Genomic DNA, 47,748 nt, shown 5'->3' with positions numbered 1-47,748 from the left:
GAGGATCAGCTCGCTTCCATCAAGCGCCCACACTTATCGGCTGTTAATTTTTAAAGAGCATTTCTGCGAGAAACCTGGAGTTTCTCAGCAGCGCCGCGTTTTCAGCAGCAGAGAAGCGAGATTATTAACCGTTTTTTAAAACTCGTCAACAACTTTTTTAACTACTTCGTTGCGACGACTGCGGTTTAATTTCGTGTGCACTGGAGTCGCTACAACCGATCCCAACCGCACCGCTTCCTTTCTTCCCCCGCGCCGCGTTTCCGTTAGCGCGAAAGAGGCGTGATTCTATGCACCTGCCCCGGTCTCCGCAAGCACTTTGTGAAAATATTTTTACAAGCGGGCTCGGGACCGTCGAGCCGCCCCGATGGGTGCTCATGGAAGCCACTCGGCACGATGCGGGCGAAATGGCCTTTGAGCAACCTCGCCCGCATCGAGCGTAACGCTGCGTCACTCAGCGCCCCACCATCGCCTTCACCACCCCATCCCGCCGGATCAACCGGTGATACAGCGCCGCCGCAAAGTGTGCGAGGAACGTCACGAAGAACAGGTAAGCCAACACCCGGTGCGCGACCCTGAGCCAGGCAAACGTCACCGGATCGGCCGCGACCAGCGCCGGCAACTGCACGCCGCCACCCAGCGTCACCGGATACCCGCCCGCCGACAGCATCGCCCATCCGATCAGCGGCATCGCCAGCATCAGCGCGTACAGCACGAGATGCGACCCATGCGCGGCAACCTTCTGCCACCCAGGCAGATCCTCGGGCAACGCGGGCGGCTTCGACACGAACCGCACCACGATCCGCACGCAAACCAGCACCAGCACGGCAATTCCCAGCGGCTTGTGCAACGCCACCAGGAAATCGTGCCGCCCGGAAACCGACGCCACCATCCCCACCCCGATGAACAGCATCGCGACGATCATCGCGGCCATCACCCAATGCAGCAACCTCGCCGGCAAGCCAAACGTCGTCGTAGCCTTCATCATCGTCCCTCCGCACTCAGTCGCGCCGCGCCGGCCACGCCGGCCTCTTCACTCGTCCGGCGCAGATACGAATCCGCATACGCCGCCGACCGCGCCGCCAGCAACGGATCCCCCGACACCTGAATCCCCTGCGGCAGCACCGTCGGGTCGTAATTCACGTCCCGGCACGGCCCGCTGTCCTGCGGCTCCACGCGATCGAGCACGAGCGTGCCCGCGTCGATCGTCGTCCGCTGCGCGGGCCAGGTCCTCGTCGCGTCGTCCACCGGGTCGCCGGGCTCCGCCAGCGTGACCAGCAGCTTCCACTTCTGCGCACCGTCCGCGATGCGCCGCGTCAGGTCCTGCTGCAACACGTTCGGATCCGCGGCCGTCGCGACGTCGCCGGCCCCCGTCATCTGCTCCGGCACGACGCGCCACCGCACCGCCTGGCGCCTGCCCGCAGCATCGACGAAGTAGAACGCGTTCAATCCGTAATAGCTTTCGGTGACGTAGCTCGCGCTCGGCTTCGCACCCTTCACCCATGCGCGGAACGCTGCCGTTTCAGGATGCGCGCCGAAAAACGCCTTCACCTTCGCCGGATCGGGCTTGCCCGTCGCCGGATCCGGCCGGGTCGCCAGCAACTGCGCGTAGAACGCCTTCGGCGTCGCCACCGGAAACACGGGCATCGCGTTCATCCCGGTCCGCCATTGCTGGCCGTCCGGTGCGGTGAGCTTCAGCGCGAGGCTGCGGATCGGCACGCTGCTGTCGGGCGCATACGGATTGCCGCCCGGCAGCGCGAAGCGCCCGACCACCGGCGTGCGCACCGCCTTGAAGAACGGCGCGACCGAATACGCGCTCGCGGCGCCGTTGCCTTCGAAGTAACCGGTCACGCACACGCCCTTCGCGTGATTGCGCCGGAAGCCCGGATGCTCGCCGCCGGCCGTCTGCAGCGCGTCGACGAGCCGGTGCGGGGTCAGACGCGCCGGCGCAAGCCAGCCGCCGACATACCCGAACGCCACGGCCACGCCGGCCACCGCGCCGCCGATCACGGCCCAGCGCCACCACCCGCGCCCGGGTTCGCTCGGCGGCGAAGAAGAGGAAGATTGCTTCATGGATGCACTCCCGATCATCAGATCATTGTCGAACGCGTGTAGGACGCCACCCGCGCCGCTTTATTCCATGGAGAAATTTTTCGTATGCTGACGGAATAAGCGACGCCGACCGGCGTCCTACGCGGCATCTCCACGCTTATCGGCTCGCGCCCCGGCCATGCCCTCAAACGCCCCCGACGACGACGCATTGCGCGAACTCATCCCCAGGCTGCGACGCTTCGCGCTCTGGCTGGCGCGCGACGTTCACGCCGCCGACGATCTCGTCCAGTCGACGCTCGAGCGCGCCCTGTCGCGCTGGGCAAGCCGCCGCGACGACGCGTCGTTGCGCAGCTGGCTCTTCACGATCCTTTACCGGCAGTTTCTCGACGGCAAACGCAGTGCGAAGCGCTACGCGTGGCTGCTCGGCCGCATTCGCGACGACGACGAAGCGCACTGGCCGTCCGCCGAACGTGAGGTGGCCGCACGCGCGACGCTCGAGGCGTTCGGCCGGCTCTCCGACGAGCAGCGCAGCCTGCTGCTGCTCGTCGCGGTCGAAGGCTTCACCTATCAGGAAGTCGCCGACCTGCTCGACGTGCCGATCGGCACCGTGATGTCGCGACTCTCCCGCGCACGCCAGGCACTGCGCCAGCTCAGCGACGGCGAACTTCCCGCTCCTTCTCTCCGCGTGATGAAATGAACCACCTCCATCCCGACGAACACGATCTCCAGGCCTACGTCGACGGCCAGCTCGACGACGACGCGCGCGCCGCGGTCGAGCGATATCTCGCGCTGCATCCGGAGAGTGCGGAACAGGTAAGGCAATGGCAGCAGGATGCGCAGCGATTGCGGGCCGCGCTCGAGAGCGTGCGGATGCCCGGTCGGAATCCTGAGCTCGATCCGGCTGCGATTCGGGCGAAGCGTGCGGAGCGCTCGCGGATGCGGTTCGCGATGGCGGCTTCGTTCGTGTTCTGTATCGGGCTGGGGACGTTTGGCGGGTGGCAGGCGCATGAGTGGAACGCGCCGCCTCCGATCGCGCCGATGAGCGATGCGGTCGAGGCTTACCGGATGATGGTCGTCGATCAAGCCGCGAAGGTGGATTTTCGGCCGACCCGTGCGGGAGATTTGCAAGCGTGGCTCACCAGACGCGTCGGCGCGTCGGCGCGGCTGCCGGATTTGAGTGCGGCCGGGTTCAGGCCGGTTGGCGGGCGGCTGTTTACGACGGACAGCGGTGCCACTGCCGCGATGGTGCTCTACGAGGACGATGCCGGGCGGACACTGAGCTTCTATCTCCGGCCGGCGGAATCGAAACACCGGCTGCTGCCGGCCGGGCAACGCGTGGATGGGCCGTTGCTCGCGCGGTATGGGTCGGTGAACGGGCTCAATTTCGCGGTGGTCGGGCCGGCCGGAAGCGTCGCGCAGAAAGCGATCGTGCAGGCGCTCGATCAGCAGACTTGAGTGGTGCGACGCGCGCGCGGCTGGTAATCGGTGGGTGTCCGTCGACGCCCCGAATGATGCGGCTCCTGACTTGGGCGTGCTTACTGTCACCACTTGCTCGCACAGCGTTTCGACTGACTTTCGCGGTTTGTTGTCCACATCGAAACAACACCGGCAACCTCGCCCGTTCGGAATCACAGGGTTTCGAGTCGCTGCGGAGCGGGATATCCACATCAATCATGTCGACACCGCGCGCGGTCATCCGTCGACTCGCTCAGCTTCGGCCTGCACAGTGTTTCGGGTTGTTTTGGCGTGCGGTATCCACAACCCGCAAGGTACCGCAGAACATCTGCGCCGGATTCAATTTCCTAATCCGTGTAGTGCACAGGCCTTCGAGTGGTTTGACTGCTCGATATCCACAATGCACTCCGCCACGACGGAGTCTTCAGGCCGAGCAGCGTCGCGATATCGAGCTGGACGGAACACCGATTGACCTTGTCGAAATTCAATCCGGTCATCCCGCTCCCCGAGTCACGAGCTCACCTCCGGTACGACGATGACATGATTGTCATAACGGATCCTCGTACAACCGCGGCCACATCGGTCATGAGCTGCGCTACGCGGCCAGCAATATCCATCACCAGCGTCTCGTCGACGGGGCCTGTCGTGAACCTGGCGACTTTGCAGATGCGAGCGTTCGGGCTGGTCTCCGGCTTCGACTTCGCGTCATTCATCCACCGCGCGCAGTGCATATCCTTCCCGGATCACAGTCGACGAACTGTGCTTATCCAAAGGTGTTAACAGGGTTCGTATATATACGTAGTGATAGTTAACAAGCCCACCGCCTCACAGTGGATAACTCCTGTAACACCATGAATTTTCAACATGAAACGGAATGCATAACCACAGGTGATGCACAGGAAAATCGCTGTGCATCACAGAACAACTTTCCGTCGATTCACAGCCGCGGCGACATATCCTCAATCGTTCCACTGTGAATCCAGAGGCTTGCCGGACGGTTATCCATAGCACGCTGTGGATAAGTTGCGGCGCCAGCCCGCCGAGGATCATGGCGACGCCCCCCATTGCGTGTACGACACACGCTCGCCGAAGAACACGATTCCGGCCAGAAAGACGAGCACGAACATGAGCGCGGTAAACGGATACACGACGGTGAGCCCGGCTTGCTCAACGCGAAGATCCAGAGCACCGTGCCCGCGCCGTAGCAAAGCAGCCCGCAGTGGGGATCAACCCGGATGCGATCGCAATTCGCTTCGCGCACGGTGCGCCGCTCATGCGCGCCATGCTCGATCGAATAAATTTCACAAAAGGGACTTGCGCACCTCCAAAACCCTCTCTATAATTCGCGGCTTCTTAGGCTCGTAGCTCAGTTGGTTAGAGCACCACCTTGACATGGTGGGGGTCGTTGGTTCGAATCCAATCGAGCCTACCAACGAACAAAAGAAGGGGTCTGGCAGCACGCATTGCCTACAGGCAATCCGGCTTGCCAACATACAAACGCCACGCGGCAACATCGCGTGGCGTTTTTCTTTTTGCGGCCGAAATCGTGCATGCCCGGGCGATGCTTCGAGCGGCAAGCAGCGGGTAATCGGCAACCGCTCGTCGAGCATCAATGCAGATGCTTCAATTTGTCAGGATTCCGCACGACATAGATCGCGACGATTTTCCCGTCGTCGATCTCGAGCGCCGTGGTCTGCAGCTCGCCGTCGGCCTCCAGCGTGACGAAACCCGGCAACCCGTTGATGAACCCGGCACGCACGAGCTTCGACGCATGCGTGGCGAACAGTTCGGCCAAGTATGCGTGGACCTTCATCACGCGCTCGAAGCCGAACACCGGCTTGCCCGCGGCCGCGCGCTTGCCGCCGCCGTCCGAATGCAGGCTCACGTCCTCGGCGAGCATCGCGCCGAGCGCGCGCATGTCGCCGCTGCGTGACGCCGCGAAGAACGCCTCGGCCAGCTCGATTCCACGCTGCTTCTCGACATGAAACCGCGGCCGCGCCTCGCGCACGTGCGTGCGTGCCCGCGCGGCGAGCTGCCGGCATGCGGCCGGGTCACGCTGGATCGTCGTCGCGATCTCGTCGAACTCGAGGCCGAACACGTCGTGCAGCAGGAAAGCAGCGCGTTCGAGCGGCGACAGCCGTTCGAGCGCGAGCATCAGCGGCAGCGTGACGTCCTCGTGTTCATCCTCCTCGACGACCGGCTCCGGCAGCCACGGGCCGATATAGGTCTCGCGCTGGTGCCGCGCGGACTTCAACTGATCGAGGCACATGCGCATCACCATGCGACGCAGGAACGCCTCGGGCACGCGCACCTCCGTGCGATCGACGCCCATCCAGCGGATGAACGCCTCCTGCACCATGTCCTCGGCGTCCGCGACGGAGCCGAGCATCCGGTACGCGACGCGGATCAGCGTGCGACGCAGCGGATCGAAGCTCGCCGCTGCGTCGGCCCGGTCGTCGGCGCTGCCCGCGGCCGGATCGAGGCGGGTCATCAGGCCACCATCTTCGCGGCAGCGGCTTTCGCTTCAGCCGGATCGATCCACAGCCCGAAGCCGACGGCCAGCCGGTTCCAGCCATTGATCACGTTGATCATCACCGTGAGTTTCACCTGTTCCTCCTGGCTGAAGTGGTCGTTCAGCGCCGCATACGCGGCTTCGTGCGCGCCGTGGCCCTCCGACAGCCGCGTGAGCGCGTCGGTCCAGCCGAGCGCCGCGCGTTCGCGGTCGGTGTAGCAGGGCGCTTCGCGCCACGCGGCCAGCAGATTGATGCGCTGCTCCGTCTCGCCTTGCTCGCGCGCCTCGACGGTGTGCATGTTAAGGCAGTTCGCACACGCGTTGATCTGCGACGCGCGGATCTTGACCAGCTCGATCAGCGTCGGCTCGAGGCTCCCGGCAGCGGCAACCGATACGGCCATCCAGTTCTTCATCAGCGCAGGGGCGGCGGCAAACGGATTGAGTTTCGCAGTCATGGTTCCTTCTCCTTTCGTGTGGGTTCCGGTGATATGACGAGCGAGGCTCCCGTGCGTGTGACATCGGCGCGAAAAATTTTTCAAAAGCCGGGAAACGCACGGAGGGCAGGGCAGTTGAACATCGCACCGACGGCCGTAATGCCAGCGTGCGGATCGGGGCCGATATCGACCGCATGACGCCGTTGCGCCGGTGAACGCGTGTCGTCGACCTTTCATGCGTGCCGCGAGACTGTCATGAGGTGGCGGTCATGCCGACGCGCAGGCATGCCCATTGCGGTCGCCTGCCGAGCCCCGCCATCAACGGGCATCGACGGTTCGCCAGCGCCGCCGCTCGAAGCGCGAGTGCTTTCATTTGTCTTTCGCATTTGTTTCGCCCGAAATCCGATTCGCGACGTTCACATTTCTGGCCCATACTGTTCTGCACGGGCAGATGACGTGACGCCGCACCAGCGGCCCGGCGCGCGCGCCGGCTGCCCGACATCGCAGCAATGAAGGTCGCACGCCAGCCGCGCGCATCCGAGCGCAAGGCTTTCCTTTTTCCGGCAACGCAACGCAGCGAATCGCGACGTGGACGGTAAACCGATGAGCCTCCTTGCATCCCAGCTTCAGCGCCGTTATCAGGACGTGCGCGCCCATAGCGTCGCGTTGACGGCGACGCTATCCGTCGAAGACCAGGCCGTGCAGTCGATGCCCGACGCGAGTCCGGTGAAATGGCATCTTGCGCATACGACCTGGTTCTTCGAAACCGTCGTACTGATGCGCCGCGTGGATGGCTACGCGCCGTTCGACGACGCGTTCCAGTTCCTCTTCAATTCCTATTACGAAGCGCTCGGCCCGCGCCATCCGCGGCCGCAGCGCGGGCTGCTCACGCGTCCGTCGCTCGACGAGGTGAGCGCGTACCGTCGGTACGTCGACGACGCGATGCTGCGCGCGCTCGACGGCGCCGATCCGACGATGCTCGCCACGATCGCGCCCGAGATCGAACTCGGCCTGCATCACGAACAGCAGCATCAGGAGCTGATCGTCACGGACATGCTGCATGCGTTTTCGTGCAACCCGCTGAAGCCCGCGTTCCGGCCGCTCGATCGTGCCGATGGGCATGCGGCCCTGGCCGCGGGCGATGCCGGCCCGTTGCGCTGGCTGCATCAGCCGGGCGGGCTCGTCGAGATCGGCCACGACGGCGACGCGTTCTCGTTCGACAACGAACGGCCGCGCCATACGGCGCTCGTGCGTCCGTACGAGATCGCGAACCGTCTCGTGACGAATGCGGAATTCGCGGCGTTCATCGCCGACGGCGGCTACGCCCGCCCTGAATACTGGCTGTCGGACGGCTGGGCGACGGTGCAGCGGGAAGGGTGGCGAGGGCCCGCGTACTGGATTCCCGACGACGACGCTGGGCCGGACGCCGTACACGCGTGGCGCGCGTTCGGTCTGCACGGCGTGGAGCCGCTCGCGCCCGATGCGCCCGTGTGTCACGTGAGCTTCTACGAAGCGGCCGCGTACGCGGAGTGGGCCGGCGCGCGCCTGCCGACCGAATTCGAATGGGAAGCCGCATTCGGCGCGGATGGTATGCAGCAGATGCTCGGGCACGTGTGGCAGTGGACCCGTTCGTCCTACGAGCCGTATCCGGGCTTTCGGCCGCTCGCGGGAGTCGCCGCCGAATACAACGGCAAGTTCATGGTCGGCCAGCAGGTCCTGCGCGGCAGCAGCATCGCGACGCCGCCGGGGCACGAACGGCCGACGTACCGCAATTTCTTTCCGCCGGCCGCGCGCTGGCAATTCACGGGAGTGCGACTTGCGCGAGACGTCTGATCTGACGGCCACGAGCGGTGGCCTGCAACCCGCCCGCGATTCGCGGCCGAGCGCGTTCGAGCGCGACCTGATCGACGGACTGTCGCGCACGCCGCGCAGCATTTCGCCGAAATACTTCTACGATGCGGCCGGGTCGGCGTTGTTCGACCGCATCTGCGAGCTGCCCGAGTACTACCCGACGCGTACGGAACTCGGCATCCTGCGCGATCGCGCGGCCGAGATCGTGCGGCGCGTCGGCCCACACGCGGACATCGTCGAATTCGGCGCGGGCTCGCTCGAGAAGATCCGCGTGCTGCTCGACGCGTGCGCGGATAACTACGCGAACGCGCCGGCGCGCTACGTACCGATCGACATCTCGGCCGACTACCTGCACGGCGCCGCGGCGCGGCTGCGTGCTGCGTATCCGTGGCTCGACGTCGCGCCGATCGCGGCCGACTACACGAAGGCCGAGCAACTGGCCGAACTGACGGAGACGCCGCGCCGGCGCATCGGCTTCTTCCCCGGCTCGACGATCGGCAACTTCTCGCCGGAGGAAGCCGACGCGTTCCTGCGCGACGCCGCGCGGCTATTGCGCGGCGGCGGCCTGCTGGTCGGCGTGGATCTCGTGAAGGACGAGCGCACGCTGCATCGCGCGTACAACGACGCGCAGGGCGTGACCGCGCGGTTCAACCTGAACCTGCTCGTCCGCGCGAACGCGGAACTCGGCGCGGACTTCGATCTCGACGCGTTTTCGCATTGCGCGTTCTACGACCGCGAACGGCAGCGCATCGAGATGCATCTCGTCAGCGATATCGCGCAAACGGTGCACGTGCGCGGCCACGCGTTCCGCTTCGAGGCGGGCGAGCACATCCATACGGAGAACTCGCACAAGTTCACGATCGACGGCTTCCATGCGATCGCGCGCCGCGCGGGCTTCGAGCCCGACACCGTGTGGACCGACGCGGACAACCTGTTCAGCGTGCACTGGCTGCGCAGCGTCGACGATATCCGCGCGTAACTTCGTTCGATTCGCGTGCAGCGGGCGGCGCCGGCGCGTTTTCCGGCAAAAATTCCCGCCTTTACCGATTCGATGCGCCGTTGCAACGGCGTGTCGAATCGCCCGCCACCCTTGTCCTGCAAGGCTTTGCGCCCCGCCGTAAACGTCCGTTACCGGTCTCGCAGACCGGTTTCACCTGTGTCGGCGCCGGGTGCCTAGACTCCAAACCGTAGTCACATGACGCACGACACGTGCAGGGAGTCGCGAAATGAGCAAGAAACTTATCCTCGGTGCAGTTCTCGGTGTAGCGGCGCTGGCAGCTTCGGGCGTCGCATCGGCCCACGTCGACCTGTCGGTCGGGATCGGTGTGCCAGGCGTCTATGCGGCGCCCGAGCCGGTCTACGTCGCGCCGCCGCCGCCGGTGATGTACGCGCCGGTGGGCTATCGCGACGACGACTGGCGTGCGCGTCAATGGCGTGAACACGAGTGGCGTCGCCGTGAATGGCGCGAGCGCGCCTGGCATGACGGCGACGGCTGGCGCGGCCGCTGGAACTGAACCGGGCGGCCGGCTCACGAGACGACTGATCACGACGACAAGAGGAGAGTGATCGCATGATCCCCATTCGACACATCAGGTTATGCGCGGCGGCCGCCGTCGTTGCGCTCGCAACGATCGGCAGCGCGCACGCGGCAGGCTGCATGAAGGGCGCGGTGGTGGGCGGCGTTGCCGGCCACTACGCGGGACATCACGCCGTGGCCGGTGCGGTCGGCGGCTGTATCGTCGGCCACCACATGGCGAAGAAGCACGAGCAGGAGATGGCGGCGCAGCGCAAGGCCGCCGCGCAGGGCGTGCAGCCGGCGCAGTAAGACACGCGGATCCGCCGTAACCGGATCGATGAAATGAAAAAAGGGCGGCTCGTCGCCGCCCTTCGTTTCAGCGTCCCGCGCGCGCCAGCGGCGCGACGGCTGCACCCGGCTCGAACAACGCATCGGCTTGCCTGACGCGCACGAACCGCGCGGCCTCTCCGCCGTCCACCAGCGCACGGAAATGCGCCTCGCCGCACGCGAGCTTCGCGCGCTCGTGCTCGCTCGTCACGTCGCCGTCGGCATTCGGCGTATCGACGACGAAATACAGCCGCTCGCCGCCGTCCTGCTCCGCGAGCACCGCCCAGTCCGGGTGATAGCTGCCGAGCGGCGTCGGCACGCGGAACCACGCGGGCAGCTTCGCGTACAGCTTCACGCCGTCGTGCGCTTCGAGCGCATCGGCGAATGCACGCTCCGCGTCGGTCTCGCACACGACGGCCTCGTGGATCGACTTCCGCGCATCGGGCCGCAGGTTGCGCAGGTAGCCGGTCAGCGCCTCGCTCTCGAACGACTCGAGCGCATGTACGTGGCGCTCGCCAAGCTTGCGGTACGCGATGCCCGCAACCAGCGCGAGCCGCTTGCAGCGGTTGATCGCATCGGCGGCCAGCGCGATGAACTGCTGCGGATTCACGCGGAAGTCGTCGAGCCGGCCGCTGTCGGCCAGAATCGTCGCGAGAGAGCGGCGCGTGAGCTGCGTGCGGTCCTGCAGTTCGGTGAGCAGGTCGGGAAGCGGCAACTCGCCTTCGTCGATCAGCACCGTGCCGGCGCCCGCCACCTCGATCGCCTCGATGCCGGCCTTGCCGATATCGATCTCGGCCTTGCGCCACTGCAGCCGTGCGCGCGCGATGTCCGGCGCGTCGCGCAGCGCGGCCGTGCAATCGCGCACGAGCTTCGCGTTGTCGAACTCGACGCTGTACACGGTGCGATGGCGGATGCGGTCCCACAATGCCCGGAAGTCGTCGCCGAACACGACGGCCTTGCCCGATGCATCGCGCCGCAACGCGATCGCGCGACGCTCGTCCGCATTGCGCACCGCGAAGCGGCCCGACAGCTTGCGCAGCGTCGCGACGATCGGCGCACGCAGCGACTCGAACGCGTCGGGCAGCACGAGCGCGCTCTGGCGCAGCGCATCCTTCAGCCGGTCGAGCACCTTGCCTTGCGCGTCGACGTAGCCCTGCTCATGCAGATGCGTCCACAGCGCGCGCGACAGCTCGATGCCGAGCGCGTGCGCGGGCCCGTCGCCTTCCTGCACCGGCAGTGCCGCGAACTGGTGTTCCTCGACGATCCCGAAACGGATGCCCGTATCGGCCTCGATTTCCTTCTGCAGGTTCTCCGCGAACGACTCGTAGCGCTCGGTCGCGATCACGGTGAGCGTGTTCACGCCCGGGTCGCGCACGCGTTCGCCGTCCTGGTCGACCGCGAGGCGCAGCCCGCGGCCGAGCGTCTGGCGCCGCTCGCGTTCGGTCTGGATGTCGCGCAGCGTGCAGATCTGGAACACGTTCGGGTTGTCCCAGCCTTCCTTCAGCGCCGAGTGCGAGAAGATGAACTTCAGCGGCGTGTCGAACGACAGCAGCGCTTCCTTCTCGCGCATGATGAGGCCGTATGCGCGCTCCGCGTTCTCGCGGGCCGCGGCGCTGCTTTCGCTCGTGTCGGTCCAGCCGCCCTTGCGGTCGATCGAGAAGTAGCCGTTGTGCGCGCGCTCGACTTCGAGCGCGACGTCGACGCCGTCGAACAGCGCACGGTAGGCCGGCACGCGCGCCGCGCGCGCATATTCCTCTTCGAAGATCAGCGCGTAGTCGCCCTTCACCGGCATCCCGTTCTCGTCGTAGCGGCGATACCGCTCGACCGAATCGACGAAGAACAGCGACAGCACCTTCACACCACGCTCGGCCAGACGCAATTCCTTGTCGAGGTGCTCGCGGATCGTGCGGCGGATCATCTCGCGCTGCACGGCGAGCGTGTCGATGTCGCCGAACGCCTCGCCGAGCGACAGGAACGCCTCGCCTTCCGGATGGCGCAGCTCGATGTATTCGGCGCCCTTCACCGCATGCACCTCGCCGATCCGCAGCCCCGCGTACAGCGCGCGCTTGGTCAGGCGTTCGAGATCGTCGCCGTCGGTGGCCGACACGATCTGGCGCTTCACGCCGGCAGCGGTCGCGACGTCGAGCTCGATGCGCGCGCTGATCGCGCCGCGCCGGTTCGACACGCTGACGAGCCGCACGTACGGCTTGTTGTGCGCGTCCTCGACGATCGCCGACGCGATCTCGATCTGCTTGACCAGCTTGCGCTCATACGCGTCGACCGCGTCGAGCCGGTACACCATGTGGTGGCGGTCGACGTGCGTCGCCGAATAACGCAGCGTGCAGAGCGGCGCCATCGCGGCGAGCGCTTCGCGCCCGCGCCCCTCGAGCCCGCCGTCGACGCTTTGCGGCTCGTCGACGATCACGATCGGCCTCGTCGCGCGGATCAGGTCGATCGGCTTCTCGCCGCCGGTCTTCTCGCTGTCCTTGTAGAGGTTGTTGATCTCTTTCTTGTTGATCGCGGCGACCGTCATCACCATGATCTGGATCGCCGCGCTCGCCGCGAAGTGGCGCACCTGGCCGAGCTTCGCGGAGTCGTACAGGAAGTAGTCGTACGGCACGCCCGCGTACAGCGCGCGGAAATGGTCCTCGGTGATCGAAAGCGTCTTGTGCACGCCTTCCTTGATCGCGATCGACGGCACGACGATCACGAACTTCGTGAAGCCGTAGCGGCGGTTCAGCTCGAAGATCGTGCGCAGATACACGTAGGTCTTGCCGGTGCCGGTTTCCATCTCGACGGTGAAGTCGCGTGAGCCGGGCAAGCCGGACGGCGGCAGCCCGCCGCGCAGCTGCACGTCGGCGAGGTTGCGCGCGAGCGCGTCGTCGGTCAGCGACAGCCGGTTGCCGACGCCTTGCTCCGACACCGCGAAGCCGAGCGAGCCTTGAGCCGCGGCCGTGGTGCCGGGCGCGGCGTTCGCGAGCACGCTGAAGTCGCCGCGATACGATTCCTGGCCGCGAAACAGGTCGCAGACGGCGTCGATCGCCTCGCGCTGGTAGTCGAGATCCGCTTCGAAATGCAGCCGCATCACAGGCTCCGCACGCGCTTCACGCCATGCTGTTCGAGCAGCGCGGCGAGATTGAGCTTCGCGACGTCGTCGACGAAGCCGCTGTCGCGGAACAGGCACGTGACATCGCGCGTCGCGCCGGTCGCGTCGAGCAGTTCGACGATGCCGTCGGCGAGCGGGCCCGCGTCGTCGCGCGAAATGCGCGCATCGAAGCACGCGACGATCGAGCGGCCGATCAGGTGCACGGTCTTGCCTGCGATCGGGTGATGCTCGACCGGCGTGCACAGGTCGAGGCCGAGCTTCAGCGTCAGCTCGGCGAGCAGGTCGTCCTCGCTGCGGCCGGTCTTCACGTGCTCGACGGACGCGAAGAGCGCATGGTCGAAATCGTCGCGGCGCGGATCCCACTCGATCACGTTGGTCGTGTCGAGCCGGTACACGCGAAAGCCCAGGTCGCCATAGCTTTCCGGATAGTCGCGCGCCACTTGCTGGGCCGCGCGGCGCAGGCGCTCCTTCGTGATTTCGGCGAGCGTCTGCGGCTTCTTCAGCTTCGCGCAGAAATCGGCGGCCGCCAGCTGCGTCTTGTCGCGGCGGTCGAGCGCCTCGGGCAGTTGCACGAGGATGTAGCGGCGCGCGCCGCCGTCGGTCGCGTTCACCTGCATCACCGCGTGGCCGGTCGAGCCGGAGCCGGCGAAGCAGTCGAGCACGATGTCGTCGCCGCGCGTGCACCAGCCGATCACGGCCGCCGCGAAATCGACCGGCTTCGGCTGGTCGAACGGGATGCCGAGCGTCTTCAGCAGCGCGTCGTCGGAACCGGCGAACGGCAGCACCGACGGCACGTTCTCGTACATGTTCTCGTCGAGGTAGTAGATCCGCTGCGGCTGCGTGGTTTCATCCGGACCGAATTCGATCTGGCCGCGCTCGATCAGCGCCTGCATCGTCGCGGGCGGGTTGCGCCAGCCGCGCGCCGGCATCGCGCACGGCTTGCCGGTGACGGGGTGGATCAGCGGCGTGAAATACTCTTCCGGCGCCTTCTTCTTGTTCGGCCATGCCATCGACACGAGGCGGTACACGCGCCCGTCGGCCGACAGCCGGTCGTACATCACCTCGCCGCCCGACAGGTTGGTCTGCGCCTTCATCCATGCGCGGTAGGCCTTTTGCGCATCCTTCACGTTGCCGCTGCGGTACATCGCGTCGTGCGCGGCATCCAGCATGCGCTGCGCGTTGCGCTTCGGGCGCTTCAGCGGCGCCTGCTCGAGCAGCGTCTCGGCGTTGCGCGCGAACAGCACCAGCGATTCGTGCTGGTACGCGACACCGCGCGCATCGCCCTTCGGGTTGCGCTTGTCCCACACGGCGACGCCGAGCTCGTTCTCCTCGCCGAAGATCTCGCGCAGCATCAGCACGAGCGCATGCACTTCATGCTCGTCGATGTGCACGGCGATCAGCCCTTCGTCGGACAGCAGCGCGTGCGCGAGCTTCAGGCGCGGATACATCATGTTCAGCCAGTCGGTGTGGAACCGGCCGTTCGCCTCGGTGTTGGTGCTGCGCTTCACGCCGCCTTCGGTCTGGCCCGTCATCGCCAGGTAGTGGCGGATGCTGTCGCTGAAGTCGTCCGGATAGACGAAATCGCTGCCGGTGTTGTACGGCGGGTCGATGTAGACGAGCTTCACCTTGCCCGCGTAGCTCTTGTGCAGCAGCTTCATCACGTCGAGGTTGTCGCCCTCGATCACGAGATGGCGCGTGTCGTCCCACGCGACGCTGTCGCCGGGACACGGACGCAGCGTGCCCGTCGACGGCGTGAGCGCGGCCTGGCGCGCGCTGCGCTTGCCGTGCCAGTGGAAGCCGTAGCGCTCGTCGGCGTCGCCGACGGTGCGCTCGCCGACCAGCGCCTTCAGCACGTCGACGTCGACCGACGCGCCGTTCGGGCCTTCGGTCACGAGTTCGGGGAACAGCGCCTTCAGGCGCGCGACGTTGTCGGCGGTGAAATCCGTCGACATCGCCTGCGGGCTCGCCGCATCGAGTTTCTGCATCGTTTTTTCCATCGGAGCCCGGCCGTGTGCGCCAGGACGTCGGGCGCACTCACGGCACCGGCGGCAATGGCCACCCGGGCAAACCCGAAACGCTAGCGAGTCGGTCGGCGCAGGTCAAGCACCGATGTGAGGCGATCGTGCGGGCATCGGCCGCGATCGCCCGTCCGACGGGCCGCAAGCGGCTTCGGGCCGGGTTGTCGCGGCGCCGCGCACATGGGGCTTCCGGGATACCCCGCACCGGCCGACAACGACGAAAAAAGGGCACGTTCAGCGCAGTGCGCCGGCGTGCCCGTATGGAGAATCCCGAACGAAGGTAAGGCCGGGGCGCGCCCCGGCCGCGGGGTCAGAAACGCGTGCGGATGCCCGAGGTCAGTTCGAGCTGGTTCTTCGCGCCGAACGTCGACGACACCGTGTAGCCGCCATGCAGCTTCATGTAGTCGCCGGCCAGGTACAGCTCGGTGCGCTTGCTCAGGTGATAGAACACCGACCCGTAGATCGTCTCCTTGAAGCCGTTGCCGACGCCGTTCGTCAGGCTGAACGCACCGAGGTTCGCGTTCGGCACGAAGCCGTCCGAGTTGTACGCGGCGTTCTTGACGCGCATCTGCTGGTAGCCGAGTTCGTAATCGAGCGGGCCCTTCGGCGCGATCTTCATCGACACGGTCCACGAATCGTCGTGCCGCTGGCCGAGCGAGCCTTGGTCGCCGTTGTAGCGGAAGTAGCCGGCATTCAGGCGCACGATGCTGAACGCGTAGTTGCCGCCGACGGAGAACGTCTGGTTCGTGAAGCCGTCGTGATTCACGTGGTTGTAGAAGCCCGACACGGTGAACGGCCCGCCGTTGTAGCCGAGCGCGACCTGGTACGCGGAGCCGGTCGCGAACGCGGTCGAGTTGCTGAACTGGTAGCCGGCGCTCGCGAAGATGCCGTTGCTGAACAGCTTCTTCCACGCGAGGCCGTTGTTGTAGCGCGTGCCGGTCGGGCCGGCCGCGTAGAAGATCATCTGCTTGAAGTTGTTCGAGTTGGTCCAGCCGCCTTCCTCGGTCGTGAGCTTCGCGGAACCGTACGCGTCGCCGTAGATCGCCGATGCGTCGCGCGCGATCGTGTTCTGGAAGCCGGCCGTCAGCTTGCCGAAGCGCTCGTCCTCGACGCCGACCCACGCGTCGCGGTCGAAGATCTGGCCTTCGTCTTCCATCTGGCCGTTCGCGACCACGAATTCGCTTTCGAGGCGGAAGATGATCTTCGTGCCGCCGCCGATGTCTTCGGCGCCTCGCAGGCCCCAGCGGCTGCCGCTGAACCACGGTTCACCTTCGTTGCCCATGCCGATCACGTGATTGCCGTTCGCGTCGGCGTGGGTACGATAGGTCGGAAAGCTCAGGTCCATCAGGCCATAGAGCTGCACGCTCGACTGCGCGTGCGCCTGGGTGCCGGCGCACAGGCCTGCCGCCGCGATGGAAAGGGCAAGGGTTTTTCGTTTCAAGATCGTCTCCTCCGAGCTGCCGCATTGAAATCTGTTTGTCGGCAGTACGTAATGTATGCCGGATGTTGCCGGCCACAGCGAGGGGGCCGGCGTGTAGCATCGTAGAGGGTGCAATCCTTCACGCCGCTTTCCCGGAGGAAAGAATCGGATCGGTGAAAACACCGAACGCGCAATGATCGCGAATCGGGCAGGCAGGCAGGCGAGCGCGAGCCTGGCCGGCAGCCTGCGGGCTGCCGACACGTTACGGGCTACGAATCGAACCTGGAGGCAGGGCGTCAGTCCTGCGCGTTCTTCTCGCGCAGGATGTAGCCGAGCCCGCGCAGCGTGATGATCTCGGCCGTGCAGCCCGCAAGATGCTTGCGCAGCCGGTGGATGTAGATGTCGATCGCATCCGCGCTCGGTTCGTCGTCGAGCGCGAACACGCTGTCCATCAGCCGCACCTTCGACACCGTCTTGTTCTGCTGCAGCATCAGCGTTTCGAGAATCGCATGCTCGCGGCGACGCAGCGCGAGCACCGTGCCCCCACAACGGAATTCGCGCGTGCCGAACGCGTAGACGAGATCGCCGCACACGAGCTGCGTCGTGCCGACGCCCGCCTGCCGGCGAATCAGCGCGCGAATCCGCGCGACCAGCTCGCGCGACTCGAACGGCTTGACCACGTAGTCGTCGGCGCCCGCGCCGAAGCAGTCGACCTTGTCGTCGACCGAGCCGTGCGCGGTCAGCATCAGCACCGGCACGTTGTCGTTGCGGCGCCGCAATCGCGCGAGCACTTCCTTGCCGCTGATGCCCGGCAGCCGCATGTCGAGCAGCACCGCGTCGTAGCGTTCGGTCTTCAATACCGTGTCCGCGCGTTCGCCGTCGCCGACGCAGTCGACCGCGAAGTCCTCGCCGCGCAGCAGGTTCACGATCCAGTGCGCGAGTTCGGCGTTGTCTTCAACCAGCAGGAGTTTCATGGCAACTTCTCTTCAGGCGTATGCGGGCAGCCGCACGGTCACGACGATACCGCGATTGCCGGGCCCCGGCGCGAGCGACGCGCTGCCGCCATGCGCCTGCGCGATCTCGCGGACGATCGCGAGGCCCAGGCCCGAGCCTTCGGTGTCGGCCGACACGCGGTAAAACCGCTTGAACACGTGCGGTCGCGCCTCGGCCGGAATGCCGGGGCCGTTGTCGACCACGTCGAGCACGACGGCGTCGCCGTCTCGCCGCGCGGCGACCGTCACGCAGCCGCCCGGCTGCGTATAGCGCACCGCGTTGTCGACGAGGTTCATCACCAGCGCGGTCAGCAGGCTGTCGCTGCCCGCGACGTCGAGCCGTTCGCCGAGATCGGCGCCGAGATCGATGTCGCGCTGCTGCGCGAGCACGATCGTTTCCTCCAGCACGCTCGACACGACGGCGGCGAGATCGACGCGATGCGTGAGCAGCGTCGACGGCGTCGCTTCCGCGTGCGCGAGCAGCAGCAGCTTGTCGGTCACGTCGGCCATCTTGCGGCTGCTGCGCTGCATGCTGTCGAGCACCGACGCGAGTTCCGCATCATTGTGCTCGCGCTGCTGCGCGTACTGGATCTGCGTGTCGAGCACGGCGATCGGCGTCCGCAGCTGGTGCGCAGCGTCGGCGATGAAGCGGCGCTGCGTGGCCGTGTGCGTATTGAGCCGCGCGATGCACTGGTTGATCGCGTCGACGATCGGCCGCAGCTCGTGCTGCAGCCGCTCCGGGCGAATCGGCTCCAGTTCCATCGGCCCGCGGTCGGCGACGTCGTCCTTCAGCTTCATCAGCGGGCGCAGCTCGAGCGTGAGGCCCAGATAGACGAGCACGACCGCGAGCACCAGCATCAGCGACAGGCGCACGAGCTGCGGCCGCCAGATCGTCGCGATCATCGCGTCGTACGAGCGCGTTGTCTTCGCGACGACCACCGTGACCGTCTCGATCTTGCCCTCGTTGTACAGCTGGCGGTCGTAGACCACCGCGCGCAGCGGCACGCCGTCGAGCGCCGTGTCGTACAGCGTCGGCTCGATGCCGTGCCGTTCGGGCAGGGCGAGTGCCGGATTGCCGGCGAGCAGGCGCTCGCTGCTGTCGACCACCTTGTAGTAGACCGAATCGGCCGACGGCGACTCGAAGATCTCCAGCGCGGCGGGCGGCACGTCGGCCGCCAGATAGCCGTCGCGCCATTCGACGTCCTCGCCGATCGTGCGCGCGGACGCGACGAGCGCGCTGTCCTGCACGAGCCCGGCCGTGGTCCGCGCGGTGTCGTACGACATCGCGCCCGCGATCAGCACGAACACCGCGAGCGGCAACAGCAGCCACCACAAGAGCCGTCCGCGCAGGCTGTGCGCCATTCCTTCTCCTCAATGCCGAACCGCGCCGGGGCAACCGGCGCGGTTCGGGCGTGTCATCGGATGCGTGCGCTGCTCAGAACGCGGCGGGGCGCCACTTGAGCAAGCGCTTCTCGAGCCAGGTCAGCAGGTAGTCGGCGGCCAGCGCGACCACGGCCAGCACGATCATCGCCGCGAACACGCCGCTCGCGTTGAACGCGCCCTGGGCGGTGGAGATTAGCAGGCCGATGCCCTGCTTGGAACCCAGGAATTCGCCGACGACCGCACCGACCAGCGCGAAGCCGAAGCTCACGTGCAGGCTTGCCAGAATCCACGAGAGCGCGGACGGGATCACGACCGACGTGGTGATCTGCCGGCGCGACGCGCCGAGGATCTGCGCGTTCGCGATCAGGTAGCGGTCGGCTTCGCGCACGCCCTGGAACGCGTTGCCGAACACGACGAAGAACACCATCACGACGGCCAGCGCGATCTTCGACGCCATCCCGAGGCCGAGCGCGATCACGAAGATCGAGCCGAGCACGACGCGCGGAATCGAGTTCGCGATCTGGATGTAGAGGCCGAACACGTCGGCCATCAGCTTGTTGCGGCCGAGCACGATCCCGCAGATCACGCCGGCGACCGAGCCGATCACGAAGCCGATGCCGGTTTCCTCGAGCGTGACCCATACCTGCGTGAGCAGCGGGCCCTGCGACGTGCCGTTCGCGAACCAGTCCTGGAGCTGCGCGAAGATCAGCGTCGGCTGCGAGAAGAAGAACGGATCGATCCACTTGAGCCGCGCGGCGAGTTCCCAGCCGCCCAGCACGAGCACGAGCACGGCGATCCGCAGGCCGATGATCAGTTGCCGGCGGCGACGTAGCCGGGTTTGAGCGGCGCGCGACTCGTCCTCGAGCGACGGTGCCGGAATGGCGGTGGGGGGAAGCGTCATGTCGGTCATGCTCCTGTCCTTGCTGCTGTCAGCCGATCTGCACTTCTTCGCGCAGGTCGTGCCAGATGTCCTTGGAAATTTCGATGAAGCGCGTGTCGTAGCGAATCTCCGACGTGACGCGCGGGCGCGGCAGGTCGATTTCATACACGCGCTTGAGCGTCGCGGGGCGCGCGGTCAGCACGAACACGCGGTCGGCGAGCGCGATCGCCTCCTCGAGGTCGTGCGTGACGAACACGACCGAGCCCTTGTTCGCGGACCACAACTGTAGAAGTTCGTCCTGCATCAGCGTGCGGGTCTGCATGTCGAGCGCGGAGAACGGCTCGTCCATCAGCAGGATTTCCGGCTGGTTGATGAAGGTCTGCGCGAGCGCGACGCGCTTGCGCATCCCGCCGGAGAGCTGATGCGGATAGTGTTTCGTAAACTTGTCGAGGCCGACCTTGCGGATCCATTCCTCGGCCTGCGCGTACGCGACGTCCTTCGAGCGCCCGCGAAACAGCGGGCCCGCCGCGACGTTGTCGATCACGTTGCGCCACGGGAATACGGCGTCGGCCTGGAACACGAAGCCGATGCGCGGGTCGATCCCGTCGACCGGGCGGCCCATCACGCGCACCTCGCCCGACGCCGGCTTGAGCAGGCCGGTGATCAGGTTCAGCGTCGTCGACTTGCCGCAGCCGGTCGGCCCGACGATCGCGATGAACTCGCCGCGTGCGACGCTCATGCTGAAGTCGCGCAACGCGACGGTGGCCTTGCCTTCCGGCGAAATGAAGCGGCACGACACATTGCGAAACTCGATCGCCGGTGTGCTTGGGGAAACTGCCTGATTCATCGCATTCGTCCTGCGGGTGAGGAAGGCGCCGCATCGTGGCGGCGCCGGGCCGGTCAGCCGGGCCGGAACGGGGAACGCGCGACGGCGGGATCGCCGCCGCCGGCGCTTGTACCTATATCGATTACTTCGCGTTCACGAAATCGTTGGTGTAGGTGCGCGCCAGGTCGATGTGCTTGCCCTTCACCGACGGGTTGAACGCCGAGAGCACCTTCAGCACGGTCGCCGGGCCGTCGGCCGGCATCTTCGCGTCGGCCGTGTACATCGGCAGCGACGCCTTCAGCGCGGACACGTACAGCGCCTTGTCCTTCTGGTAGTCGGCCGGCATCTTTGCGGCGATCTCCTCCGCGCTGTGCGTGTGGATGAACTGCATCGTCTTCGCGAATGCGTGCGCGAGCTTGGTGGCCTCCGCCTTGTGCGAATCGGCCCACGCCGACTGCACGTACAGGCTCGCGGCCGGATAGGTGCCGCCGAGCGCGGCGCGCGTGCCGTCGACGGTGCGCATGTCGACCAGCACCTTCGCGTCGCCCATCTTCTCGAGCGCGGACACCGTCGGCTCGGTCGTCATCCCGGCGTCGATGCGGCCCTGCTTGATCGCGGCGATGAAGCTCGCGTCGGCGCCGACCGGCAGCATCGTGTACTGCGTCGACGTCACGCCGTGCGCGAGCGCGAGGTATTGCGTGAGGAAGCTCGTCGACGAGCCGAGGCCGGTCACGCCGAGCGTCTTGCCTTTCGCGTCGGCCATCGACTTGAAGGTGGGGGCGGCCTTGGTCGACACCATCTCGACCTCGCCCGGCACCTGGCCGAACACGGCGATCGCCTTCACTTCCTTGCCTTTGCTCTGCAGGTCGATCGTGTGGTCGTAGAAGCCGACGACGCCTTGCACGGCGCCCGCCAGCAGCTCGTTCTCGGCATCGACGCCGGCCGGCTGCGACAGCAGTTCGACGTCGAGCCCTTCGGCCTTGAAGTTGCCGAGCTCCTGCGTGAGCCGCGCGGGCAGGTAGATCAGCTTCGCGATCCCGCCGACCATGATCGTGATCTTGCCGCCGTCGTCGGCGAAGGCGGGATGAGCGGCGAGCGCGCAGCTCAGGCTGGCTGCAAGGGCGAGGGTGCGCAGGATGGGTCGCATCGGGGTCGTCTCCTTCGTTGTATTCGTATGGCGCGATGCTTGCTGCATCGTCACGACGAGTATAGGGAGGCGAAACCTTCCGCAACCTTTCGTGGATTGGCGATTCCTTTAGGGGTTTTCCAGCAACGAAGGGCCGGAACGGGCGGGAAACGGGGGCGGGACGCGCTCAGCGCCAGCCGAGCAACACCCGCCCCATCGCATCGAGCCCCATGTCGAACAGGTGCGACACGAACGGCACGAGGTTCGGGATCATCAGTTGCACGAGCAACAGCCCGACCAGCATCGTGACCGGAAAGCCGATCTGGAAGATGCCGATCTGAGGTGCCGCGCGGTTCAGGATCCCGAGCGCGAGGTTCGCGATCAGGAGCGCCGCGACCACTGGCAGCGCGAGCAGCAGCCCCATCTCGAACACGGTCGCGCCGAATGCGGCGACCGTGCGCCAGCCGGGCGCGTGCAGCAGGTCGGCCGACACCGGCAGCGACTGGAACGACGCGGCCAGCGCCGCGAACACCTGCAGGTGGCCGTCCACGGCAAGGAACGCGAGCATCGCGATCGCGTTCAGGAAACGGCCCATCGCCGGCGTCGCGCCGTTCGAATGCGGGTCGAAGAAGGTCGCGAAACCGAGTCCCATCGACAGGCCGATGAAGTCGCCGGCCGCCTCGACGGCCGCGAACACGATCTGCATCGTGAAGCCCATCGCCACGCCGATCAGGAACTGCGTGACGACGATCCAGATGCCCTGCGCGGAGAACATGGTGACGGCCGGCATCGCGCCGAGGGTCGGCGCGACGACCAGCGCCATGAACGCGGCGAGGCCGATCTTCACGCGCACGGGCACCGCCGCGTGGCCGACCATGGGCGCCGTCGCGACGAGCGCGAGCATCCGCACGAACGGCCACAGGAAAGCCGTCAGCCAGCCGTTGAGCTGCGCGTAGGTGACCGAGAACATCGCGGGGTAAAGGAGCCGGGCGCGCGGCTCAGCCGGCGCCGAGCGTCGCGACGTGCAGCAGCGTCTGCCGCAGGTAGTCGAGCATCGTCGTCAGCATCCACGGGCCGGCGATCACGAGCGTCGCGGCCACTGCGAGCAGCTTCGGGATGAACGACAGCGTCGATTCGTTGATCTGCGTCGCGGCCTGGAACAGGCTCACGACGAGGCCGACCGCGAGCGCGACCAGCAGCAGCGGGGCAGCCAGCAGCAGGCCGACCATCATCGCCTGGTGCGCCAGCGTCATCACTTGTTCGGGCGTCATCGCGTGCTTCCTCCGCTTACGTGAAGCTCTGCGCGAGCGAGCCGATCAGGAGCTGCCAGCCGTCGACGAGCACGAACAGCATCAGCTTGAACGGCAGCGACACGGTGGACGGCGACACCATCATCATCCCCATCGACATCAGCACGCTCGCGACGACCATGTCGATGATCAGGAACGGGATGAAGATCGTGAAGCCGATCTGGAAACCGGTCTTCAGCTCGCTCGTGACGAACGCGGGGACCAGCAGCGACAGCGGCACGTCTTCCGGGCCCTGCATCGGCGCGGCCTTCGAAATCTTCGCGAACAGCGCGAGATCGGTCTCGCGGGTCTGCTTAAGCATGAAGCTCTTGAACGGCGCGACGCCGCGCTGCACGGCCTGCTCCATCGGCATCGCGCCGTCGGAGAACGGCTTGTAGCCGTCGGCGTACGCGCGGTCGAGCACCGGCGACATCACGAAGAAGGTGAGGAACATCGCGAGGCCGACCAGAACCTGGTTCGGCGGCGTCGTCGCGGTGCCGAGCGCCTGGCGCAGCAGCGACAGCACGATGATGATGCGCGTGAAGCTCGTCATCATCAGCAGCATCGCCGGCAGGAACGACAGCATCGTGAGCAGCAGCATCGTCTGCACGCTCAGCGAATAGGTGGTGCCGCCGTTCGGGCCCGGGCTCGTGTTGAACGCGGGCAGGCCGGCCGCCTGCGCGCACGCGAGCGCGGGAGCGAGGCCGAGGATCAGCACGGGCGCGAAGCGCGCCGCGTGACGCAGGAATTCGTGTTTCATCGAGATGCGAATACGGAGAGAGGGCGCGACGCCATGTCAGCGGTCCTTGCCGCGCCCGAAGCGCTTCGCGGCTTCGCCCGCGAGCGCGTCGCGAAACCGCGCGCCGAACGTGCCGCTCTGGCCGCGTTCGTCCGATACGGCCTGGGCGGAGGCGTCGGCCGAAGCCGGCGCCGTCGTTACCGCCGCCGAGCCGGCCGGCAGCGTATGCAGCAGCCGCACGTTGCCCGGTGCGACGCCGAGCACGAGCCAGGTATCGCCGATCTCGACGATCGTCGCGCTTTCCTTCGCGCCGAGCCCGACGCTCGACACGACCTTCAGCGGGCCGCCGCGCCGCGCGGGCTGGAACCCGAAGCGGCGCGCGAGCCACGCGCAGCCGAACACGAGGCCGATCACGACCGCGAGCCCGACGAGCGTCTGCAGCACCGCGCCGACGCCGAGCGACGGCACGGCCGAGCCGACTGTCACGCTCGACGCGATGGCGCCGGCGTTGTTCACCGCGTTCATGTCGGCGGCGCCGGCCGGCGCGCAGACGAACGACGCGACGATGACCAGCGCCGCCAGGCTCGGCCAACGATGCATGCCGCGGCCGGACTTCATGACGGTCACCGATTCAGCTTCCGGATGCGTTCGGCCGGCGTGATGATGTCGGTCAGCCGGATGCCGAACTTGTCGTTGACGACCACGACCTCGCCCTGCGCGATCAGGCAGCCGTTCACGAGCACGTCCATCGGCTCGCCGGCGAGGCCGTCGAGTTCGACGACCGAACCCTGCGCGAGCTGCAGCAGGTTGCGGATCGCGATCTTCGTGCGGCCGAGTTCCACGGTCATCTTGACCGGGATGTCGAGAATCATCTCGATGTCGTTGTGCGTCGAACTGGCCGCGGCCTTCGACAGCGGCTGGAACACGCCGGCGCCGGTCGCGCCCGCCTGCACCGGCTGCTGGTTCTGTTCGGCAAGCGCGGCGGCCCAGTCGTCCAGGCCCGAATCGTCTTCCGCCGCGGCGGGCGCCGCCTGCACGGCTGCGGCCGATTCGGCGAGTGCCGCGTCGGCAAGCGCCTGCGCGTCGAGTTCGGGCGTCGGGTTCAGCTCACTCATATCCACCTTCCTTCATCGTGTCGCCCGCGCTGATCATCTTCTGCACGCGCAACGCATATTGACCATTGAAAATGCCGTAGCCGCATTCCATCACCGGCACGCCATCGACCTTCGCGGTGATCGTGTCCTCGATCTCCAGCGGCAGCACGTCGCCCGCACGCAGGTTCAGGATCTTCTCGAAGGTCGACGGGATCTCGGCGAGATCCGCGCTCAGCTCGACCTCGGCCGACTGCACCTGCTGCGACAGCACGCGCACCCAGCGGCGGTCGACCTCGAGCGCCTCGCCCTGGATCGGCGACGCGAGCACGTCGCGGATCGGCTCGACCATCGAGTACGGCATGCAGATGTGCAGCGTGCCGCCCGTCGGCCCGAACTCGATCGAGAACTGCGTGACGATCACGATCTCGTTCGGCGTCGCGACGTTCGCGAACTGCGTATGCATCTCCGAGCGCACGAATTCGAACTGCAGCGGCCGCACGCTCTTCCACGCGGTCGTGTAGTGCTCGAACACCAGGTTCAGCAGCTTGCCGATGATCCGTTGCTCGGTGGCCGTGAAGTCGCGGCCCTCGACGCGCGTGTGAAAGCGCCCGTCGCCGCCGAACAGGTTGTCGACGACGAAGAACACGAGGTTCGGGTCGAACACGAACAGCGACGTGCCGCGCAGCGGCTTCACGTGCACCAGGTTCAGGTTCGTCGGGATCGGCAGGTTGCGGGTGAACTCGCTGTACTTCTGCACCTTCACCTGGCTCACGGAGATTTCCGCCGTGCGCCGCATGAAGTTGAAGATGCCGATCCGCAAGAGGCGCGCGAAGCGGTCGTTGATGATCTCGAGGCCGGGCATCCGGCCGCGGACGATCCGCTCCTGCGTCGCGATGTTGTAGGGGCGGACGCCCGACGTGTCGCGCTGCTCGTCGACTGCATCGGTTTCGCCCGTGACGCCCTTGAGGAGGGCGTCGACCTCCTCCTGGGACATGAACTCCTGGTGGCCCATGCGCGCTCCTTGTCCGGCCGCGTTATTGGACGACGAATTCGGTGAACAGCACGTCGTCGACCTTCGCGCGCTGGTTGCCCGGCTGCGTCGGCTGTTCGATCAGCTCCCGCAGTTCCGTCGCGAGCGAACGCTTGCCGTCCGGCGTCGCGAGCTCCTCGGGATGCTTGTTCGACAGCGCGAGCAGGATCCGGCTGCGGATCTCCGGCATGCGCGCGGTCAGCTGCTCCTGCGCCTTCGGGTCGGTGAGCTTCAGCGACAGGCCGACGCGCAGGTAGTGCTGCATGCCGTCGTCCGACTGCAGGTTCACGGTCAGCGGGTCGAGCGGGAAGAACACCGGCGCGGCAAGCGGCGCCGGTTCGGCGGGCGCGCTCGCATGGCCGACGCCTGCCTTGCTCAGGAACACGTACATGCCGCCCGCGGCGGCGGCGGCCGCGCCCAGCGCGATGACGGCGATGAGCGCGATGCGCTTGAACTTGCCGGACGAAGCCGGCTTGTCGGCGGTCGGGTTTGCGGTCGTGGAGGCCATGTGAATGCGTGCGTGATGTCTCGTAGCATGCATTGTTCGGCATCCGGGCCGGGCCCGATGGGCGGAAAAGAGGGGGGAATTGCGGCTATCTCAGCCGATTGTCGGCCGGGTGTCGGCTCGATGCAGGGTAGGAACGGCGGGGCGAGGCGCGGCCGGCGGGCGCCGGGGCAGCGAGGCGGAGCGGGCTGACAGCGGCGCCCGCCCGCGTGGCGTCAGATCGGCAACAGCGACAGGAGCGGCGCGATCAGCACCATCGCCACGCCCGCGATCATCATGGTGAGGCTCGACACGACGCCTTCCTCGCTGCCGATCTCGCGCGCCTTCGCGGTGCCCACGCCGTGGGCGGCCGCGCCGAACAGCGCGCCGCGCGCGAGCCGCGTGCGCATCGGCACCAGCGCGAGCACGATTTCGCCGAGCAGCATCCCGCAGATGCCGGTCGCGATCACGAAGAGGGCGGTGAGGTCCTTCGGTGCATGGATCTTGTCGGATACGGCGAGCGCGAACGGGGTCGATACCGAGCGCGTCATCAGCGAGCGCTGCAGCTCGGGCGACAGGTGCAGCAGCTTCGCGAGCAGCAGCGACCCGCAGACGCCCGCGCCAATCCCGACCGCGACGCCGACCGACAGCGACAGCCAGTGGCGGCGGATCAGGTCGCGGTACTCGTAGATCGGCACCGCGAACGCGATCGTTGCCGGGCCGAGCAGCCACATCAGCCAGCGCGTGTCGCGGAAGTAGACCGAGTACGGGATGCCGGTCAGCAGGACCAGCAGCACCAGCACGCCGGGCACGAACACGAGCGGCGAGAACAGCAGCGTCTTCCTGTACGCGTAGAGCCGCTTCGACACAAAATACAGGACGACCGTCAGCACGAAGCAGCCGACGGAGATCGCGGTATTCACCTGGTCGGCGGACAGGTTCGACAGCAGCGCAGGCATCGCAGGCTCCGGCTCAGTGGGCGGTCACGGCGGCGAGGCGCGCGCGGCGGCGCTCGGCGAACACGCGCTGCGCGGCAAGCCGGCGCTCGAGCTTCGCGGCGAGGTCGACCGCCACCGCCACCGCGACCATCACGAATGCGGTGCCGGCGAGCATGACCAGCGCGATGCGCCAGCCGTCCTCGCGGAACAGACCGCCGTACTGGACGGCCGCGACGGCGGCCGGCACGAAGAACAGCAGCATGTCGGACAGCAGCCAGTTCGCGCCGTCCTTGACCCACGCGGGCGCGACGCGGCCCGAGAACAGCAGCGCGAGCAGCACCGCGAGGCCGATCACGCCGGACGGCACCGGCAGCCCGACCGCGCGCACGGCCCAGTCGACGGCCATCCACAGCACGCCAAGCGCGGCGGCCTGGAGCACGATCCGGCCCGTACGCGCAACGTTGCCCGAAGCAGCGGGGCGGGCGGCGGCGGTGGCGAGCGGCTTGTTCATGGCGGGCTCCATACAGGAATGTCGTCGATGGTGTGAGTATAGGGTTTCCCCTAACCATAAATAAAATGACTTGTCTCTATCCTTGTCATTCCAATTCGGAATTCAGTTGTGTCCGCTGCACCAACCTGGGGAGTAATCGATGGAATTGCGCGCGCTGCGGTACTTCGTCGAGGTGGTCCGTCAGCAGAGTTTCACGGCGGCCGCCGATCGGCTGTTCGTCACGCAGCCGACGATCAGCAAGATGGTGAAGGCGCTCGAGGACGAGATCGGATCGCCGCTGCTGCTGCGCGATGGCCGGCAGATGGTGCTGACCGACGCGGGGCGGATCGTGTTCCAGCGCGGCCAGGATGTGCTCGCCGCGCAGGCGCAGCTGCAGTCGGAGCTGAAGGATCTCGGCACGCTCGGGCGCGGCGAACTGACGATCGGCATTCCGCCGCTCGGCGGGTCGCTGTTCACGCCGATCATCGCCGCGTACAAGCAGCGTTATCCGAACATCGAGCTGAAGCTGTTCGAGCAGGGCGCGCGGATGATCGAGGCCGCGCTGATGTCGGGCGAGCTCGAGCTCGGCGGGCTGCTGGAGCCGGTCGATCCCGCCACGTTCGAGCGGCTGCCGATGGTGCGCGCGCCGCTATGGCTCGTCGCGCCGCGCGAGTCGCGCTGGGAGGACCACACGGCCGTGCCGCTCGCCGATCTCGCGCGCGAGTCGTTCGTGTTCTACGCGGAGAGCCTCGCGCTGCACGATGCGGTGCTCGACGCGTGCCGGCTGGCCGGCTTCACGCCGTCGATCGTGAGCCGCAGCGGGCACTGGGATTTCATGGCGGCCCTCGTGCACGCGGGCGTCGGCATCGCGCTGTTGCCGGAGCCGTACTGCCGGCGGCTCGACGCGCGGCAGTTCACGTGCCGGCCGATCGTCGAGCCGGAAATCACGTGGGCGATCGCGCTCGGCTGGCTGAAGAAGGGTTATCTGTCGCACGCGGCGCGTGCATGGCTCGAGGTCGCGCGGGCGACGCTGCCGATCGCGTCGGGCGACGATCTGGCCTTCGGCGGATTGCTGGCGCGGGAGTGAGACCCGCGACGGCGGCCGCCGCGACGGAAGGGGAACGGGGGGAGGGGCCGGTGCGGCCCCCTAGCGCGTTCAGTGCCCCATCGCCGGCCCCGCGCCCTTTTTCGGCTTCGTGATCCACACGAGCGCCGCGAGCGCGATGAACACCCCCGCCGACAGGTGGAAGAAGTCGTTGGTCGCCATCATGAAGCCCTGCTGCGTGACGAGCTGGTTGAGCTGCGCGTTGGCCGTCTGCCCGACGATCCCGAGCTGCGCGAGCGCGCCCTGGTAGTCGGTCGTGTTTTGCGCGTAGATGCTCACCGATTCCGACAGCCGCGCGTGATGGTAGATCGCGTCGTTCTCCCAGAACGTCGAACTGGCCGCGGTGCCGATCGCGCCGGACAGCGTGCGCAGGAAGTTCGACAGCCCCGACGCGCTCGCGAGCCGCTCGTCGGGGATGCTCGACAGCGTGATGGTCGTCATCGGCACGAAGAAGCATGCGACGCCGATCCCCTGCACGAGCCGCGGCAGGATCACGTGGTTGAACGGCACGTCGAGCGTGAACGTCGAGTTCCAGACCGACACGCCGGCGAACACGATGAACGCGAAGCTCGCGACCATCCGGAGGTCGAGCCGGTGCATGTTGCGCCCGATCAGCGGCGACAACACGAGCGCGAGCAGCCCGACCGGCGCGGTCGCGAGGCCGGCCTTGCCGGCCGTGTAGCCCATCACCGTCTGCAGCCACAGCGGGAAGATCACGACCGAGCCGAAGAACGCCATGAAGCCGAACGAGATGATCATCGCGCCGAGCGCGAAGTTGCGGTCCTTGAACAGCGACAGATCGACCACCGGTTCCTTCTCGGTCGCCTCCCACACGAGCATGAACGCCAGCGATACGACCGCGATCAGCGCGAGCGAGACGATGAAGGTCGAGTTGAACCAGTCACGGTCCTTGCCGAGGTCGAGCATCATCTGCAGGCACGACACGCCGATCACGAGCAGCGCGAGGCCGACCGCGTCGATCCGCTGCTTCGTCGTCTTCGTCTCGCGGCCGCGCAGCAGGAAGTACGCGCAGGCCGCCGAAAAGATCCCGATCGGCAGGTTGATGTAGAAGATCCACGGCCATGTGTAGTTGTCGCTGATCCAGCCGCCCAGCAACGGGCCGAAGATTGGCGCGACGATCACCGTCATCGCCCATAGCCCGAGCGCGAGCCCGCGCTTCGCGGGCGGATAGCTGCGCATCAGGATCGTCTGCGACAGCGGCACCATCGGCCCCGACACGAGGCCCTGCAGCAGCCGGAACGCGATCAGCGTCTCGAAATTCTCCGCGAGGCCGCACAGCGCCGACGCGATCGTAAACGCGAGCACCGACAGCGTGAACAGGCGCACTTCGCCGACCCGCCGCGCGAGCCAGCCGGTCAGCGGCACCGCGATCGCGGACGCGACCGAATACGACGAGATCACCCACGTGCCTTCGCTCGTCGCGACGCCGAGGCTGCCCGAGATGGTCGGCACCGCGACGTTCGCGATCGACGTGTCGAGCACTTCCATGAAGGTGCCGAGCGCGAGCCCGACGGTGAGGAGCGCGAGCGCGCCGCCGGTCAGCGGCGCAGGTTCGGCGGCACGGGGCGCGGCGGATGCCGTGGTGGCGGACATCGGAATCTCCTAGACGCGGCGCGCGCGACGCGCCGGCACAGCGCACGGGCGCACGATACCGCGCGGCCCGGCTGGTTGGAACGGGTGAGGGAAGAGACGGAGCACGTGCCTTGTCATCTTCTGCCCAGACAGAGAAATAAGCGAATGCTTAACCTAGACATGGGGGCCTCCGCACTCAGCAGTCCGGTTCGTCGGGCTTCGGGCAGCCGGTGTCGCCGGGCCCGTTGGCGATGAACCGCTGCAACAGGCCGGTGAGCAGCGCGAGTTCGTCGGCCGAAAAGCCGGCAAGCTGCGCGTTCAGCGCGGTCGCGATCAGCGACGGCAGCGCGCGGGCCGCTTCGGCGCCGCGTTCGGTGAGCGTCAGCTCGATCACGCGGCGGTCCTGTTCGCTGCGCGAGCGTGCGATCAGGCCCTTGCGCTCGAGACGGTCGAGCATCCGGGTCATCGAGCCGCTGTCGTACGACATCTTGCGCGACAGCTCGAACGGCGTGCGCGCATAGCCACGCGACAACAGCAGGATCACGCCGATCTGCTGCGCGGTGAGGTCGTACGGCTCGAGTGCGCGGTCCATTCGCTCGACGAGCGCCTGCCGAGCCTTGGTCAGGTAGTAACCGAGGCTCGTTTCCAGTGCGATGGTGTCGGGATCGTAGAGGCCGCCGTTCATGCGAATTACGCGCGCAGCAATAGTGCGTTTCAGGTCAAAACGCGCCCAGTATCTTGAAAAATGATTGCTTAGTCAATATTATTTCAGGCAACCAGTTACGACGTGCATGTTGCACTGCCGGAGACGATGTTCTGACCGCTTAGCCCGCGCTGCCGGGCACCCGAGGATGTTCGCGATGCTGTTCCTGAAAAATGCCGCCGGCGCGCTGCGCCGCAACCTGACCGATACCGCTCATCATGTGTTCTCCGGGCCGCACCGCGGCTGGAAGATCGCACTGTACGTGACGATGCTGGTGGTGCCGGGCGGATCGCTCGCGGCGCTCGGGTTCGCATGGTTCGATCATCGCCGGCAGCGCAACGCGAAGCACACCGCCCGCCGCACGAGCCAGCCGGCGGCAACGGAGCCGTCGACATGGCAGTCCGCCGCCGCCGATCCGGTGCCGGTACCGGTGCACTGCCACTGACACTGACACCGCACCCCCCCGTCATCCGGACTGAACGCCGGCTGCCTCCCCGCGGCCCGGCGCCGTCCGCGCCGCATTCGTTGCCCGTCCCGCGCGCAAGCGATCCGTAATGACCGGTAAACCGTCCGTCCGCGCCGGTAACACATTCGTGCCGCCGCGCACCGTACCCTTAGGGCTGCGCAGCTTTCCCGCCGTCAGTTACCATTTGTCCGCCAGCGGCACAACGACCGCATCACGCGACGCCGCTCGCTGGCCGTCGCGCCCAGACAGGAATACCACGATGCCGTACGCCCCCCTCCCGCGCGCCCTTCGCCCGCTGAGCGCCGCCGTCGCCGTTGCGACGGCCGTGCTGCTCGCCGGCTGCGCCGTCGGGCCCGACTATCACCGGCCCGACACGTCGATCCCCGCCGCCTTCAAGGAAGCGCCGGCTGGGTGGAAGGTCGCGCAGCCCGCCGACCGGACCGACCGCGGTCCGTGGTGGACGGTCTACAACGATCCGCAGCTCGACGCGCTGATTGGCAAGCTCAACACATCGAACCAGACCATCGCGCAATCGGCCGCCGCGTACCGGCAGGCCCGCGCGCTCGTCGCCGAAGCGCGTGCCGCGTACTTCCCGACCGTCGGGCTGACCGCGTCGGGCTCGCGCTCCCGCACGGGGCGCACGTCCACGTCGAGCACGTCGGGTTTCGGCAGCAGCTCGTCGATCGGCAACAGCTACAGCGTCGGTCTCGATGCGAGCTGGGAGCCCGACCTGTGGGGCAAGGTGAGCCGCAGCGTCAGCGCGCAGCGCGCCGGCGAGGCAGCCGCCGCGGCCGATCTCGCGAACGCGCGGCTGTCGCAGCAGGCGCTGCTCGCGCAGACCTACTTCCAGCTGCGCACGTCCGATGCGCTGCAGAAGCTGCTCGACGACACCGTGAAGTCGTACGGCGAATCGCTGAAGCTCACACAGAACCAGTACGCGCAGGGCGTCGCCGCGCGCGCGGACGTGATCCAGGCGCAGACGCAACTGCAGAGCGCGCAGGCCGCGTCGATCGACAACGGCGTCGCGCGCGCGCAGTACGAGCATGCGATCGCGACGCTGATCGGCGAACCGGCCTCGACGTTCTCGCTGCCGCCGAGCCCGCTCTCGGCGGAACCGCCGATCATGCCGGTCGACGTACCGTCCGCGCTGCTCGAGCGCCGGCCCGACATCGCGGCGGCCGAGCGCCGCGCGGCGGCCGCGAACGAGCAGATCGGCGTCGCGATCGCCGCGTTCTTCCCGACGCTCACGCTGTCGGCCACCGGCGGCTTCCAGAGCTCGGTGTGGTCGCAGCTGTTCACGCTGCCCGCGCGATTCTGGACGGTCGGCCCGCAGCTCGCGGCGACGCTGTTCGACGCCGGCCTGCGCGCCGCGCAGACCGATGCCGCGCGCGCGACCTACGACCAGGACGTCGCCGCGTACCGCCTCGCGGTGCTCAACGCATTCCAGGACGTCGAGGACAACCTCGCGTCGCAGCGCATCCTCGCGCAGGAAGTCGACGTGCAGCGGCAGGCCGTCGACAGCGCCGAGCACGCGCTCGCGATCGTCACGAACCAGTACAAGGCCGGCACGGTCGCCTACCTGAACGTGCTGAGCGCGCAGACCACCGCGTTTACCGCGCAGCAGAAGCTCGCGACGATCGGCGGGCAGCGGATGGTGTCGTCGGTCGGGCTCGTAAAGGCGCTCGGCGGCGGCTGGGATGCGTCGGACATGGCGCGCGAAACGGGCGACGTGGCGGCGCCCGCACCGGTGCCGGCATCCGCTGCGGCAGCGCCGGCCGCAACCGCACCGTCGGCTGCCGCACCGCTCGCGCAGAAGTAAGACGGGAAAAGGCGAGCACGGCGCGCGTCAGCGCACCGCCTCACCGAAGATCAGCGACACCTCGTTGTTGCCGATCGGATGGCCGAGCAGGTTCAGCAGCCCGGCGAGGTTCGCCTGCTGCTCGGGCGCCGCATGCGCGGTGCCGCGAAACGAACCCTGGCCGGGACCGAAGGTGCCGTGCCCGTCGAGGAATAGCGGGCCCTGCGTCGTCGACAGGTCGAGATCGGCGTCCGCCCCCTTCGCCTGCAGCACCGCCCGGTACGACCCGAGCGGCTTCACGCGCGACACGCGCGAACTCATCGAATCGATCGTCACCGTCAACTGGCCGAACGCGTTGTTGCCGATCATCCGCCAGTCGGTCCAGCGGAGCCGCACGTCACCCTGCAGGTCGAGCGTGTTGAATGGCGTGCCGAGCCCGGCGAGCAGCGACGCGGGCACGGCCATCGAGCCGGCCGACAGCACCGCGCCGCGCCACGTTGCGTCGAGCGTGACGGCGTCGGGCATCGCCTCGGTCTGCCGCATGCGCATCTGCACGCGCCCGGTGAGGAGCGGCCAGAAGCCCGTGGTCCACTCGACCCGGCCCGGCAGCAGCGTCGCCGCGCTCTGGTCCGCGCCCGGCGCGAGCATCAGCGTGCCCGAACCGTGCCACAGCGATCCGTCCGGATCGACGAGATTGACGTGCCCGCCGGTCGCGCGCGCGAACTGCGGGGCGATCCAGGCCGCAGGCGCGAGCGCGACGAGCGTCAGCGCCGTCGCAAGCGCGCCTGCCACCACCCACGGCAATGCGGCGACGAGCCGCCGGATCCCTGGCCTCATCGGCCGACCGTCGCTTGTTTCATCCACTGCGTCATTTCTGCGTCGAGGGTTGCATCACGGCCGTCAGGTCGACCTGGCCGTCTTCCTTCAGCGCGGTCACGTGCGCTTCGCCGACCTGCACCTTGAACTGCCGGCGCGCGTCGTCGAGCCACTGCGTCCACACCGGGAACGGCACGTTCTTCATCTGGACCTGCACGCCGTTGCCGACGACCTGCACCTGCGCGCCCTGCAGCCCGTGATCGGACAGCGACGCGGTGAGCGCGTCCTTCAGCGCCAGGCCGGTCGGCGCGACGCCTTGCGCGGCGGCCGTCAGCGACTTCGCCTCGGTGGCCTGCGCGGTCATCTGCGCGAGCTCGCGGCGCATCGTCGGCAGCTCGCGGCGGATCCGCGCACGGCCTTCCTGCGCGGGCGACCACAGCACCGAATACGCGATCGCGACGGCCAGCACGGCGCCGCCCCAGCCGAGCAGCGTCCGCTCGCGGGGCGTGCGTTCGCCCCAGAACTGCGCAAGCGTCTGGTTCAGTTGTTCGGTCTTCATGAGCGGCTCCGGATCGTCCATTTGCCGGTGCTGCTGTCGACTTCGCCGGACAGCCCGTTGCGCGCGAGACGCTGCGGGAAATCAGGGTCGACCTTGACCTCCGGCTTGAAGCCGACGTCGAGCCGCCGGTCGTGATAATCGAGCGAAGCGATTCCGTTCAGCGGCAGCGCGCCCATCGAACGCGACAACCCGCTCGACAACGCGAGGAAATCGTTCGGCGACAGCTCGCCCGCCGCGAGGCGCAGCTGGTCGAGCTGACGCTGCATCTGCGCGGGCGGATCGAGCACCGTCGTCGTCTTCGGAAAGGCCGACAGCAGCGTCTCGGTGATCTGCGCGGACAGCGCGTCGCGCTCACGCGACAGCTTCCACCAGTGCAGGTTCATCCCGATCACCGCGACGCCAAGCGTGGCCGCGACGAGTGCGATCGGCACGCGCAGACGCTTCACCGTCGCGCGGTCGAAGCGCCACGGCTGGGATTCGAATTCGAACTGGCACAGATCGAAGCGCTCGGTCAGCGCACGCCGCGCGAATGCGTCGAACGACAGCGATTGCGCGCCCGGCAGCAGCGGACCGTCGGCACGTCCGACGGACGCGAGGCGCGGCTCCGCACCCGGTTCGCCGAGTTCGTACAGCTCGACGTCGCCACCACCGGCGAGCGCGGCCAGCGTGCCGCCCGCGCGTGATGCCGGCGCCGCGAAACCTTCGCCGAGCGCACCGCGCGCGATCGCAAGCTCGAGACGCGGCGCACCGGCCGCGGCCGGCAGCGCGCCGGCTTCCACGAGCGCGGGTTCGACCGTCGTCGCGAGGCCGAGCACCGCGGCCACCGCCGTCGGGCGGCGGGGCGGCTCGTCCGCCGCCGTGATCGCGTCGGCCGGCGCGGCCTCACCGTCGGCAGGCGCAGCGTCCGCCGCCGGCGCCCGCGGCGCGGGCAGGCAGCGCGTCGCGGGCACGGCGCTCACGTGCCGGTGGCCGGCCGCGGCGAACGCGTCGCAGATCGCGCGGAACCAGGCGCGATCGACGACGGCCAGCACGCGGCGGCCGTCGGGCAGCGGAACCGGATCGAGCGCGATATGGCAGCCGAGCGGATCCTGGATCAGCTGGTCCTCGACGATGTTGGGCAGCGCCTGGCGCAGTTTCGGCCCCTTGAGCGGCGGCACGGTCGCGGCCAGCAGCAGCACGTCGCGCGCGGCGACGATCAGCACCGTCGCGTTCGCGCGCGGCAGCAGCGCGAGCGCGGCGCGGCCCGCGCGCTGCACCTGGCCGGCCTTGTCCACGAGCGTGAACGGCAGCTCGGGCCACTGCCATTCCTGCAACGGCACGGCCGGCTCGCGCGGCGGCAAAGAAACAATCAGCGTGCTCAAGAGCTCCTCTCCCGAATGGCGTCGTTATAGCTGGTCGCGGATGCGCACGACCCGCGTCGAGTGCGTGGTCGAATCACGATACACGAGCGAGGTGCGATCGACCTCCGCGCGATCGTGCTGAATCCGGCCATGCACGATGAAATAACTCGAATTGACGTCGACGAGGCTCGAGTCGATCGTCACGTTCGGCGCGCCGGCACCGCGCAGCGCGAGCTGCACGTCGCCGACGTTACGGAAAAACACGGTCTCGCGGCGCGCCACGAGTGCCTGCGCGGACGACACGCTCATCCCCGGCACCAGCGCCGCGATCACCTCGGCGGGCGCGGTGTTCATGTTCACCGGCGTGGTGGTCGGCAGCACGGTGACGAACGGGCGCAGCCGCGCGACCATCTCGGGCGTCACGCCGTCGACGTCGAGCAGGCTGTCGACGCCGGTCATCACGAGCGGCGCGGGCCCGCGATCGCCGTCGGACATTCCCGGTTCGTCGGTGATGTTGCCGGTCATGTCGCCGCCGGGCACCGGCGCGGTCGCGGCCGTACCGGCGCCAGGCAGCGTCGGCGTCTGGAAGCGCGTCGCCGAATGCATCAGGCCCGCGCGCATCTGCAGCGCGATCCGCTTCGCGAGCGCGCCGTCGTAGCCGAGCGTCGTCAACAGCCGCTGAAACGCCTGGAGCTGCATCACGTTGAGCTGCAGCACGCCGGGCGCCGGCGACGACACGAGGTTGCGCAGGTTGTACTTCGCCTGCGCGTCCTCGATCGATCCGGAGATGTAGGTGTCTTCGCCGCCGCTGTCGTTCGGCGCGCCGATCCGGCCGAGGAAGTCGGACAGCTTGGTCTTCGCGATCGGCACGGCCCAGATCCCGCCGAGATAGGTGATGCCGGGCGCCGTGTCGCCTTCGGAACGCAGGATCATGCGCGTCCAGTCGAGCGCGCCGCGCGCGACCCACTGCGCCTGCGCGATCACGCGCTGGTTCTCGATGCGGCGAATCTGCACCTGCTGACGCCACAGCATCCCCGACACGAGGATCGCCGACAGCGCGACGACGAGCAGCGCCGTAATGATCGCCGCGCCGCGCTCGCGGCGCGTGCGTGCATGCGCGCTTGCGCTGCCGCCAGCGGCGAACCGGGTACGGTGAGGGCGCGCGCGCATCGTCATTCCCCGACGAGGAAGATGCGCGTGACGGGCACGCGCAGCGACGTCGCACCGATGCTGACCTGCAGCCCCGTCACCGCGCGCGCCGGCGGCGCGTTGCCGATCTGCGGCACCTTCAGCGCATCGTTGTTCTGCGACAGCGCGTCGCTGGCCGCCTGCAGGTTGGTGGTCCAGCCGACGCGCGGCACGTACAGCTTCGCGTCGATCGCACCGACGCCGCCCATCAGCGCGACCCAGCTCCAGCCGTCGACGCTGCTGTCCTTCAGCGCGTCGCGCAGGCGGTTCGCGTCGTCGAGCGGCGGCGACGCATAGCGCACGACACGCCCGCCGGCGATCCGGTAGCGGACCACCTGCAGCCGTGGCGCGGCGCCCGGCACGTCGAGTTCGCGGACGATCTGCAGCGTGTTGCCGGCGACGCCGATGGCCGGCTGGCCGGCTTCGTCGTCGGTGGCGGCGAGCCGCGCGTCGATGCGCATCTGGTCGAACATCTGCGCGAAGATGCGCTCGTCCTCCATCGCGGACGCGACCTTGTCGCGGCCGCGCATGATCTGGTCGAGCCCGCGCCACGACAGGATCGCGACCACCGCGAGGATCGCGATCGCAATCATCAGTTCGATCAGCGTGAAGCCGCGCACGCGGCGCGAGCCGACGGAACGCACGGGCCGGCGCCGCATCGGCACGTCAGAGCGGACGGCTGGTTTCATTCGCGACCACCGTCACCATTTGCGCGAGCACGCCGGCGTGCCCCGGCATGCTCACCGACACCTGCACGCGCCGGAACACCGGGTTCGGCGTCGTCCTCACGCGCTGCGTGCAGACGAGCTGCACGTTGCCTTGCGAGCAGTCGAAACTCTGCTCGCCGACCTCCGGCCACGCATGCGTGAGCCGCAACTGCGCGAGGGCGTTGTCGGCACTCCAGCCGGCGAGCAGCCGGCGATGGAGATCGGACGCATTGGTCGCCATCGTGCCGACCGCGCGGATCGACGCGGCGAGCGCGACCGCGATGATCGCGAGCGCGACCAGCACCTCGATCATCGTGAAGCCTCGGGAAGCAGCCGGGAAGGGCAGGCGACGACGCATCGTCATTGCACCTCGTAGCGGCCGTTGCCGGTGCCGACGATCGTCGCGCTGCCCACCGCGGAATGCAGCGTCACGCGCACCGGCGTGTCGACGCTTTCGATGCCGAACACGACGCGGCTCGCGCGTGCGTCGGATCCGGGGTAGTCGATATCGGCGCCGGTGACGCCGCCGTCCCAGTCGCGCGGGCGCAGCACGTCGTCGTGCAGCGTGCGCCAGCCGTCGGGCGAGCTCACGTCGAAACGGAAGCCGTGCGCGGTCGGCTGCCACGCGATCGGGCGCGCGCGCACCTGCGCTTCGTCGCCGGCCGTTTCGAACAGCAGCGCGATGCGCTGCGCTTCCTCGCGCAGATCGGTGCGCGGATTGCGCGTGAGCGACAGCGACGCGAGCGACACCAGCAGGCCCGCGATCACGAGCACGACCAGCATCTCGAGCAGCGTGAAGCCGCGCGCACGCGCCGCAGTCACGGCCACACCGCGACGAACGCGACCGTCGCGGGCATCGCGGCAAGCGGCGCGCAAGGGCGTGCGAAGGGCGGGCATGAAATGAGGAACGGGGAGAACGTCGGTCCGGTCAGCGCAGGCTTACTGCCACGAACCGATGTCGGAGTCGTTGTTCTCGCCGCCTTCCTTGCCGTCGGCGCCGTAGCTGAACACGTCGATCTCGCCGTGCACGCCCGGGTTCAGGTACTTGTACCCGTTGCCCCACGGATCGTTCGGCAGGCGCTCGAGGTAGCCGCCGTCCTTCCAGTTGTTCGGGATCGGATCGGTGGTCGGCTTCTGGATCAGGGCGTTCAGGCCCTGCTCCTGGGTCGGATAGCGGCCGTTGTCGAGACGGTACAGCTTGAGCGCCTGCATGATCGTGCCGATGTCCTGCTTCGCGGCGATACGGCGCGCCTCGTCGGGACGGCTCATGATCTTCGGCACGATCAGTGCCGCGAGGATCCCGAGGATCGCGACCACCACCATGATCTCGATCAGCGTGAAACCGCGCTGACGGCGCACGGCCGCATTGCGGCGAGTGATCCACGTTTGCATGACTGACTACCTCTTTCCAAAAAATATCGTCGATTGAGTGACGCACCCCGCGGATCGCGGCATGCCTGCCTGACGGCAAGCTTCCGATACCCCGGGCGCGGAGCACGCATTGTAAGGCGCGCATTGCCGAGGGCTTTCACCCAACGCAAATTTCATATACATCCGTACAATAGCGCGCATGAACGCGCTCTCGATCCGGATCCTCTCCCTAGCCCTCTTCGCGGGTTTGTGCGCGACGGCCACCTACTGGGTCGTCACGCTGTCGGCCCGCGAAGCGCCGCTGCCCGCCGCCGCCGCGCGGATGCCGATCCGCACCGAGGACGCCGCCGCACTCTTCGGCGGACAGCTCGACAAGAATCCCGTGCAGGACATCCACCTGTTCGGCATTCTCGCGCTCGCTCATGGCGGCGCCGCGATCGTCGGCGTCGGCGGCGAACCGCCGCGTGCCGTGTCGCTCGGCGCGGAAGTCACGCCCGGCGCGAAGCTCGCCGAAGTCCGCAGCCGCTCGATCATCGTCGACCGCAACGGCGCCCGCGCCGAAATCCAGCTCCCCGCGAACACGCCGTCCCCCGCGATCTACATGCGTTGAACGGCGGCGGCCCGACCGACGCTCGGGCCGTCACTGCACCATGTTGTTCAGCTCGATGATCGGCAGCATCACGGCCAGCACGATCACGAGCACGATGCCGCCCATCGCGAGGATCAAGAGCGGCTCGAGCAGGCTCGTCAGGAACATCGTGCGCCGCTCGAGTTCGCGCGCCTCGCCTTCCGCCGCGCGATCGAGCATCGTCGTCACGTCGCCCGTCGCTTCGCCTGAACGGATCAGGTGCACGAGCACCGGCGGAAACGTCTTCACGTTGTTCAGCGCGCGCGACAGCGCGGAGCCTTCGCGCACGCGCACGATCGCATCGTCGATGTTCGCGCGCATCGCGCGGTTCGACAGCGTCTCGCCGGCCGCCTGCAGCGCGCGCAGGATCGGCACGCCGGCTGCGGTCAGGATGCCGAGCGTGCTCGCGAAGCGCACCGTGTTGTAGCCGCGCACGAGCTTGCCCGCGAGCGGCGCGGTCAGCACCCAGCGGTCGAACGCGAGCCTGGGCCCGTCGCGCGACAGCGTCGCCTTCACGAACCACACGACGAGCGCGACCGCGATCAGGATCGCCCACCACCAGTGCCGCACGAATTCCGACAGCGCCATCATCACGACGGTGAGGATCGGCAACTGCTGCTTCGTGCTCGCAAACACGTTGACGACCTGCGGCACCACGTAGCTCAGCAGGAACGTCACGATGCCGAACGCGATCAGCGTGACGATCCCCGGATACGTGAAGGCCAGCAGGATCTTCTGCTTGAGCGCGTTGCTCTGCTCGATGTAGTCGGCCAGGCGCGACAGCACGATGCCGAGCTTGCCCGTGTGCTCGCCGGCCGCGACGAGCGCGCGGTAGATTTCCGGGAAATCGCGCGGATGCTGGCCCAGCGCATTCGCGAGCGAATGGCCGCCGAGCACCTCGGCGCGGATCGCAGCCATCAGTTCGCGGATGTAGTCGCGTTCGGCCTGCTCGGTGAGCACGCCGAGCGCCTCGTCGAGCGGCAGCCCCGCGATCAGCAGGCTCGCGAGCTGGCGCGTGAGGATCGCCTGCTCGCGCTGCGACAGCTTGCGGCCGAACGCGAGGCGCTGCGAGCGCGCGCCGCGGGTCGCGCTGGCGGCCGGCTCGACGACGAGCGGCGTGAGCCCCTGCGTGCGCAGCTGGCCGCGCGCGGCACGCGCGCTGTCGGCATCGATGACGCCTTTCTGCGCGTGTCCCGCCGCATCGATCGCTTCGAAACGGAATGCCGGCATCGCGCTATGCGCCTCCCGTCACGCGCAGCACTTCCTCGAGCGACGTCGCGCCGGCCGCGAGCCAGCGTTCGGCGTCGTCGCGCAGCGTGCGCATCCCTTCCGCGCGGCCTGCGGCGAGAATCTCCGCATCGGCCGCGTTGCGATGGATCAGCGAGCGGATCGCGTCGTCGACCAGCAGCAGCTCGTATACGCCGCGCCGGCCCGCGTAGCCCGAATGCCCGCACTTGTCGCAGCCGACCGGATGCCACAGCGTGCGGCCATCCTCGTGCCGCTCTTCCTTGCAGACGGGGCAGAGCTGCCGCACCAGGCGCTGCGCGAGCACGCCGAGCAGCGACGATGCGAGCAGGTACGGCTCGACGCCCATGTCGGTCAGACGCGTGACGGCCGATGCCGCATCGTTCGTGTGCAGCGTCGCGAGCACGAGGTGGCCCGTCAGCGACGCCTGCACCGCGATCTGCGCGGTTTCGAGGTCGCGAATTTCGCCGATCATGATCACGTCCGGATCCTGGCGCAGGATCGAGCGCAGCGCGCGGGCAAAGGTCATCCCGATCCGCTCGTTCACCTGCGTCTGGCCGATGCCGCCGAGGTCGTACTCGATCGGGTCCTCGACGGTCATGATGTTGGTCGTCGCGGTTTCGAGCCGCGACATCGACGCATACAGCGTCGTCGTCTTGCCCGAGCCCGTCGGGCCCGTGACGAGCACGATGCCGTGCGGTCGCGCAATCAGCTTGTCGAACTGGACGAGCGTGTCGCGGCCCATCCCGAGCGCTTCGAGATTCAGCCGCTTCGCATCCTTTTCCAGCAGACGCAGCACCGCGCGCTCGCCGTGCCCGGTCGGCAGCGTCGACACGCGCACGTCGACCGGCCGGCCGCCGACGCGCAGCGTGATGCGGCCGTCCTGCGGCAGGCGTTTCTCGGCGATGTCGAGCTGCGCCATGATCTTGATCCGCGAGATCAGCGCGCCGTGCAGCGCCTTCTTCGGGCGCACGACGTCGCGCAGCGTGCCGTCGACGCGAAACCGCACGACCGATGCGTTCTCGAACGGCTCGATGTGAATGTCCGACGCCTGTTCGCGCGCCGCTTGCGTGAGCAGCGCATTGATCATCCGGATGATCGGCGCGTCGTCTTCCGATTCGAGCAGATCCTCGACTTCGGGGATGTCCTGCATCAGCCGCGACAGATCGACTTCGCCTTCGACCTCGCCGACCACCTGCGCGGCGCTGCCGTCCTGGCGCGCGTAGGCCTGGTTGATCGCCTGCGCGAGCTCGTCGGCCGGCACGCGGTGCACGGAGATCGAGCCGAAGTTGCGCGCGATCTCCGCGAGCGCGGCGTCGCTCGTGCGTTCGCTGATCCACACCTCGAGCGTGTCGTCGAGCTGGTGCGCGATCAGCACCTGGCCGCTCTTCGCGAAGCCGTACGGCAACAGGCGCGCGGCGAGCGGCGACGGCGGCTGCCGTTCGCCCGGCGCGCCGTCGTGGGCGGAGGACGCGAGCACGTCCGTCACTGCGAGGCTCCCGGCGTGGCGGTCAGCGGTTGTTGCGGCACCAACTGCTGCGGCACGCTCTGCGGCTGCGCGGGCATCGCCTCCGGCAACGGCTGAGCCGGAACAGGCGCCACCTGGCGCTGCATCTGCTGGCGACGCATCTTGTCGAGGTCGAACAGGTTCCCGGCGGGCGTGCCGCCCTGGCTCGGACCGAGCGGCATCGGCGGGACGATCGGATCGTCCTTGTCGCGGATCACGTTGTTGTCCGACTTGTACGCGCCCGTCACGCCCTGGATGTAGTCGTAGCGGTTGGCCGTGACTTGCTGCGCGGTGCTGCGATCGGAGATGATCACCGGGCGCAGGAACACCATCAGGTTGGTTTTCGCGCGCACCTTCGATTCCGAACGGAACAGCTGGCCGATCCACGGAATGTCGCCGAGCAGCGGGACCTTGCTGTTCGATACCTGGTAGTTGTCCTGCATCAGGCCGCCGAGCACGATGATCTCGCCGTTGTCGGCCAGGATCGTCGACTGGATCGAGCGCTTCGTGAAGGTCGGGCCGGTCTGAGCGTTGGTGGTACCGCTGACGACCGCCGAATCCTCCGTGTAGAGCTGCAGCTTCAGAATCCCGCCGTCGGTGATCTGCGGCTTCACGTGCAGCGTCAGGCCGACGTCGCGGCGGTCGTAGGTATTGAATGCGTTGCTCGTCGTGCCGCTCGTCAGGTTCGAATACGAACCGGTCGCGATCGGCACGTTCTGGCCGACGACGATCTTCGCTTCTTCGTTGTCGAGCGTGATCAGGTTCGGCGTCGACAGCACGTTCGCGTCGCTCACGCCCGCGAAATACTGCAGCAGCGCGCCGAGGCCCTGCACGCCGAACATGTTGTGCAGCCAGCCGATGTTGAGGCCCGGGGCGAGCGAAGCGAGGTTGGCCGCCAGGCCGGGCCCGGTGCTGCCCGCCGCGCCCGTCGTCAGGTTGACGATACTGTTACCCAGGCCGAGCTGAGGGCTCAGGTTCGTGCCGCCGAGAAACTGGCCGCTCGCGACCTGCCACTGGATGCCGAGGTTGCCCTGCGTCGTCGAGTTCAGCTCGACGATCAGCGCTTCGATATAGACCTGCGCACGCCGTGCGTCGAGCTGGTCGATCACCGAGCGCAGGTTCCGGTAGACCGGATCGGACGCCGTGATGATCAGCGAGTTGGTGGCCGCGTCGGCCTGGATCATCCCGCCCGGCTGGTTGTCGTCGCCCTTGTCCTTGTCGCCGCCGAGCAGGCCGCCGCTGCCGATCCCGCCGCTGCCCGACGCGCCGCTGCCGTACGACGATGACGACGAACCGCCGAGGCCGCCCGACGGCAGCGGCGGGGTGCCCGACGTGCCGGTCGAGAAGTTGCCGCTCGACGACGAGCCGCCGCCCTGGTTGAAGCTGTTCGCGTCGTTGGACGACGCCGATGAGCCGCTGTCGTTGCTGCTCTTGCCGAGCATCCCGCGCAGCGTCTTCGCGAGCTTCACCGCGTCGGCATTGCGCAGCGGCACGACGTGCATGTTGCCCGGCACGGCGCTCGGCGCATCGAGCTGCTGCACGAGGCGCTTCGCCGCCGCGAGGCGCGATGCGCTCGATGCGCGCAGCATCAGCGAGTTGGTGCGCGGGTCGGCCGTGACCGACACCTTCAGCGTCGCGTCGCTGTTGCCGATCGCGCCGGGGTCGAGCATCTTCTGGAGCTGCGCGGCAAGGTCGATCGCGTTCGCGTTGCGCAGCGGCACGACCTGAACCTGCGCGCCCGCGGCGCTGTCGACACCCGAGATGATCTGCGCGATGCGGCGCACGTTGTCCGCGTAGTCGGTGACGACGATCGTGTTGTTCGCCGGGTAGGCGGTGACCGTGTTGTTCGGCGAAATCAGCGGCCGCAGCACCGGCAGCAGGTTGTTGGCCGATTCGTTGCGCAGCTCGAACACCTGCGTGATGATCTGGTCGCCGCGCGCCTGCGGCGCATTGCCGACATAGGTCGGCACGCCCTGCAGCTTCGCATCGGCCTCCGGCACGACCTTCAGCACGCCGTGATCCTGCACCAGCGCGAAGCCCTGCATGCGCAGCGCCGACTGCAGCGTCTTCAGCGCCTGGTCTTCCGGCACCGACCGTTCGGCCACGAGATTGAGCTGCCCCTTCACGCGGGGGTCGACGATGATCGTCTTGCCGGTTGCGGCGCCGATCGCCTTGGCGACCTGGTCGATATCCGCATTGACGAAATTGAGCGTGACCTGAGCGTAGGCGGCCTGCGAGACGATGATGCCGGCGATCATCAGAGTCGTGGCGATGCGCCGCATAACGAAGCGATTTCTTGTCATGGATGAATGGGTCGATGCCGGCTCAGGCCACTTCCGGCGGTAGTGCTGGGATCCAAGTCCTAAAGGCGCGACATTAGCAGTTTTTCATGTCCGAAATATCACATTGATCCGAGGACTGTCTCACATACGACATGTCTCCGGCACACCGTATGCAAGATGTAATATTCCCGCAACGCCCCGGCATTCGGGCCATTGCCGTCGTTTTGCGATGATTCGACACGAAAATGCGGTATAAACGGGCTGCCGCCTTTCGCCTGTCGCCACGCGACGGACTGTCTGTATGATACGGGCGGCGCGTTTCCAGTCGTACGAGTAACAGACACGGGTTTTCCCGATCCTTGCGTCATTTCCTTTTCGTTTCCGCAACATGAACAGACGGTTCGCTTCGATCGCGTTGATCGCCGCCGGCGTGTGGTTCGCCTGCGGAAACGCTCGCGCGGATTGTTTCGACGAGGCCGCCCGGTACCAGAAGGTCAATCCGCTGATCCTGCGCGCGATCGCGTGGCAGGAGTCGCGCAACCGGCCCGACGCGCTGAACAAGAATACGAACGGCTCGGTCGACTACGGCCTGATGCAGATCAATTCGATCCATCTGCCGACGCTGTCGCGCTACGGCATCGGCCGCGACACGCTGATGCAGCCGTGCAAGAACGTCTATATCGCCGCGTGGCACCTGCGCCAGAAGATGAATCGCTACGGCAACACATGGCAGGCCGTCGGCGCCTATCATTCTGAAACGCCGTCGCTACGCGACAAGTACGCGCGGCAGATCGCGTCGATCCTGGCGCAGTGGAAGCTGCTGCCGCCCGAGCAGTGACGCCGCGCCGCAGCGCCAGCTGATGCCGTGCCGCTCGGCCGACGCGCGTTTGATGCACAATGCGCATCTCACGCCGCGGTTTCGACCGGCTGCGGGCCGATCGCGCCCCGTCAGGGCGCCGCGGCCGCTTTTCCCTCTTTTCCGTTGGTGCAAATCGTTATGAATCCGGCAATGAACCAGCCGTTGTCCGTCACCGTGCTGTCCGGTTTTCTCGGCGCCGGCAAGACCACGCTGCTCAACCACATCCTCGCGAACCGCGCGGGCCTGAAAGTTGCCGTGATCGTCAACGATCTCGCTGCGGTCAACATCGACGCGTCGCTCGTGCGCGATGCGCAGGCGCTGTCGCACGTCGAGGAACGCCTCGTCGAGATGTCGAACGGCTGCATCTGCTGCACGCTGCGCGACGACCTGCTCGTCGAGATCCGCAATCTCGCGGCGGAAGGCCGCTTCGATGCGATCGTGATCGAATCGACCGGCATCGCGGAGCCGATGCCGATCGCCGAAACCTTCACGTTCGTCGACGACGACGGCGCGTCGCTGTCGAGCGTCGCGCGCCTCGACACGCTCGTCACCGTGGTCGACGCCTACAATTTCCTGCGCGACTACGGTTCCGACGACGCGCTCGCGACGCGCGGCATCGCCGCATCGGAAGAAGACGATCGCACGCTCGTCGAGCTGCTGATCGAGCAGATCGAATTCTGCGACGTGCTGGTGATCAACAAGGCCGACCTCGTCGGCGCGGACGAACTCGCGCGCCTGCAGCGCATCCTTGCGCGGCTCAACCCGCGCGCGCACCAGGTCGTGTCGACGTTCGGCAACGTGCCGCTCGACGAAGTGCTGAACACCGGCCGCTTCGATTTCGACGAAGCCGCGAACGCGCCGGGCTGGCTCACGTCGCTCGATCCCGAGTTCCACGATCCGCATCACGCGCACGTGCATGGCGAAGCCGACGAATTCGGCATCGGCAATTTTGTTTACCGCGCGCGCCGGCCGTTTCATCCGGCGCGACTCTGGGCGCTGCTGCATCAGGAGTGGCCGGGCGTGCTGCGCAGCAAGGGCTTCTTCTGGCTCGCGACGCGCAACGACATCGCCGGTTCGCTATCGCAGGCGGGCGGTGTGTGCCGGCATGGCCCGGCAGGTCTCTGGTGGGCCGCGCAGGATCGCGCGGAATGGCCGGACGACGACGAATTGCTCGCCGAAATTCGCACGGAGTGGCAGGGTGACCTCGACGACCGCTCGGTCGGCGATCGCCGTCAGGAACTCGTGCTGATCGGTATCGGCCTCGATGCCGACGCATGGCGCGCGAAACTCGACGCATGCCTGCTCACCGATGCGGAATTCGCGCTCGGCGCGGCGCAGTGGGCTGCGTTCGACGATCCGTTTCCGGTGTGGGATGTCGATGCGCATGACGACGAAGATCCCGGTGACACGCAGATCGTGCACGGGTAATACGCGGTAAAACTCGGCGAAGACGGTCAGCGAAAAGTAACCGTTAAATCTTGCAAGAGTGACGCGAACTGTGGCGAAAATGCCGCGCGCCCCCAACAAAAAACCCGCCTTCCGGCGTAATGCCGTTCAGTTAAGGTTCTTTCTGAGGAACCGGACAGCGTAACGAGCGGGACGGGACTTGACGGCCCGATCGC

General features: G+C 67.5%; 46 protein-coding genes and 1 tRNA gene. 13 read left to right on the top strand and 34 right to left on the bottom strand.

Features of this window, described 5'->3' with window-relative positions:
* Positions 1-451: 451 nt before the first annotated feature.
* Together WS75_RS27945 and WS75_RS27940 are read right to left on the bottom strand one after the other, a co-directional pair.
* The gene (locus WS75_RS27945; RefSeq protein ID WP_059685415.1) at positions 452-985 is read right to left on the bottom strand and encodes a cytochrome b; all 534 of its coding nucleotides are present in this window, start codon (positions 983-985) and stop codon (positions 452-454) included.
* Positions 982-2,070 carry a catalase family peroxidase gene (locus WS75_RS27940; RefSeq protein WP_059685413.1) on the bottom strand — a complete coding sequence of 363 codons (1,089 nt, stop codon included), beginning with the start codon at positions 2,068-2,070 and terminating at the stop codon, positions 982-984. Before WS75_RS27940 ends, WS75_RS27945 begins: the two co-directional genes overlap by 4 nt.
* 157 nt (positions 2,071-2,227) lie before the next feature.
* Between WS75_RS27940 and WS75_RS27935 the strand changes: the two genes are divergently transcribed.
* From WS75_RS27935 to WS75_RS27915, 3 genes are all read left to right on the top strand, one after another.
* Positions 2,228-2,746: a sigma-70 family RNA polymerase sigma factor gene (locus tag WS75_RS27935; RefSeq protein WP_059685411.1), complete on the top strand. Its 519-nt coding sequence runs from the start codon at positions 2,228-2,230 to the stop codon at positions 2,744-2,746.
* Complete coding sequence (locus tag WS75_RS27930; protein ID WP_059685409.1) at positions 2,743-3,504, top strand: anti-sigma factor family protein; 762 nt, start codon at positions 2,743-2,745, stop codon at positions 3,502-3,504. Before WS75_RS27935 ends, WS75_RS27930 begins: the two co-directional genes overlap by 4 nt.
* Before the next feature lie 1,355 nt (positions 3,505-4,859).
* Positions 4,860-4,936: transfer RNA gene (locus WS75_RS27915), tRNA-Val, on the top strand.
* A 177-nt stretch (positions 4,937-5,113) separates the two neighbouring features.
* Here the strand turns inward: WS75_RS27915 and WS75_RS27910 are convergent.
* Both WS75_RS27910 and WS75_RS27905 read right to left on the bottom strand, forming a co-directional pair.
* Positions 5,114-5,995: a sigma-70 family RNA polymerase sigma factor gene (locus tag WS75_RS27910; RefSeq protein ID WP_059685405.1), complete on the bottom strand. Its 882-nt coding sequence runs from the start codon at positions 5,993-5,995 to the stop codon at positions 5,114-5,116.
* The gene (locus tag WS75_RS27905) at positions 5,995-6,471 is read right to left on the bottom strand and encodes a carboxymuconolactone decarboxylase family protein (RefSeq protein ID WP_059602222.1); all 477 of its coding nucleotides are present in this window, start codon (positions 6,469-6,471) and stop codon (positions 5,995-5,997) included. The genes WS75_RS27910 and WS75_RS27905 overlap by 1 nt, the downstream gene beginning before the upstream one ends.
* Positions 6,472-7,053: 582 nt before the next feature.
* Between WS75_RS27905 and egtB the strand changes: the two genes are divergently transcribed.
* The 4 genes from egtB (at position 7,054) to WS75_RS27885 (ending at position 10,126) form a co-directional block, all read left to right on the top strand.
* Entirely contained in the window at positions 7,054-8,283 is a 1,230-nt protein-coding gene (egtB, locus tag WS75_RS27900; protein WP_059685403.1) for an ergothioneine biosynthesis protein EgtB, read from the top strand.
* Positions 8,267-9,280 (top strand): L-histidine N(alpha)-methyltransferase, encoded by a 1,014-nt coding sequence (egtD, locus tag WS75_RS27895; RefSeq protein WP_059685401.1) that lies wholly within the window; start codon positions 8,267-8,269, stop codon positions 9,278-9,280. Before egtB ends, egtD begins: the two co-directional genes overlap by 17 nt.
* Before the next feature lie 247 nt (positions 9,281-9,527).
* Positions 9,528-9,815, top strand: coding sequence for a hypothetical protein (locus WS75_RS27890; protein WP_059685398.1), 288 nt, complete (start codon positions 9,528-9,530; stop codon positions 9,813-9,815).
* Between the two features lie 56 nt (positions 9,816-9,871).
* Positions 9,872-10,126, top strand: a complete 255-nt coding sequence (locus tag WS75_RS27885) for a hypothetical protein (RefSeq protein ID WP_059685396.1) — start codon at positions 9,872-9,874, stop codon at positions 10,124-10,126.
* A 67-nt stretch (positions 10,127-10,193) separates the two neighbouring features.
* On the opposite strand, the gene WS75_RS27880 is transcribed toward WS75_RS27885, so the two are convergent.
* From WS75_RS27880 to WS75_RS27800, 17 genes are all read right to left on the bottom strand, one after another.
* Complete coding sequence (locus WS75_RS27880) at positions 10,194-13,229, bottom strand: type III restriction-modification system endonuclease (protein WP_059685394.1); 3,036 nt, start codon at positions 13,227-13,229, stop codon at positions 10,194-10,196.
* Complete coding sequence (locus WS75_RS27875) at positions 13,229-15,247, bottom strand: site-specific DNA-methyltransferase (RefSeq protein ID WP_059685393.1); 2,019 nt, start codon at positions 15,245-15,247, stop codon at positions 13,229-13,231. Before WS75_RS27875 ends, WS75_RS27880 begins: the two co-directional genes overlap by 1 nt.
* Before the next feature lie 331 nt (positions 15,248-15,578).
* Entirely contained in the window at positions 15,579-16,709 is a 1,131-nt protein-coding gene (locus WS75_RS27870; RefSeq protein WP_059685391.1) for a porin, read from the bottom strand.
* A 275-nt stretch (positions 16,710-16,984) separates the two neighbouring features.
* Entirely contained in the window at positions 16,985-17,662 is a 678-nt protein-coding gene (locus tag WS75_RS27865; protein WP_059685389.1) for a response regulator, read from the bottom strand.
* Positions 17,663-17,674: 12 nt separating this feature from the next.
* The gene (locus tag WS75_RS27860; protein WP_059685387.1) at positions 17,675-19,042 is read right to left on the bottom strand and encodes a sensor histidine kinase; all 1,368 of its coding nucleotides are present in this window, start codon (positions 19,040-19,042) and stop codon (positions 17,675-17,677) included.
* A gap of 73 nt (positions 19,043-19,115) precedes the next feature.
* On the bottom strand, positions 19,116-19,973 hold the full coding sequence (locus tag WS75_RS27855; RefSeq protein WP_156429907.1) for an ABC transporter permease: 858 nt from the start codon (positions 19,971-19,973) through the stop codon (positions 19,116-19,118).
* Between the two features lie 19 nt (positions 19,974-19,992).
* The gene (locus WS75_RS27850; protein WP_027788757.1) at positions 19,993-20,790 is read right to left on the bottom strand and encodes an ABC transporter ATP-binding protein; all 798 of its coding nucleotides are present in this window, start codon (positions 20,788-20,790) and stop codon (positions 19,993-19,995) included.
* A 121-nt stretch (positions 20,791-20,911) separates the two neighbouring features.
* Positions 20,912-21,916, bottom strand: a complete 1,005-nt coding sequence (locus WS75_RS27845) for an ABC transporter substrate-binding protein (protein ID WP_059685422.1) — start codon at positions 21,914-21,916, stop codon at positions 20,912-20,914.
* A gap of 166 nt (positions 21,917-22,082) precedes the next feature.
* Positions 22,083-22,865, bottom strand: a complete 783-nt coding sequence (gene fliR / locus WS75_RS27840; protein WP_059685385.1) for a flagellar biosynthetic protein FliR — start codon at positions 22,863-22,865, stop codon at positions 22,083-22,085.
* Positions 22,866-22,893: 28 nt separating this feature from the next.
* Positions 22,894-23,166, bottom strand: a complete 273-nt coding sequence (gene fliQ, locus WS75_RS27835) for a flagellar biosynthesis protein FliQ (protein WP_006750427.1) — start codon at positions 23,164-23,166, stop codon at positions 22,894-22,896.
* A gap of 16 nt (positions 23,167-23,182) precedes the next feature.
* Positions 23,183-23,944 (bottom strand): flagellar type III secretion system pore protein FliP, encoded by a 762-nt coding sequence (fliP, locus tag WS75_RS27830; protein WP_059465943.1) that lies wholly within the window; start codon positions 23,942-23,944, stop codon positions 23,183-23,185.
* A gap of 36 nt (positions 23,945-23,980) precedes the next feature.
* Complete coding sequence (gene fliO, locus WS75_RS27825; protein WP_373558519.1) at positions 23,981-24,541, bottom strand: flagellar biosynthetic protein FliO; 561 nt, start codon at positions 24,539-24,541, stop codon at positions 23,981-23,983.
* 5 nt (positions 24,542-24,546) lie between these two features.
* The gene (gene fliN / locus WS75_RS27820; RefSeq protein WP_059685379.1) at positions 24,547-25,038 is read right to left on the bottom strand and encodes a flagellar motor switch protein FliN; all 492 of its coding nucleotides are present in this window, start codon (positions 25,036-25,038) and stop codon (positions 24,547-24,549) included.
* Positions 25,031-26,029, bottom strand: a complete 999-nt coding sequence (gene fliM / locus WS75_RS27815; protein ID WP_059685376.1) for a flagellar motor switch protein FliM — start codon at positions 26,027-26,029, stop codon at positions 25,031-25,033. The genes fliN and fliM overlap by 8 nt, the downstream gene beginning before the upstream one ends.
* A 22-nt stretch (positions 26,030-26,051) precedes the next feature.
* Positions 26,052-26,588 (bottom strand): flagellar basal body-associated protein FliL, encoded by a 537-nt coding sequence (gene fliL / locus WS75_RS27810; protein WP_059685374.1) that lies wholly within the window; start codon positions 26,586-26,588, stop codon positions 26,052-26,054.
* Positions 26,589-26,767: 179 nt separating this feature from the next.
* Positions 26,768-27,490 carry an LrgB family protein gene (locus tag WS75_RS27805; RefSeq protein ID WP_059531328.1) on the bottom strand — a complete coding sequence of 241 codons (723 nt, stop codon included), beginning with the start codon at positions 27,488-27,490 and terminating at the stop codon, positions 26,768-26,770.
* 13 nt (positions 27,491-27,503) lie between these two features.
* Positions 27,504-27,980, bottom strand: a complete 477-nt coding sequence (locus WS75_RS27800) for a CidA/LrgA family protein (RefSeq protein WP_059685372.1) — start codon at positions 27,978-27,980, stop codon at positions 27,504-27,506.
* Positions 27,981-28,119: 139 nt separating this feature from the next.
* Between WS75_RS27800 and WS75_RS27795 the strand changes: the two genes are divergently transcribed.
* On the top strand, positions 28,120-29,046 hold the full coding sequence (locus WS75_RS27795) for a LysR family transcriptional regulator (protein WP_059685370.1): 927 nt from the start codon (positions 28,120-28,122) through the stop codon (positions 29,044-29,046).
* Between the two features lie 69 nt (positions 29,047-29,115).
* Here the strand turns inward: WS75_RS27795 and WS75_RS27790 are convergent, their stop codons facing one another.
* Together WS75_RS27790 and WS75_RS27785 are read right to left on the bottom strand one after the other, a co-directional pair.
* Positions 29,116-30,678 (bottom strand): DHA2 family efflux MFS transporter permease subunit, encoded by a 1,563-nt coding sequence (locus WS75_RS27790; RefSeq protein WP_059685368.1) that lies wholly within the window; start codon positions 30,676-30,678, stop codon positions 29,116-29,118.
* Between the two features lie 175 nt (positions 30,679-30,853).
* Positions 30,854-31,342 carry a MarR family winged helix-turn-helix transcriptional regulator gene (locus tag WS75_RS27785; protein ID WP_059531315.1) on the bottom strand — a complete coding sequence of 163 codons (489 nt, stop codon included), beginning with the start codon at positions 31,340-31,342 and terminating at the stop codon, positions 30,854-30,856.
* A 175-nt stretch (positions 31,343-31,517) separates the two neighbouring features.
* On the opposite strand from WS75_RS27785, the gene WS75_RS27780 reads away from it, so the two are divergent.
* Positions 31,518-31,805 (top strand): multidrug ABC transporter ATPase, encoded by a 288-nt coding sequence (locus tag WS75_RS27780; RefSeq protein WP_082729769.1) that lies wholly within the window; start codon positions 31,518-31,520, stop codon positions 31,803-31,805.
* Positions 31,806-32,085: 280 nt separating this feature from the next.
* The gene (locus WS75_RS27775; protein WP_059685364.1) at positions 32,086-33,645 is read left to right on the top strand and encodes an efflux transporter outer membrane subunit; all 1,560 of its coding nucleotides are present in this window, start codon (positions 32,086-32,088) and stop codon (positions 33,643-33,645) included.
* 27 nt (positions 33,646-33,672) lie between these two features.
* Here the strand turns inward: WS75_RS27775 and WS75_RS27770 are convergent, their stop codons facing one another.
* Genes WS75_RS27770 through gspG form a run of 8 tightly spaced genes read right to left on the bottom strand, consistent with a single transcriptional unit; the run spans position 33,673 to position 39,626 of the window.
* Positions 33,673-34,461, bottom strand: a complete 789-nt coding sequence (locus WS75_RS27770) for a type II secretion system protein N (RefSeq protein ID WP_059685363.1) — start codon at positions 34,459-34,461, stop codon at positions 33,673-33,675.
* 31 nt (positions 34,462-34,492) lie between these two features.
* Entirely contained in the window at positions 34,493-34,999 is a 507-nt protein-coding gene (gene gspM / locus WS75_RS27765) for a type II secretion system protein GspM (protein ID WP_059685421.1), read from the bottom strand.
* Positions 34,996-36,360, bottom strand: a complete 1,365-nt coding sequence (gene gspL / locus WS75_RS27760) for a type II secretion system protein GspL (protein WP_059685361.1) — start codon at positions 36,358-36,360, stop codon at positions 34,996-34,998. Before gspL ends, gspM begins: the two co-directional genes overlap by 4 nt.
* Positions 36,361-36,384: 24 nt before the next feature.
* Positions 36,385-37,509, bottom strand: coding sequence for a type II secretion system minor pseudopilin GspK (gspK, locus tag WS75_RS27755; RefSeq protein WP_059685419.1), 1,125 nt, complete (start codon positions 37,507-37,509; stop codon positions 36,385-36,387).
* A 2-nt stretch (positions 37,510-37,511) separates the two neighbouring features.
* On the bottom strand, positions 37,512-38,216 hold the full coding sequence (locus tag WS75_RS27750; protein ID WP_059685359.1) for a PulJ/GspJ family protein: 705 nt from the start codon (positions 38,214-38,216) through the stop codon (positions 37,512-37,514).
* Positions 38,194-38,598 carry a type II secretion system minor pseudopilin GspI gene (gspI, locus tag WS75_RS27745; RefSeq protein ID WP_059685356.1) on the bottom strand — a complete coding sequence of 135 codons (405 nt, stop codon included), beginning with the start codon at positions 38,596-38,598 and terminating at the stop codon, positions 38,194-38,196. Before gspI ends, WS75_RS27750 begins: the two co-directional genes overlap by 23 nt.
* Positions 38,595-39,131 (bottom strand): GspH/FimT family pseudopilin, encoded by a 537-nt coding sequence (locus WS75_RS27740; protein ID WP_082729767.1) that lies wholly within the window; start codon positions 39,129-39,131, stop codon positions 38,595-38,597. Before WS75_RS27740 ends, gspI begins: the two co-directional genes overlap by 4 nt.
* Positions 39,132-39,173: 42 nt before the next feature.
* Positions 39,174-39,626, bottom strand: coding sequence for a type II secretion system major pseudopilin GspG (gene gspG / locus WS75_RS27735; protein WP_059448335.1), 453 nt, complete (start codon positions 39,624-39,626; stop codon positions 39,174-39,176).
* Between the two features lie 178 nt (positions 39,627-39,804).
* On the opposite strand from gspG, the gene WS75_RS27730 reads away from it, so the two are divergent.
* Positions 39,805-40,215 (top strand): type II secretion system protein N, encoded by a 411-nt coding sequence (locus WS75_RS27730; protein ID WP_059685353.1) that lies wholly within the window; start codon positions 39,805-39,807, stop codon positions 40,213-40,215.
* A 30-nt stretch (positions 40,216-40,245) separates the two neighbouring features.
* On the opposite strand, the gene gspF is transcribed toward WS75_RS27730, so the two are convergent.
* The 3 genes from gspF to gspD are packed head-to-tail and all read right to left on the bottom strand — an operon-like array spanning position 40,246 to position 45,288.
* Positions 40,246-41,463, bottom strand: coding sequence for a type II secretion system inner membrane protein GspF (gene gspF, locus WS75_RS27725; RefSeq protein ID WP_059685351.1), 1,218 nt, complete (start codon positions 41,461-41,463; stop codon positions 40,246-40,248).
* A 4-nt stretch (positions 41,464-41,467) separates the two neighbouring features.
* Complete coding sequence (gene gspE, locus WS75_RS27720) at positions 41,468-42,967, bottom strand: type II secretion system ATPase GspE (RefSeq protein WP_059685349.1); 1,500 nt, start codon at positions 42,965-42,967, stop codon at positions 41,468-41,470.
* Positions 42,964-45,288 carry a type II secretion system secretin GspD gene (gspD, locus tag WS75_RS27715; protein ID WP_059685347.1) on the bottom strand — a complete coding sequence of 775 codons (2,325 nt, stop codon included), beginning with the start codon at positions 45,286-45,288 and terminating at the stop codon, positions 42,964-42,966. Before gspD ends, gspE begins: the two co-directional genes overlap by 4 nt.
* A 367-nt stretch (positions 45,289-45,655) precedes the next feature.
* Here gspD and WS75_RS27710 point away from each other — a divergent pair, with 367 nt between their 5' ends.
* Both WS75_RS27710 and WS75_RS27705 read left to right on the top strand, forming a co-directional pair.
* On the top strand, positions 45,656-46,105 hold the full coding sequence (locus tag WS75_RS27710) for a lytic transglycosylase domain-containing protein (protein ID WP_059602140.1): 450 nt from the start codon (positions 45,656-45,658) through the stop codon (positions 46,103-46,105).
* Positions 46,106-46,264: 159 nt separating this feature from the next.
* A complete protein-coding gene (locus WS75_RS27705; RefSeq protein ID WP_059685345.1) occupies positions 46,265-47,554 on the top strand; it encodes a GTP-binding protein in 1,290 nt (429 codons plus the stop codon).
* Positions 47,555-47,748 lie beyond the last annotated feature (194 nt).

The sequence above is a fragment of the Burkholderia sp. FL-7-2-10-S1-D7 genome (genome assembly GCF_001524185.1).
Lineage (GTDB): Bacteria > Pseudomonadota > Gammaproteobacteria > Burkholderiales > Burkholderiaceae > Burkholderia > Burkholderia diffusa.
This window is presented reverse-complemented; position numbering and strand designations above follow the sequence as displayed.

Bases quoted from the DNA above. Each gene is read 5' to 3' on its own strand.
- WS75_RS27945 (WP_059685415.1), bottom strand. From the start codon at position 985: ATGATGAAGGCTACGACGACGTTTGGCTTGCCGGCGAGGTTGCTGCAT.
- WS75_RS27940 (WP_059685413.1), bottom strand. From the start codon at position 2,070: ATGAAGCAATCTTCCTCTTCTTCGCCGCCGAGCGAACCCGGGCGCGGG.
- WS75_RS27935 (WP_059685411.1), top strand. From the start codon at position 2,228: ATGCCCTCAAACGCCCCCGACGACGACGCATTGCGCGAACTCATCCCC.
- WS75_RS27930 (WP_059685409.1), top strand. From the start codon at position 2,743: ATGAACCACCTCCATCCCGACGAACACGATCTCCAGGCCTACGTCGAC.
- WS75_RS27910 (WP_059685405.1), bottom strand. From the start codon at position 5,995: ATGACCCGCCTCGATCCGGCCGCGGGCAGCGCCGACGACCGGGCCGAC.
- WS75_RS27905 (WP_059602222.1), bottom strand. From the start codon at position 6,471: ATGACTGCGAAACTCAATCCGTTTGCCGCCGCCCCTGCGCTGATGAAG.
- egtB (WP_059685403.1), top strand. From the start codon at position 7,054: ATGAGCCTCCTTGCATCCCAGCTTCAGCGCCGTTATCAGGACGTGCGC.
- WS75_RS27890 (WP_059685398.1), top strand. From the start codon at position 9,528: ATGAGCAAGAAACTTATCCTCGGTGCAGTTCTCGGTGTAGCGGCGCTG.
- WS75_RS27885 (WP_059685396.1), top strand. From the start codon at position 9,872: ATGATCCCCATTCGACACATCAGGTTATGCGCGGCGGCCGCCGTCGTT.
- WS75_RS27880 (WP_059685394.1), bottom strand. From the start codon at position 13,229: ATGCGGCTGCATTTCGAAGCGGATCTCGACTACCAGCGCGAGGCGATC.
- WS75_RS27875 (WP_059685393.1), bottom strand. From the start codon at position 15,247: ATGGAAAAAACGATGCAGAAACTCGATGCGGCGAGCCCGCAGGCGATG.
- WS75_RS27865 (WP_059685389.1), bottom strand. From the start codon at position 17,662: ATGAAACTCCTGCTGGTTGAAGACAACGCCGAACTCGCGCACTGGATC.
- WS75_RS27860 (WP_059685387.1), bottom strand. From the start codon at position 19,042: ATGGCGCACAGCCTGCGCGGACGGCTCTTGTGGTGGCTGCTGTTGCCG.
- WS75_RS27855 (WP_156429907.1), bottom strand. From the start codon at position 19,973: ATGACCGACATGACGCTTCCCCCCACCGCCATTCCGGCACCGTCGCTC.
- WS75_RS27850 (WP_027788757.1), bottom strand. From the start codon at position 20,790: ATGAATCAGGCAGTTTCCCCAAGCACACCGGCGATCGAGTTTCGCAAT.
- WS75_RS27845 (WP_059685422.1), bottom strand. From the start codon at position 21,916: ATGCGACCCATCCTGCGCACCCTCGCCCTTGCAGCCAGCCTGAGCTGC.
- fliR (WP_059685385.1), bottom strand. From the start codon at position 22,865: ATGTTCTCGGTCACCTACGCGCAGCTCAACGGCTGGCTGACGGCTTTC.
- fliQ (WP_006750427.1), bottom strand. From the start codon at position 23,166: ATGACGCCCGAACAAGTGATGACGCTGGCGCACCAGGCGATGATGGTC.
- fliP (WP_059465943.1), bottom strand. From the start codon at position 23,944: ATGAAACACGAATTCCTGCGTCACGCGGCGCGCTTCGCGCCCGTGCTG.
- fliO (WP_373558519.1), bottom strand. From the start codon at position 24,541: ATGAAGTCCGGCCGCGGCATGCATCGTTGGCCGAGCCTGGCGGCGCTG.
- fliN (WP_059685379.1), bottom strand. From the start codon at position 25,038: ATGAGTGAGCTGAACCCGACGCCCGAACTCGACGCGCAGGCGCTTGCC.
- fliM (WP_059685376.1), bottom strand. From the start codon at position 26,029: ATGGGCCACCAGGAGTTCATGTCCCAGGAGGAGGTCGACGCCCTCCTC.
- fliL (WP_059685374.1), bottom strand. From the start codon at position 26,588: ATGCATGCTACGAGACATCACGCACGCATTCACATGGCCTCCACGACC.
- WS75_RS27805 (WP_059531328.1), bottom strand. From the start codon at position 27,490: ATGCCTGCGCTGCTGTCGAACCTGTCCGCCGACCAGGTGAATACCGCG.
- WS75_RS27800 (WP_059685372.1), bottom strand. From the start codon at position 27,980: ATGAACAAGCCGCTCGCCACCGCCGCCGCCCGCCCCGCTGCTTCGGGC.
- WS75_RS27795 (WP_059685370.1), top strand. From the start codon at position 28,120: ATGGAATTGCGCGCGCTGCGGTACTTCGTCGAGGTGGTCCGTCAGCAG.
- WS75_RS27790 (WP_059685368.1), bottom strand. From the start codon at position 30,678: ATGTCCGCCACCACGGCATCCGCCGCGCCCCGTGCCGCCGAACCTGCG.
- WS75_RS27785 (WP_059531315.1), bottom strand. From the start codon at position 31,342: ATGAACGGCGGCCTCTACGATCCCGACACCATCGCACTGGAAACGAGC.
- WS75_RS27780 (WP_082729769.1), top strand. From the start codon at position 31,518: ATGCTGTTCCTGAAAAATGCCGCCGGCGCGCTGCGCCGCAACCTGACC.
- WS75_RS27775 (WP_059685364.1), top strand. From the start codon at position 32,086: ATGCCGTACGCCCCCCTCCCGCGCGCCCTTCGCCCGCTGAGCGCCGCC.
- WS75_RS27770 (WP_059685363.1), bottom strand. From the start codon at position 34,461: ATGAGGCCAGGGATCCGGCGGCTCGTCGCCGCATTGCCGTGGGTGGTG.
- gspM (WP_059685421.1), bottom strand. From the start codon at position 34,999: ATGAAGACCGAACAACTGAACCAGACGCTTGCGCAGTTCTGGGGCGAA.
- gspK (WP_059685419.1), bottom strand. From the start codon at position 37,509: ATGCGCGCGCGCCCTCACCGTACCCGGTTCGCCGCTGGCGGCAGCGCA.
- WS75_RS27750 (WP_059685359.1), bottom strand. From the start codon at position 38,216: ATGAAACCAGCCGTCCGCTCTGACGTGCCGATGCGGCGCCGGCCCGTG.
- gspI (WP_059685356.1), bottom strand. From the start codon at position 38,598: ATGACGATGCGTCGTCGCCTGCCCTTCCCGGCTGCTTCCCGAGGCTTC.
- WS75_RS27740 (WP_082729767.1), bottom strand. From the start codon at position 39,131: ATGCCCGCCCTTCGCACGCCCTTGCGCGCCGCTTGCCGCGATGCCCGC.
- gspG (WP_059448335.1), bottom strand. From the start codon at position 39,626: ATGCAAACGTGGATCACTCGCCGCAATGCGGCCGTGCGCCGTCAGCGC.
- WS75_RS27730 (WP_059685353.1), top strand. From the start codon at position 39,805: ATGAACGCGCTCTCGATCCGGATCCTCTCCCTAGCCCTCTTCGCGGGT.
- gspF (WP_059685351.1), bottom strand. From the start codon at position 41,463: ATGCCGGCATTCCGTTTCGAAGCGATCGATGCGGCGGGACACGCGCAG.
- gspD (WP_059685347.1), bottom strand. From the start codon at position 45,288: ATGACAAGAAATCGCTTCGTTATGCGGCGCATCGCCACGACTCTGATG.
- WS75_RS27710 (WP_059602140.1), top strand. From the start codon at position 45,656: ATGAACAGACGGTTCGCTTCGATCGCGTTGATCGCCGCCGGCGTGTGG.
- WS75_RS27705 (WP_059685345.1), top strand. From the start codon at position 46,265: ATGAATCCGGCAATGAACCAGCCGTTGTCCGTCACCGTGCTGTCCGGT.